General features: G+C 58.4%; 56 protein-coding genes and 1 pseudogene (1 of these 57 cut by a window edge). 26 read left to right on the forward strand and 31 right to left on the reverse strand.

The window, feature by feature from the left end; translation table 11 throughout:
• From AC4IHP_RS01290 to AC4IHP_RS01325, 8 genes are all read left to right on the forward strand, one after another.
• Positions 1–979, forward strand: the 3' portion of a protein-coding gene (locus tag AC4IHP_RS01290; protein WP_490830688.1) for a TIGR01777 family oxidoreductase. Its footprint begins 416 nt before the window's first position; 979 of the gene's 1,395 nt are visible here — the last part of the coding sequence; its start codon lies off the left edge, out of view; its stop codon occupies positions 977–979.
• A gap of 9 nt (positions 980–988) precedes the next feature.
• The gene (locus AC4IHP_RS01295) at positions 989–3,439 is read left to right on the forward strand and encodes an alpha/beta hydrolase (protein ID WP_490830689.1); all 2,451 of its coding nucleotides are present in this window, start codon (positions 989–991) and stop codon (positions 3,437–3,439) included.
• On the forward strand, positions 3,436–3,945 hold the full coding sequence (locus AC4IHP_RS01300; RefSeq protein WP_463385278.1) for a hypothetical protein: 510 nt from the start codon (positions 3,436–3,438) through the stop codon (positions 3,943–3,945). The genes AC4IHP_RS01295 and AC4IHP_RS01300 overlap by 4 nt, the downstream gene beginning before the upstream one ends.
• Positions 3,946–4,032: 87 nt before the next feature.
• On the forward strand, positions 4,033–4,488 hold the full coding sequence (locus AC4IHP_RS01305; protein WP_490830788.1) for a hypothetical protein: 456 nt from the start codon (positions 4,033–4,035) through the stop codon (positions 4,486–4,488).
• Positions 4,489–4,492: 4 nt separating this feature from the next.
• The gene (locus tag AC4IHP_RS01310; protein ID WP_490830690.1) at positions 4,493–5,038 is read left to right on the forward strand and encodes a hypothetical protein; all 546 of its coding nucleotides are present in this window, start codon (positions 4,493–4,495) and stop codon (positions 5,036–5,038) included.
• Positions 5,025–5,873, forward strand: a complete 849-nt coding sequence (locus AC4IHP_RS01315) for a tetratricopeptide repeat protein (protein ID WP_490830691.1) — start codon at positions 5,025–5,027, stop codon at positions 5,871–5,873. Before AC4IHP_RS01310 ends, AC4IHP_RS01315 begins: the two co-directional genes overlap by 14 nt.
• Before the next feature lie 2 nt (positions 5,874–5,875).
• Complete coding sequence (locus AC4IHP_RS01320) at positions 5,876–6,949, forward strand: tetratricopeptide repeat protein (protein ID WP_490830789.1); 1,074 nt, start codon at positions 5,876–5,878, stop codon at positions 6,947–6,949.
• Between the two features lie 64 nt (positions 6,950–7,013).
• A complete protein-coding gene (locus AC4IHP_RS01325; protein ID WP_101161659.1) occupies positions 7,014–7,451 on the forward strand; it encodes a hypothetical protein in 438 nt (145 codons plus the stop codon).
• 58 nt (positions 7,452–7,509) lie between these two features.
• Here the strand turns inward: AC4IHP_RS01325 and AC4IHP_RS01330 are convergent, their stop codons facing one another.
• Positions 7,510–7,872 carry a DUF6124 family protein gene (locus tag AC4IHP_RS01330; RefSeq protein ID WP_490830692.1) on the reverse strand — a complete coding sequence of 121 codons (363 nt, stop codon included), beginning with the start codon at positions 7,870–7,872 and terminating at the stop codon, positions 7,510–7,512.
• Between the two features lie 434 nt (positions 7,873–8,306).
• Here AC4IHP_RS01330 and AC4IHP_RS01335 point away from each other — a divergent pair, with 434 nt between their 5' ends.
• On the forward strand, positions 8,307–8,690 hold the full coding sequence (locus tag AC4IHP_RS01335; protein WP_064389575.1) for a helicase: 384 nt from the start codon (positions 8,307–8,309) through the stop codon (positions 8,688–8,690).
• 151 nt (positions 8,691–8,841) lie between these two features.
• Here the strand turns inward: AC4IHP_RS01335 and AC4IHP_RS01340 are convergent, their stop codons facing one another.
• The 6 genes from AC4IHP_RS01340 to exbB form a co-directional block, all read right to left on the reverse strand.
• The gene (locus AC4IHP_RS01340; RefSeq protein WP_313870939.1) at positions 8,842–10,242 is read right to left on the reverse strand and encodes an aminoacyl-tRNA deacylase and HDOD domain-containing protein; all 1,401 of its coding nucleotides are present in this window, start codon (positions 10,240–10,242) and stop codon (positions 8,842–8,844) included.
• Between the two features lie 79 nt (positions 10,243–10,321).
• Positions 10,322–12,397, reverse strand: a complete 2,076-nt coding sequence (gene recG, locus AC4IHP_RS01345; protein ID WP_490830693.1) for an ATP-dependent DNA helicase RecG — start codon at positions 12,395–12,397, stop codon at positions 10,322–10,324.
• 9 nt (positions 12,398–12,406) lie between these two features.
• Complete coding sequence (locus tag AC4IHP_RS01350) at positions 12,407–13,336, reverse strand: hydrogen peroxide-inducible genes activator (protein WP_016772533.1); 930 nt, start codon at positions 13,334–13,336, stop codon at positions 12,407–12,409.
• 263 nt (positions 13,337–13,599) lie between these two features.
• Entirely contained in the window at positions 13,600–14,346 is a 747-nt protein-coding gene (locus AC4IHP_RS01355; protein ID WP_129997943.1) for a TonB family protein, read from the reverse strand.
• Positions 14,343–14,771 (reverse strand): TonB system transport protein ExbD, encoded by a 429-nt coding sequence (gene exbD / locus AC4IHP_RS01360; protein ID WP_016772535.1) that lies wholly within the window; start codon positions 14,769–14,771, stop codon positions 14,343–14,345. Before exbD ends, AC4IHP_RS01355 begins: the two co-directional genes overlap by 4 nt.
• Positions 14,772–14,777: 6 nt before the next feature.
• Positions 14,778–15,731, reverse strand: coding sequence for a tonB-system energizer ExbB (gene exbB, locus AC4IHP_RS01365; RefSeq protein ID WP_041476629.1), 954 nt, complete (start codon positions 15,729–15,731; stop codon positions 14,778–14,780).
• 188 nt (positions 15,732–15,919) lie between these two features.
• On the opposite strand from exbB, the gene AC4IHP_RS01370 reads away from it, so the two are divergent.
• A complete protein-coding gene (locus AC4IHP_RS01370; protein ID WP_490830694.1) occupies positions 15,920–16,774 on the forward strand; it encodes an SDR family oxidoreductase in 855 nt (284 codons plus the stop codon).
• A gap of 87 nt (positions 16,775–16,861) precedes the next feature.
• On the opposite strand, the gene AC4IHP_RS01375 is transcribed toward AC4IHP_RS01370, so the two are convergent.
• From AC4IHP_RS01375 to AC4IHP_RS01400, 6 genes are all read right to left on the reverse strand, one after another.
• Positions 16,862–17,602 (reverse strand): hypothetical protein, encoded by a 741-nt coding sequence (locus tag AC4IHP_RS01375; RefSeq protein WP_024014801.1) that lies wholly within the window; start codon positions 17,600–17,602, stop codon positions 16,862–16,864.
• 65 nt (positions 17,603–17,667) lie between these two features.
• A complete protein-coding gene (locus AC4IHP_RS01380) occupies positions 17,668–18,048 on the reverse strand; it encodes a RidA family protein (protein ID WP_003229509.1) in 381 nt (126 codons plus the stop codon).
• A 24-nt stretch (positions 18,049–18,072) separates the two neighbouring features.
• A complete protein-coding gene (gene spoT, locus AC4IHP_RS01385; RefSeq protein WP_007920338.1) occupies positions 18,073–20,178 on the reverse strand; it encodes a bifunctional GTP diphosphokinase/guanosine-3',5'-bis pyrophosphate 3'-pyrophosphohydrolase in 2,106 nt (701 codons plus the stop codon).
• Between the two features lie 57 nt (positions 20,179–20,235).
• Positions 20,236–20,499: a DNA-directed RNA polymerase subunit omega gene (gene rpoZ, locus AC4IHP_RS01390; protein ID WP_039757363.1), complete on the reverse strand. Its 264-nt coding sequence runs from the start codon at positions 20,497–20,499 to the stop codon at positions 20,236–20,238.
• A gap of 168 nt (positions 20,500–20,667) precedes the next feature.
• Entirely contained in the window at positions 20,668–21,288 is a 621-nt protein-coding gene (gene gmk / locus AC4IHP_RS01395; protein ID WP_460122320.1) for a guanylate kinase, read from the reverse strand.
• A 12-nt stretch (positions 21,289–21,300) separates the two neighbouring features.
• Complete coding sequence (locus AC4IHP_RS01400) at positions 21,301–22,164, reverse strand: YicC/YloC family endoribonuclease (protein ID WP_460122318.1); 864 nt, start codon at positions 22,162–22,164, stop codon at positions 21,301–21,303.
• A gap of 268 nt (positions 22,165–22,432) precedes the next feature.
• Between AC4IHP_RS01400 and rph the strand changes: the two genes are divergently transcribed.
• The 3 genes from rph to gltS all read left to right on the forward strand — a co-directional run bounded on the left by rph (position 22,433) and on the right by gltS (position 25,127).
• On the forward strand, positions 22,433–23,155 hold the full coding sequence (gene rph / locus AC4IHP_RS01405) for a ribonuclease PH (protein WP_024014799.1): 723 nt from the start codon (positions 22,433–22,435) through the stop codon (positions 23,153–23,155).
• Between the two features lie 25 nt (positions 23,156–23,180).
• Positions 23,181–23,549 carry a DUF4870 domain-containing protein gene (locus AC4IHP_RS01410; protein ID WP_186531021.1) on the forward strand — a complete coding sequence of 123 codons (369 nt, stop codon included), beginning with the start codon at positions 23,181–23,183 and terminating at the stop codon, positions 23,547–23,549.
• A gap of 372 nt (positions 23,550–23,921) precedes the next feature.
• On the forward strand, positions 23,922–25,127 hold the full coding sequence (gene gltS, locus AC4IHP_RS01415; RefSeq protein ID WP_460122314.1) for a sodium/glutamate symporter: 1,206 nt from the start codon (positions 23,922–23,924) through the stop codon (positions 25,125–25,127).
• A gap of 68 nt (positions 25,128–25,195) precedes the next feature.
• Here the strand turns inward: gltS and crc are convergent, their stop codons facing one another.
• Complete coding sequence (crc, locus tag AC4IHP_RS01420; RefSeq protein ID WP_016772543.1) at positions 25,196–25,975, reverse strand: catabolite repression control protein Crc; 780 nt, start codon at positions 25,973–25,975, stop codon at positions 25,196–25,198.
• A gap of 82 nt (positions 25,976–26,057) precedes the next feature.
• On the opposite strand from crc, the gene pyrE reads away from it, so the two are divergent.
• Positions 26,058–26,702, forward strand: coding sequence for an orotate phosphoribosyltransferase (pyrE, locus tag AC4IHP_RS01425; RefSeq protein WP_460122312.1), 645 nt, complete (start codon positions 26,058–26,060; stop codon positions 26,700–26,702).
• 134 nt (positions 26,703–26,836) lie between these two features.
• Here the strand turns inward: pyrE and AC4IHP_RS01430 are convergent, their stop codons facing one another.
• The 7 genes and pseudogenes from AC4IHP_RS01430 to coaBC all read right to left on the reverse strand — a co-directional run bounded on the left by AC4IHP_RS01430 (position 26,837) and on the right by coaBC (position 32,532).
• Entirely contained in the window at positions 26,837–27,220 is a 384-nt protein-coding gene (locus AC4IHP_RS01430; protein WP_490830695.1) for a hypothetical protein, read from the reverse strand.
• Positions 27,207–27,779 carry a hypothetical protein gene (locus AC4IHP_RS01435; RefSeq protein WP_460122308.1) on the reverse strand — a complete coding sequence of 191 codons (573 nt, stop codon included), beginning with the start codon at positions 27,777–27,779 and terminating at the stop codon, positions 27,207–27,209. Before AC4IHP_RS01435 ends, AC4IHP_RS01430 begins: the two co-directional genes overlap by 14 nt.
• An 18-nt stretch (positions 27,780–27,797) precedes the next feature.
• Positions 27,798–28,028: a hypothetical protein gene (locus tag AC4IHP_RS01440; RefSeq protein WP_016772547.1), complete on the reverse strand. Its 231-nt coding sequence runs from the start codon at positions 28,026–28,028 to the stop codon at positions 27,798–27,800.
• A 209-nt stretch (positions 28,029–28,237) separates the two neighbouring features.
• The gene (argB, locus tag AC4IHP_RS01445; RefSeq protein WP_016772548.1) at positions 28,238–29,143 is read right to left on the reverse strand and encodes an acetylglutamate kinase; all 906 of its coding nucleotides are present in this window, start codon (positions 29,141–29,143) and stop codon (positions 28,238–28,240) included.
• A 17-nt stretch (positions 29,144–29,160) separates the two neighbouring features.
• Positions 29,161–30,537: pseudogene (locus AC4IHP_RS01450) on the reverse strand (phosphomannomutase/phosphoglucomutase); the annotation flags it as partial.
• A gap of 325 nt (positions 30,538–30,862) precedes the next feature.
• Positions 30,863–31,318, reverse strand: coding sequence for a dUTP diphosphatase (dut, locus tag AC4IHP_RS01455; RefSeq protein ID WP_490830696.1), 456 nt, complete (start codon positions 31,316–31,318; stop codon positions 30,863–30,865).
• Between the two features lie 5 nt (positions 31,319–31,323).
• Complete coding sequence (gene coaBC / locus AC4IHP_RS01460) at positions 31,324–32,532, reverse strand: bifunctional phosphopantothenoylcysteine decarboxylase/phosphopantothenate--cysteine ligase CoaBC (RefSeq protein ID WP_039757372.1); 1,209 nt, start codon at positions 32,530–32,532, stop codon at positions 31,324–31,326.
• Positions 32,533–32,665: 133 nt separating this feature from the next.
• Between coaBC and radC the strand changes: the two genes are divergently transcribed.
• Positions 32,666–33,340, forward strand: a complete 675-nt coding sequence (gene radC / locus AC4IHP_RS01465) for a RadC family protein (RefSeq protein ID WP_460122305.1) — start codon at positions 32,666–32,668, stop codon at positions 33,338–33,340.
• A gap of 147 nt (positions 33,341–33,487) precedes the next feature.
• Here the strand turns inward: radC and AC4IHP_RS01470 are convergent, their stop codons facing one another.
• The gene (locus tag AC4IHP_RS01470) at positions 33,488–35,074 is read right to left on the reverse strand and encodes an ABC transporter substrate-binding protein (protein WP_490830697.1); all 1,587 of its coding nucleotides are present in this window, start codon (positions 35,072–35,074) and stop codon (positions 33,488–33,490) included.
• A gap of 446 nt (positions 35,075–35,520) precedes the next feature.
• Here AC4IHP_RS01470 and rpmB point away from each other — a divergent pair, with 446 nt between their 5' ends.
• Positions 35,521–35,754, forward strand: coding sequence for a 50S ribosomal protein L28 (gene rpmB / locus AC4IHP_RS01475; RefSeq protein WP_007920377.1), 234 nt, complete (start codon positions 35,521–35,523; stop codon positions 35,752–35,754).
• Positions 35,755–35,765: 11 nt separating this feature from the next.
• Entirely contained in the window at positions 35,766–35,921 is a 156-nt protein-coding gene (rpmG, locus tag AC4IHP_RS01480; protein ID WP_016772554.1) for a 50S ribosomal protein L33, read from the forward strand.
• Between the two features lie 205 nt (positions 35,922–36,126).
• Here the strand turns inward: rpmG and AC4IHP_RS01485 are convergent, their stop codons facing one another.
• Positions 36,127–36,489: a cupin domain-containing protein gene (locus AC4IHP_RS01485; protein ID WP_016772555.1), complete on the reverse strand. Its 363-nt coding sequence runs from the start codon at positions 36,487–36,489 to the stop codon at positions 36,127–36,129.
• 236 nt (positions 36,490–36,725) lie between these two features.
• Between AC4IHP_RS01485 and AC4IHP_RS01490 the strand changes: the two genes are divergently transcribed.
• On the forward strand, positions 36,726–38,219 hold the full coding sequence (locus AC4IHP_RS01490; protein ID WP_490830698.1) for an aldehyde dehydrogenase: 1,494 nt from the start codon (positions 36,726–36,728) through the stop codon (positions 38,217–38,219).
• 186 nt (positions 38,220–38,405) lie between these two features.
• Positions 38,406–39,551, forward strand: a complete 1,146-nt coding sequence (locus tag AC4IHP_RS01495; protein ID WP_490830699.1) for an MFS transporter — start codon at positions 38,406–38,408, stop codon at positions 39,549–39,551.
• A 120-nt stretch (positions 39,552–39,671) separates the two neighbouring features.
• Here AC4IHP_RS01495 and AC4IHP_RS01500 read toward each other — a convergent pair whose 3' ends face one another.
• Complete coding sequence (locus AC4IHP_RS01500) at positions 39,672–41,240, reverse strand: phospholipase D-like domain-containing protein (protein ID WP_490830700.1); 1,569 nt, start codon at positions 41,238–41,240, stop codon at positions 39,672–39,674.
• 61 nt (positions 41,241–41,301) lie between these two features.
• Entirely contained in the window at positions 41,302–42,723 is a 1,422-nt protein-coding gene (locus AC4IHP_RS01505) for an aminotransferase-like domain-containing protein (protein WP_073470921.1), read from the reverse strand.
• A 175-nt stretch (positions 42,724–42,898) separates the two neighbouring features.
• Here AC4IHP_RS01505 and AC4IHP_RS01510 point away from each other — a divergent pair, with 175 nt between their 5' ends.
• Positions 42,899–43,141, forward strand: coding sequence for a DUF1127 domain-containing protein (locus AC4IHP_RS01510; protein ID WP_490830701.1), 243 nt, complete (start codon positions 42,899–42,901; stop codon positions 43,139–43,141).
• 133 nt (positions 43,142–43,274) lie between these two features.
• Here AC4IHP_RS01510 and AC4IHP_RS01515 read toward each other — a convergent pair whose 3' ends face one another.
• Positions 43,275–44,585 carry an NAD(P)/FAD-dependent oxidoreductase gene (locus tag AC4IHP_RS01515; RefSeq protein WP_490830702.1) on the reverse strand — a complete coding sequence of 437 codons (1,311 nt, stop codon included), beginning with the start codon at positions 44,583–44,585 and terminating at the stop codon, positions 43,275–43,277.
• 146 nt (positions 44,586–44,731) lie between these two features.
• Between AC4IHP_RS01515 and AC4IHP_RS01520 the strand changes: the two genes are divergently transcribed.
• On the forward strand, positions 44,732–45,085 hold the full coding sequence (locus AC4IHP_RS01520; RefSeq protein ID WP_490830703.1) for a YkgJ family cysteine cluster protein: 354 nt from the start codon (positions 44,732–44,734) through the stop codon (positions 45,083–45,085).
• Positions 45,086–45,199: 114 nt separating this feature from the next.
• On the opposite strand, the gene AC4IHP_RS01525 is transcribed toward AC4IHP_RS01520, so the two are convergent.
• Positions 45,200–45,688, reverse strand: coding sequence for an Lrp/AsnC ligand binding domain-containing protein (locus AC4IHP_RS01525; RefSeq protein ID WP_010465173.1), 489 nt, complete (start codon positions 45,686–45,688; stop codon positions 45,200–45,202).
• Between the two features lie 153 nt (positions 45,689–45,841).
• Here AC4IHP_RS01525 and dadA point away from each other — a divergent pair, with 153 nt between their 5' ends.
• The 5 genes from dadA (at position 45,842) to AC4IHP_RS01550 (ending at position 49,869) form a co-directional block, all read left to right on the forward strand.
• Positions 45,842–47,146: a D-amino acid dehydrogenase gene (gene dadA / locus AC4IHP_RS01530; protein ID WP_039757381.1), complete on the forward strand. Its 1,305-nt coding sequence runs from the start codon at positions 45,842–45,844 to the stop codon at positions 47,144–47,146.
• Positions 47,118–47,471 carry a RidA family protein gene (locus AC4IHP_RS01535; protein ID WP_016772564.1) on the forward strand — a complete coding sequence of 118 codons (354 nt, stop codon included), beginning with the start codon at positions 47,118–47,120 and terminating at the stop codon, positions 47,469–47,471. Before dadA ends, AC4IHP_RS01535 begins: the two co-directional genes overlap by 29 nt.
• Before the next feature lie 92 nt (positions 47,472–47,563).
• Positions 47,564–48,637 (forward strand): alanine racemase, encoded by a 1,074-nt coding sequence (gene alr, locus AC4IHP_RS01540; protein WP_490830704.1) that lies wholly within the window; start codon positions 47,564–47,566, stop codon positions 48,635–48,637.
• Between the two features lie 88 nt (positions 48,638–48,725).
• Entirely contained in the window at positions 48,726–49,274 is a 549-nt protein-coding gene (locus AC4IHP_RS01545) for a cupin domain-containing protein (RefSeq protein WP_016772566.1), read from the forward strand.
• Positions 49,275–49,455: 181 nt separating this feature from the next.
• Entirely contained in the window at positions 49,456–49,869 is a 414-nt protein-coding gene (locus AC4IHP_RS01550) for a c-type cytochrome (protein ID WP_039757383.1), read from the forward strand.
• Positions 49,870–49,924: 55 nt separating this feature from the next.
• Here the strand turns inward: AC4IHP_RS01550 and AC4IHP_RS01555 are convergent, their stop codons facing one another.
• From AC4IHP_RS01555 to lanM, 4 genes are all read right to left on the reverse strand, one after another.
• Positions 49,925–50,644 (reverse strand): AAA family ATPase, encoded by a 720-nt coding sequence (locus AC4IHP_RS01555; RefSeq protein ID WP_490830705.1) that lies wholly within the window; start codon positions 50,642–50,644, stop codon positions 49,925–49,927.
• Positions 50,637–51,299: an ABC transporter ATP-binding protein gene (locus AC4IHP_RS01560; protein WP_465919213.1), complete on the reverse strand. Its 663-nt coding sequence runs from the start codon at positions 51,297–51,299 to the stop codon at positions 50,637–50,639. Before AC4IHP_RS01560 ends, AC4IHP_RS01555 begins: the two co-directional genes overlap by 8 nt.
• 222 nt (positions 51,300–51,521) lie before the next feature.
• The gene (locus AC4IHP_RS01565; protein ID WP_490830706.1) at positions 51,522–52,400 is read right to left on the reverse strand and encodes an ABC transporter transmembrane domain-containing protein; all 879 of its coding nucleotides are present in this window, start codon (positions 52,398–52,400) and stop codon (positions 51,522–51,524) included.
• Positions 52,397–55,327 (reverse strand): type 2 lanthipeptide synthetase LanM, encoded by a 2,931-nt coding sequence (lanM, locus tag AC4IHP_RS01570; RefSeq protein ID WP_490830707.1) that lies wholly within the window; start codon positions 55,325–55,327, stop codon positions 52,397–52,399. The genes AC4IHP_RS01565 and lanM overlap by 4 nt, the downstream gene beginning before the upstream one ends.
• Between the last annotated feature and the right edge of the window lie 75 nt (positions 55,328–55,402).

A 55,402-nucleotide genomic window follows, 5' to 3' on the forward strand; every position in this document is an offset into this window, starting at 1 on the left:
ATTCTGGCTGTATCGGCATGACCGCCGGAAATCCCCTTCAGAAAAGACTCCGAGCCAATCCAACCCGTTTGCCGGCGGCGCTTTCAAGCGTGTGCTAATCACCGGCGGCACCGGGTTCATCGGTGAAACCTTGGTCAATCAATTACTCGACGCCGGCCACTCGGTCAGCGTACTGACGCGCGATCCGTGGAGCGCGGCCAATCTATTCAACGGCCGCGTCCGCTGTGTGCATTCGTTCAGCGAACTCAGCCACGACGAAGCATTCGACGTAGTGATCAATCTCGCCGGCGCCCCCGTCGCCGGCCCACGCTGGACTCCCAAGCGTCAGGCGCAACTGCTCGCCAGTCGAGTCGGCACCACCGAAGCGTTGATGACCTGGCTGAAAAACACCAAGCACAAACCAACGCTATGGATTCAAGCCTCGGCCATCGGCTTCTACGGCGTGCGCGACGCCAGTGAAAACCTCGACGAACACGCCAGCAAGGGTGACGGTTTCATGGCCGAACTCTGTGCGCGTTGGGAAGCCGCCGCGCAACCGGCCACGGAATTTGGCGTGCGTCAGGTGGTGCTGCGCCTCGGCGTGGTGTTTGGCCCCGGCGGTGCGTTGACGCCGTTGCTGCTGCCGTTCCGCCTGGGTTTCGGCGGGCGCATGGGTGACGGTCAGCAGATCATGAGCTGGGTACATCGCGACGATGTGCTTCAGGTGATCGCGCGGGCTTTCAACGGCGAAAATCTGCGTGGCACCTACAACATGGTCGCGCCCGAAACGGTCAGTCAGGCGGCGTTCGCCGAGCAGGCCGGCAATGTCCTCAAGCGTCCGGTGTGGTTGCACATTCCCGCTGCGCCAGTGCGTGCAATAGCGGGGGAGATGGCGCAGTTGTTCTTCGACGGTCAGCGCGTGGTGCCGCAGCGTTTGACCGAGGCAGGCTACACATTCCGCTATTCAACCCTCGACGCCGCTCTGCGCGATCTGACCTGAGGATCGCTCATGAGCAAGCCGTTGATGTACCTGCTGGCCGGCAACGGCAGCGCTGCCGATTGGTGGGATGACGCGCTGCCGCACTTTCAGCGCTACGACGTGGTGCCGCTGGAATTGCCGGGCTTCGGCGCCAATCCGCTGCCACCCAGCGAGGATCTGGCGGACTACGCGCAGACCTTGTTGGCGATGACGCAGAAGGGCAGCGCGATCATGGCAGTCGGGGTCAATGCGTTGCTGGTGTTGCATGCGTTGCAACGTCGTCCCGGGCACTTTTCCCGCAGTGTTTTGCTGGCGCCGGTGGGGGCGTTTCTCTGGCAGCGGCGGTTGCCGGCGCTGATGTCACCGCTGCCGATTCGCAAGACCATCCACTGGTTGCTGTCGAACAAACCCACGCTGTTCGCGCGCAAGTTTTCCAACCAGACTTGGACACCCGCGCAGTACCAGCGCATGGGCGCCGGTTATGCGCGCTGCCGTGCGTTCGTACCGCACTGGGATTTGGTTCGCGCCGACACTGCGCTGCCGCTGCTGGAGTGGATCACCGATCCGGTCGAGCTGGTCTGGGGCGATCAGGACGCGGTGCTCGGCATCGAGCAAGCGGCGGCGTGGTCGGCGATTCTTGCGCGCGCTGATCTGACCATCAGCCTCAAATCTGGTTGGGGTCATTACCCGTGGATCGACTCGCCTGCGCAGATCGCGCAGTGGCTGGAGTCGGGCGAGCGCGGGTTTGTCGCGCACACCAAGGGTGGGCGTTTGCGCCTGGCTGAACTGGCCCGGCAAGCGGTACCGGCAGCGCTGACCCTCAACGATTGCACCGATCCGCGTCTGCCGGCATTTCTCGTCGCCCAACCTGATGTGACCTGGGCGGTGCGATCCTCCAGTTACGGTGAAGATCAGGCCGACTCGGCGAATGCCGGTTTGAGCACCACCTATCTGCGCGAGCCGTCCGCCAATGTGCCGAAACGCATTGCCGAACTGACGGCCGAAGGTGTCGAGGAAGTGGTGGTGCAGCGCTTCATCACGCCGGTCGTTTCCGGCATCGCTTTCGTGCGCCATCTCTCGGTAGAACTTGAGTGGGTGGAAGGCCATCTCGAATCGCTGGCCGACGGTCACGTCAGCCCCTCGCGGGCAACGCTTTCGCGGCTCGGCGATGCCTGGCGCAGCGGCACGTTCACGCCGTCCCACGGTTTGACCGAAGACCTGCTCTGGCGCTTTTTGCAAGACGTACTGCGCGTGTTCCACTACGTGCCCGGCGATGTCGAATGGGCCTGGGACGGCTCACAACTGTGGCTGCTGCAATACCGGCCGATCAGCGATTACGGCTGGCGCAGACACCTGACCGCCGCGAACATCGCCGAGATCCTGCCGCCGCAACCGAGCGTGCTGGTGGAATACGCCCAGCGCCGAGCAGCCGCGAGTATTCCGGCGATCATGGCGCGTTGGGATGCGCGGGTGTTGCAGGACAACGAGCCGTTCACCGCAGTGTTCGGCGGCGCGTCCTACATCAACAATGATTTGTTCCTCGCCCGGTTGGCCGGCTGGGGCATCAGCGCCGATAACTACGCTGGTGAAGTTGGCGGCGCGACGCCACATCTGCCGTGGCAACCGCTGAAGATGCTGCGTTCGTTGCCGCTGTTTTTGCGTATGCAACGCAAGGCTCGCGGCCATTTGCTGAATCTTGAAAACGGCTTGCAGCGCTTCGATCGGGAACTGGCCGAACTCGTCGCCCAAGCTGCCGATGGCCAACAACTAGCGGACTGGTTCACCCGGTTTTACGTGTTCGTGGTGCAAGGCAATCTGTGCATCGCCACAGCGCTGGCGAGCAGCGGCGGTGATTGGCTGGGCCGCCCGCCAACCGCTTACGACAACCTTGAAAACAGTCCTCACCGCTTGCCTTGGGAAACCGATCCGGCCACCCCTCGGCCCGCGTCGAGCGATCTGCCGCTACAGCCATTCCCGCAATGGCCAGGGCTGATCCGCCTCGCGCATTCGACTGGCCTGCCGGGCCTGCGCGGTTACTACCTGCAAGTGCGCGAGTGGTATCGCGACAACCTCATGCGCATCTTCTTTCGTCTGCACCACGCCATGCCACTGGCGGATCGCGAGCACTGGTTTGCGCCGCATCCGGATGTGCGCACCCGCGATGGCAGCTTTTGGCAGGACGGTCGCGAAGGTGCGGAGCAGGCCACCGGGTTCATGATTTATCCGGGGCAGGTGCAGGGCATTTTGGGCGAGGATATTTTGCTCGAAGACACCCTCGATCCGGGGCGGCACGCGCATTACCAAACGGCGCGGGCAGTGATTGCACGGATGGGGGGGCGGCTGTCGCATGGCTCGACGTTGCTGCGCGAATTGCGCAAGCCATCGGCGGTGATGCCGCAGGTGGATCCGGCGTGGGTGGGGTGTGAGGTGTTGTATCGGGATGGTGAGTTGGAATTGATCAATTCGAAGGATGCGAAGTGAAACGATTGCTGGTGTTATGTGTGAGCTGGTTGCCGATAGCGGTTATGGCGGCAGATGTTTGCAATCAGGAAGCTGACTCAAAATATTTCTTATCGCAATGGTCGCAGAGCAGTGAACATCCGGAAGACATACTTTCCAGTCTCGATGGAAAAGAATTTTCTATCGATCCGGGCCACGTGGTTTTTCGCGGCGATCTAAATGGCGATGGCATCGAAGACTTCATCTTCAATTCCCGCGTCGGCATTGGCTCATCAATGGATAGCACATTCGCCTTCCTGATCCAGTGCCGTGGTTATTTGAGGTATTCGGGCGGCGATTACTTCGCCGGGGTCAAAGTTCTGGACGGACCAGCCAAGGGGGGAGGTGAGTTCAAGGACATCGAGATCTACTCCTACATCAGGGACAAGCGCGGGCGGATTCGCTACAAGGGTGAAAAGGCCATGACCCGGCCACATCTGTGGCAATTCGACCCGCAGACACAGCGTTACGAAGGGCAGGCTGAGTAAGCCGACGGTCCCCCACGGCATTTACGGAGTTACTACGTGAAAGGATTTTCGATTGTTCTCGGCAGCTTGATATTGGCTGCCGCGTCCATGGCATTCGCTGTCGAACCAACCTTTAAGGATTACACCGTCACACCTGTTTTCACCGGCCCCAACCATAAACTGGTGCCGCAAGAAAACAGCAGCCCAATGATGGATCAGGCACGGGTGCAAGCCCTGAAAGGCAAGGTCAACTTCGCCGGCCATTACATCCTGCACAGGCTCGGCTGTGGCGGCAGCGCCATTTGCGGCGAAGTGCTGGATGCTCAGACTGGGGAAGTCGTTGGCGGTCTGCCGAATGCTTACGACGGCAGCACGTTCGGCATGGCATATCAGCCCGACAGCCGCATGATCATCGTCTCCGGCATCACGCTCGACGGCGAAGAAGATGCGCAGGGGAATGCTTTGGAAAGTGGTAACCGGGACCGTTACTACGAATTTGTGAACAACGAATTCCGGCTGCTGAGCATGACCGACGTGGAATCGTCGCCGATGGATGAGGAGTGAGTGGATGAACCGTCTTCTCGCGGGCAGTCTTTCGCTGCTGCTCTCTCTGCCAGCTCTCGCCGCGCCTTCGGACGCCTTTACCCAGCGCGATGTCATGCAGTGCGGCGGTGTTGAAGTGGTGTTGGTGTCGTCCTGCCGATCGGTGACGGTGGATGGTGCGCAAACCCACGTCATCCCGGTCTGCTCCGACCAGACCATCAACATCGGTAGCAAGGCGTTTCGACGCGATATCAGCAAAGTTTCACAACTCACTTCCGACGGTGCGAAGACGAAGATGTTGAGCAATGTCGTTGTGGCGATGGATTGCGTGGAAGGCACCAAGGGCAGTCTTGTTTCGATAGGCGGCTATGGCGGTTGTGGTGCCTGCGCGGAATGGCATGGGTATTACTCGACAGCAGGGCGATTGGAGCAATACAGCTTCGATAATAACCAGCGCTCGTTTGGCTCGAAGGGATCTCGGGACGAGCTGATCAAGGCCTATGGCGTTACGAAGAGACAGTTAGTGTCAGAAAGCCCGGCGGTGAAGAGGATCGTCTATGGCCAGCCTTAAGTGGGTGTTGATGATCAGCAGCTTGTTCAGCGCTACCAATGTCTTTGCCGTTGACCCGCCAATAGTGGGAGCCGCCGGAAACACAGTGACGTTCCAGGCAAAAAAATGGACTTCACCCGTCGTGGAATCTACCACTGCCTGGTTCACCGCGAATGGAAAAACGCTCCCGTTGTTCCATGCCGGCATTGGTGCCCAGGCTTACCCTGAATGGCTCAGCCCTGACAAAAAATTTCTACTGGCGACTGCGGTGGAGTACGGCGTAGTTATAGGTGAGAACGGTGAGGAAATAGCGACATCACAAGGGCATTGCGATGTGATCTCGATGGAAACCGGTTGCGTGCTTGCTGAGAGTTACGAGCGGTTTTGTGAGGGTAAATGGGTAGGCAAGCAATGGGTTTCCGAAGAGGGCGAGGTGCTCAATCCTGTCTTGGTGACTAAGTCACCCAAGGACCTGCTGGAAAATGCTTCGAGCATTGAGCCGGCGCAGTCCCGAGCAGAGTCCATCGAATGGAGCCTGAGCTTTTTAAGCCCGGAATCCTACATGGCGTGCCATCCCCCGGCGCAAAATGTTCAGGCTTACAACGACCTTGGTTTCTACTTGGCCGAGGGCGGCAACGATGAGTTGGCGCTGAAGTTTTATCGCGGCGTTGAAGCTGTCGGCAAACGCACAGTGCTGATGCTGAACATGGCTGATTCACTCTGGCGACTTGATCGGCAAGAAGAAGCGCAGCGTTATTACCGCGAATACCGCGACGCGATGAGTGCCGCCGATAAAGCGCAGAAGATTCCGCAACGCGTCGTTGAGCGATCTGAAATTCAGGGACTGAAACAGTGAATATGTTCTTCCGCTTTATCGTGTTGAGCCTTGGGCTGCTAACCACTTCATGCGCGCTTGCTGCGCCCCAAGTCCTGAAGGAAATTCCGGCTAGCTTGCTGGGTGATGCATCACGGCAAAAGGTATTTGTTCTGACAGGGGATGCGGACGAGGCCTCCAACCGGTTGTTGATCGCGCCGGTGCAGGCACGTAATGAGGAAATTTTGCTCGATACGTCGAAGGCGCTGCCTCTGATCAAGAGTCAGTACTCGTCCGCTCTTCAGGGTGTCTTCAGCGTCCATGTAGTCAAAGGTCGCCCCGGCGTCATGACTGTCATTGATCCGCAGTCTGAGGAAGCTGTCGTCAAGCAGCCGTTCGTTGAGGATGGGGATTACATCGCGCTGGTAACCAGCGAAGAAGATAACGCGGTTTACAACTTCAACCTGTTGTTCGCCTTCAACAGAGGTTCAAAGCAGTTTGAGCTGAAAGCTCTGCTGGAAGTGGCGAACAACGACTCCTGTGATCGGTCGCTTGTCAGCGTAGTGGAGTTGCCGGTGCAGACATTGGGCCCCATCACTCTCGCTTCTTTCGATGGGCGTGAAGCACTGCAGAAGCTGCAGGTTGCTCGTACTGGCAGTATTGAGGGCGTTAGAAAGAAATTGATGACCGTCAATTCGGCTGATTTGCTGGATATGGCGCTGGCAGCCTACCGAAAGGGTGATGACTCTTCCTTCAAGGATACGATGAGCTACGCGTTGATGGGCGGTGGCTCGCATGACACTTGTCCCCCGGATAGCTATATCGTCGCAAAGTACTACTACCCGCAGCGTCCCGGCTGGTCCAACGACCTCGGGTTTTTACTGGGCGAGGCGGGTTACTACGCTGAGTCGATTGAGTTGCTCAATGCAGTGATTGCCAACCACCCAAACAGGACGGTTGCTTACCTGAATCTCGCTGACAGTTATTGGGCCGTGAACGATAAAGAGCGGGCGGTGGCGGCGTACAAGCAATACGCATCGCGAATGTCTGAAGCGGGGAAGGTTTCGAAGATCCCAGCGAGGGTGGGTGAGCGCAGTGCTGGAGTCTCCAAGAAATGATTCGGGCCCTATTCCCGTAAAGTTCGCAGAAATGCACTTTCAATTGCCCATAAGTCGCTAAGGAATGATCGGTTTGAAATCGTCGTTTGCGTTTATTTCTGCGCTTCTTCTAATACCGCTGACTGCCCTAGGTGAGGTTACCACCGAGGTTTCCTGCTTCCGTTCGTTGGAAGGCAAGAACATCAATTTCGAGTTTCGATCCTATTACGACACCGTCTCACGGTGGAGCGGAGCAGGGGTCAAGTACACGAAGTCCCGAAAGGTCATTCCCCTTGTCTATCGGAGTGTCGAAGAGGAAGTCATGGCAGAGGGGCGGCCTTCTCAGTTCACGACAACTTGGGTAGAAGTGTCCGAAGACTCGCTGACAGGCGAATATGAAATGGTCAGCCAGGGTGCTCGAATTTACGGGATGACTTACACGAACTACAAATCCGGAAAGAAGTATTCATTTGAACAAGACATCACCATGGATGCATCTCCAGAGACAGGCTGTCGGTGGTAAGACAGGGATCATCGAGAAAGGGGGCTCAACGCCCCCTCTTTTTCATCCGCGAATCTCGCTAAAACTTGGCCGCCATGTTCCGCACTTCAATGTGATCAAGCGTCCCTTCCACCATCAATCTCACCCCGTCCGCCATTCTGCTCAATGCCAGTGCAACCGAGCGGCGGGAGCCGTCTATGTCGTCCGCAAGATCAGCAGCGATGATGCTGATGGACAGCAGATCTTCCGAGGCGTTGGCCAGGAGGGCTTCCGCGTCGATGTCCGGGTTCAGGCTGAACAAGCCTTCGCGGCGTGGGACCGGTGGATGGCCGGGGTTGCCCAAATGGTGATCGAGGGCGCGTTCGGCGGCTTCGTGTAGTTTTCTTGAATCGAAGGATTCGTAGGGGGAGGTGTCCTCGGTGCTGGTAGTTGAATTGGTCATCGGTGTAAATCCCTTGGAGTAAGAAGAAATTGCTCCCGAATTCGGACTTGCACATCCGGTCACCGAATACCCGATGACGCAGAAAGCCTATCGGTGATCTTCGAGCTCGCCTAGTTCATGGACAGCCCCGCACTTCGCAGGAAATTTCCCATAGATTCGCGGGGCGGAAGATCAAAAGATCGCAGCCTTCGCCAGCTCCTACAGGGATGTGTTTCAACAGGTGTAGGAAAGGTGAGTGGTGAGACGCGGAGCGTCTCGGGATGCATTCCCACGCGGAGCGGGGGAACGATCGGGGGTGGAACCTTGAATCGTGACTTGGCAGTCATCGTGCGCGAAATGGTCTGCATCATCCTCCAACAGCGTCAGATACTGGCGTTATCGTCCGAATCCCTTACACTGCCCCGGCCGTTCATTTTCCTTTTGAGGCTGTGCGCATGAAATTTCGTTTTCTTCTGTGGATGATGGGTTTGTTGATGGGTAAGGCCAGCCGGACAAATCCTGCGTTCCAGCAGCAGCTGGGTGACAAGGATCTGGTGTTTCAATTGCAGACGCTGGATGGGAAAGTGGCGCGGCATTTTGTGGTGAAGAATCAGCGCATCACCAGCAAGTCTGGCGTGGTGGCGGAGCCGGCGTTTGCGATTGCGTTTAAAGATGCCGGTTATGGCTTTGCCACGATGCAGGCGAAGAACAAGCAGTTGGCGTTTATGCAGGGGATTCAGGACAAGTCGATCCAGCTGAAGGGTAATCCGGCGCTGGTGATGTGGTTTCAGGGGTTGATGAAGTACTTGGTGCCGAGGAAGGCTAAGCCTAAGGCTTGAGCCTTTGGTGACGCGGAGCGTCACGGGATGCATTCCCACGTGGGGCGTGGGAACGATCCGGGGCGGTCAGGGAGACCGAGTTGGATTCTTCGCGAGCAGGCTCGCTCCCACAGGGGACTATTTAAATCCTGGGGAGCGGGCCTGTTCTGTTTTAGCCCTGGCTGAACTGCGAGGCCAGTTCGCGCAGCAGGACTTCAGCCTCAAGCACTTTGCTGACCACGTCGTTGGCTTTGTCGCGGCTCAGGCCGACGCGTTCGAGCAGCGCGTCGGGGATGTCTTCATCCGGTCCAGAGCCAATCCCGCGTCCACGCAGCAGGCGCACGGCCAGGCAGACGAGGTTCGGGTATTCGGCGTAGGCGCCGTCGTAGCTTGGGTCGTGCTGGAAGCGCAGGGCGGTGGCCAGCTCATCGGGCATGTCCCAGTAGCGCATCAGCCACGAGCCGATCTGTTCGCGGCTGATACCGAGCAAATGTTGCTCGATGTAGCTGTGGCACAGGTGCGGGTTGACCTCCAGGTGGCGGCAGATCAGCGAGAAGTGCGGCGGGAACACGTGGGCCAGCAGCAGATAGCCGAAGTTGTGCAGCAGACCCGCGAGGTAGGTCAGGCCGGCTTCCGGGCGCTGGGCGCGCGGCATGGCGCGGGTCAGGCCTTCGATGACGGCGGCAGTGTAGATCGACTGCTGCCAGTACGGTGTGGTGTGTTGCGGGTGGTCTTTCGGCAGGCTCAGGGTCTTGCCGAGGGCCAGGCCCAGTGCGAGGTTGATCACCAGATCGAAACCCAGCACACGGACGATTGCGTCTTCCACCGAACGAATTTTGCCCGGCGAGGCGTAGTACGGCGACGCTGCCCAGCTCACCACTTGGGCCGCCAGTGCCGGGTCGGTTTCGACCACGCCGGTAATGTCGTCGATGGTGGCGTTCGGATCAACGCGCAGCTTGATGATTTTTTGCGCGGTTTCGGCCAGCGGCGGAATTTCGATGGTCGCTTCCAGACGTTGCTGAATGCGCCGCGCGGTGAACGCCTGCACGGCCTGGGTGATTTCCTCGCGGTCATCGTCCGGGCGGTCGAGGTTCGGGCGGATACTGCTCAGGGCTTCGCCGAAGTTGGCAGCGCTGGCTTTGGTCAGCATCGATTTGAAGTCTTCGCTGCTGATTTCCAGCAGCAGGCCCGGCTCGCCGGAGTTGATCAGCAACTTCGGCTCGCGCAGCAGGCTTTCTTCATAGAGGCACGGCGAACTGGTCAGCGCCGGCAGGCCCGGCAGCAGGCTCAGATTGTGTTTGCCGAGCATCTTCTCCAGGCGCTCGGTGGACACGGCTGTGAGGCGGCGGCCAGTGAGTTCGGCGAGGCGATTGAGATCCAGCAACTGGCTCTGTGGAAACAGCACCATCAACGCGCCCACGGCGTCGTCCAGCAACACGGCCTGCACTTTGCGCGAGGCATTGAGGCCGTGGTGGTCGAGCACTTCTTCGTAGGCAACGCCCAGCTTGTTGAGCAGCAGCCGAATAACAGACGGAGCTTGCGGAGATTCGGGGACGAGAGCAGCTTCGGTCATGGTCTGTATCCGTTTTTGAAACAATGGCAGGAGTATAACCAGCTCTGTAGGAACGATCCTGCACAAACTGCGACGGTGCTCACACTTGGCCGTATTGCTGCCCATGGCGCAGCCAACGGTCAAGCAATGGGCTGACGTGAGTCGGCCAGCGCTCCAGCAAAGCCTGGGCTGCGTCGCGCACGGCGGGCAGCAGGTCGGCGTCGCGCATCAGGTCGGCGACCTTGAATTGCAGCAGGCCGGTCTGGCGGGTGCCGAGCATTTCCCCGGGGCCGCGCAGTTCGAGGTCTTTTTCGGCGATGACGAAACCGTCGTTGGTCTCGCGCATGATGCCCAGGCGCTGGCGGCCGATCTGCGACAGCGGCGGATGGTAGAGCAGCACGCAGTGGCTGGCGGCGCTGCCCCGACCGACGCGACCGCGCAACTGGTGCAGCTGCGCGAGACCGAGGCGCTCGGGGTTTTCGATGATCATCAGGCTGGCGTTGGGTACATCGACGCCGACTTCGATCACGGTGGTGGCGACCAGCAGTTGCAGGTTGCCAGCCTTGAACTCGGCCATCACCGCAGCTTTTTCGACCGGCTTCATGCGCCCGTGAATCAGCCCGACTTTCAATTCGCCGAGGGCGGCGGTGAGGTCTTCGAACGTGGTTTCGGCGGCTTGGCAGGTCAGCTCTTCGGACTCTTCGATCAACGTGCACACCCAGTAGGCCTGACGACCCTCGGCGCAAGCGCTGCGCACGCGCTCGATGACTTCGACGCGGCGGGTGTCGGTGACCAGCACGGTGTTGACCGGGGTACGCCCGGGCGGCAATTCGTCGAGGATCGAGGTGTCGAGGTCGGCGTAGGCACTCATCGCCAGCGTCCGTGGAATCGGCGTGGCGGTCATGATCAGTTGGTGCGGGCACATGCGCCCGCCGACGCCTTTTTGCCGCAGCGCCAGACGCTGTTGCACGCCGAAGCGGTGCTGTTCGTCGATGATCACCAGCGCGAGATTCTTGAATTGCACTTCGTCCTGAAACAGCGCGTGGGTGCCGACCACCATCGGCGTGCCGCTGGCGATCTGCTCCAGCGCGGCAACGCGGTTTTTGCCTTTGAGCTTGCCGGCCAGCCATGCGACCTCAATGCCCAGCGGCTCGAGCCAGCGCTTGAAGGTGATGAAGTGCTGTTCGGCGAGGATCTCGGTCGGCGCCATCAATGCAACCTGGTAACCGGCCTCCAGCGCTTGCAGGGCGGCGAGGGCCGCAACCACGGTTTTGCCCGCGCCGACGTCACCCTGAATCAGCCGTAGCATCGGTTCGTGCTGACTGAGGTCGTAGGCGATTTCGTTGCCGACGCGCTGTTGCGCGCCGGTCGGGTTGAAGCCGAGGTTTTTCAGGTATTTCGGTGGCAGCTTTGTGGCTTTCGGCATCGCCGGCGCGCGCAGTGAACGCATGCTTTCACGCAAACGCTGCTGCGACAGTTGATGGGTGAGCAACTCTTCGAACGCCAGACGATGCTGCGCCCAGTGATGACCGAGGGCGAGTTCGTCGACATCGGCATCAGCGGGCGGGTTGTGCAGGTAGCGGATCGCATCGGCCAGCGGCGCCAGTTGATAGTCGCGGGCCAGTTCGGTCGGCAGCCAGTCGGGCAACGTGCTCGGTTTGAGCAGCGTCAGGGTCTGCATGCACAGCTGGCGCAGGCGCTGTTGGGTCAGGCCTTCGGTGAGCGGATAGACCGGGGTCAGGGTTTCGTCCACTGGGGGCGGTTCGTCGCCGGTGATCGCGCGGTATTCCGGGTGGTAGATTTCCAGGCCTGAGGCGCCGGGCCGGGCTTCGCCGTAGCAGCGAACCCGCGTGCCACGCTTGAGGCCTTCTTTCTGCGCATTGCTGAAATGGTAGAAGCGCAGGCTCAGCCCGCCGGTACCGTCCTGCAAGCGCACGACCAGACTGCGCCGGCGGCCCATAACCACGTCGGCGCCGCTGACGGTGCCTTCGACCACGGCGTCCTGCCCCGGGCGCAACGCACCGATCGGCACCACACGGGTGCGATCCTGATAACGCAGTGGCAGGTGGAACAGCACGTCCTGCAGATTCTCCAGGCCGACCTTGGCCAGTTTCTCGGCCATGGACTCGCCGACACCCTTGAGTGCCGTCACCGACACTTGCGACAGCTCCGTCATGACGCTCGCTTAACCGGCCGTAACCGGCGCCGTTGGCTTGGCCACCGAGCACAGGCGAATGGAGTCGGCGAGAATCTCGATGGCTTTCGGCCGTGGGAAGCTCGCACGCCAGGCAATCGCCACGGTGCGGAACGGCACTGGCGCGGTCAGTGGGCGCACTTCAATTACGCCCGGGGCGTAGTGATGGCTGTCCACTGCCGACAACGGCAGGATCGAAATACCCAGGCCGGACGCGACCATGTGGCGAATGGTTTCCAGCGAGCTGGACTCGACCGTGGTGTGCTTGGCGCCGTCGTTGCCCTTGGTCAGGGTCGGGCAGGCCTCGAGCACCTGATCGCGGAAACAGTGGCCCTCACCGAGCAACAGCAGGCTCTTGTCGTTGAGCAGGCCGGCGTCGATGGACTCTTTCTTGGTCCACGGGTGCTGGGCCGGCATCAGGACGTAGAACGGTTCATCGTACAGCGGCAGGGTCAGCACATCGGCTTCGTTGAACGGCAGGGCGATGATGATCGCGTCGAGTTCGCCGTTGCGCAGTTTGTCGCGCAGCACGTGGGTGAAGTTTTCTTCGATGTACAACGGCATCTGCGGGGCGACCCGGTGCAGTTGTGGAATCAGATGCGGGAACAGGTACGGGCCGACGGTGTAGATGGCGCCGACTTTCAGCGGCGCGGTCAGCTGGTTCTTGCCGGCCTGGGCCAGTTCGCGAATGCCTTGGGCCTGTTCCAGGACTTTTTGCGCCTGGGCGACGATGCCTTCGCCGACCGGGGTCAGGCGCACGGCGCTTTTGCTGCGCTCGAAAATCAGCACACCGAGTTCGTCTTCAAGTTTCTTCACGCCCACCGACAGCGTCGGCTGACTGACGTGGCAACGCTCGGCGGCATGGCCGAAATGCTGCTCTTGGGCGAGGGTGACGATGTAGCGTAATTCTGTGAGGGTCATAGCAAGCGTCCATGAAGATGCGCGCCAAGCATACCGGCTGCAATCGATAGACGCACGTTATCAGACTGCGGGCTGAGTGCGACACCGGTCGAGGTCGGTTTGCCGCTGGCAGATACGCAAAAGGCACCTTTCGGTGCCTCTCCCTGTTTACGCTGAACCCTGTGGGAGCGAGCCTGCTCGCGAAAGCGGTGGGTCAGGCAACAAATGTGCTGACTGACACGACCTCTTCGCGAGCAGGCTCGCTCCCACAGGTTGCGGTGTATCTAACGGCGGCGTTCGAGCGAATAAACAAACGGCGCAACAATTTCGATCGAGCCGTTGTTGAGCATGTCGGCCGGCGGCTTTGGCAGCGGTTGCGCGCGGCGGATCATGTCCAGGGTAGCCCGGTCCAGATCGGCGTTGCCGGAGCGGCCCACCAGTTCGAACGACAGCACATTACCTTCGCCATCAACCACGAAGCGCAGACGATTCAAGCCTTCCTTGCCCCGTGCCTGAGCGCTCTGCGGGTACTTCTTGTACTTCTGCAAATGCGCGAGCAGGGTGCCTTGCCAACTGGCCTTTGCCGCCAACTGAGCCGGCGATGGACCCGGTGCAGGCTGGGCGGATTTCTCCGTTGGCGCCTGAGTCGGTTGAGTATCGGCCGGTTTCTCCTCTGAAGGTTTTTCCTTCGGCGGATCAGGCAGCTTCTTCTCGACCGGCTTCGGCGGTTTTGGCTTGGGCTTCGGCTTGGGTTTCGGTACCGCGATTTCCGCTTTTGGTGCTTCAGCCAGTTTCGGAATCGGCAGCTCTTCCACCGGAGCCGGTGGCTGCGGCGGTGTGACGACTTTCGGCGGAGCCGGCGGTGGCGGGGCAGGCAATGGAGCCAGCTCGACCATCATTGCCTGCGGCGGCAATTCGATGGGCGGGCGGGCTGTCCAGTTCAGCGCCAGCGCGATGGCCAGCGCATGCACGCCCAGCACCACGGCCAGGCTACCGCTGTAACGCGTCAGCTTATGGCGCGTCGTGATCATTTCTTGGCTGCCGTCTCAAGACCGACCAGACCGACCTTCAGGTAACCGGCGGCGCGCAGGCTGTCCATCACGCTCATCAAGTCGCCGTAATCCACGCCTTTGTCAGCCTGGAAGAAGATGGTGGTGTCTTTCTTGCCCTGGGTCTTGGCGTCGAGGGTGGCGCCGAGGGTTTCGGCTTTCACTTCGTCGTCACCGAGGAACAGGCGCTGGTCAGCTTTGACACTGAGGAACACCGGTTTCTCTGGCCGCGGCGCCGGTTTGGCGGTCGAGGCGGGCAGGTCGACTTTGATGTCCACAGTGGCCAACGGCGCGGCCACCATGAAGATGATCAACAGCACCAGCATCACGTCGATGAACGGCGTGACGTTGATTTCGTGGTTCTCGGCCAGATCGTCGTCTGCGCCTTCTTTCAAATGCAGGCCCATGGCCGATTACCCCACTTTAACCATGTGCGGCTGCGAGCTGCGCTCAGGCTGGTGGTCGAGATCGCGGCTGACCAGCAGCAGGACTTCTGCCGAGGCATCGGAGACCTGAGCCTTGTAACCGGCGATGGAACGGGCGAAGACGTTGTAGATCACCACCGCAGGAATCGCCGCAACCAGACCCAGTGCAGTGGCCAGCAGTGCTTCAGCGATACCCGGCGCGACAACGGCGAGGTTGGTGGTCTGAGTTTTGGCGATGCCGATGAACGAGTTCATGATGCCCCACACGGTACCGAACAGACCTACGAACGGTGCAGTCGAACCGATGGTGGCGAGCACGCCGGTGCCGCTGCTCATGTTGCGGCCGCAGGCAGCAACGAGGCGCTCGAGGCGGAAGCTGACGCGTTCCTTGATGCCTTCTTTCTCGCGGCTGTTGACTGACAGGCGCATCTCTTCGAGCGCGTCATGCACCAGCAGGTTGGCAAGAGTGCCTTCCTTGCCGGCAGTGGCGCTGGCTTCCTTGAGCGTGGTGGCTTTCTTCAGTGCGGCGATTTCGCCCCGCAGACGACGCTTGGCGCCCATCAGCTCGAAGCCTTTGGCGATCCAGATGGTCCAGGTGATGATCGAAGCGATGGCCAGACCGATCATCACGATTTTCACGATGATGTCGGCGTTCTGGTACATGCCCCATGGCGACAGGTCGTGGGCCATGCCCAAGGTGTTGTCGGCTTCGAGGGCTTCAGGTGCGTCGGCCGCATCGACAGCCTGCACTGGATCGGTGGCGGCCGGTGCAGCCGGTGCGGCAGCGGGTGCGCTCTGCTCGGTGGCGGCTGGGGTGGCTGGCGCTTGAGCGTCGGCGAAGGCCGCGGTCGGTGCCAGCATCAGGCTGAGCAACAGAGCCGCGACGGCGCTCCAGGCGCGAGGTCGAGTGGTTGGCGAAGCGGGAGTTTGATTACGTGTCATGCTGGCCGGACCTGAGATAGAAAAACGTTGTTGCTCTTCCAGGCCTCGTGAGGCCGAGAACAAAAGTGGCGTGCATTATTGCAAGTAATTCTTGTTAACAAAAGTAATAGAGTATCTTTTTTTCCTGCATTGCTAGCCGTTCGTCCTGTGCCAGAGCTAGTCTGTGCCTTTCCGATGGGAGTTTTCTGATGTCCGCGCCTTCTGTTTTGATTGCCGGTTGTGGTGATGTCGGCAGCCGTCTGGCCACGCAACTGCTGGCGGCTGGCTGGCAGGTTCATGGCTTGCGCCGGGACGTTTCCAAATTGCCGGAGGGCGTCATCGGCGTCGCCGGCGACTTGTTCAACGAAGAGTGCCCGGCGACCTGGCCGGTGGGTGCCGTGGATTATCTGGTGTATTGCGCGGCTGCCACCGACCACGATGAAGAGGGCTACCGCCAGGCCTACGTGCAGGGTTTGCAGAATGTGCTGAGCTGGCTGGGTGACTATGGGCAAGTGCCCGAGCGGCTGATCTTCGTGTCCAGCAGCAGCGTGTACGGCCAGCAGGACGGGGCGTGGGTGGATGAAACCTCTGAGACTGTCGCGGCCGGATATTCGGGTCGCTTGATGCTCGAAGCCGAGCAGGTCGCGCTCAAGAGCGGCATCCCGGCAAGCGTGCTGCGCCTGACCGGGATCTACGGCCCGGGTCGCGAGTGGCTGCTGACCCAGGTGCGTCGCGGCTATCGCGTGGCAGTCGAGCCGCCGCTGTATGGCAATCGGATTCATGCCGATGATGCGGCCGGGTTGCTGGCATTTCTGCTGGAAAAAGACCGCGAGGGCGTCAAGCTGGACCAGCTCTATATCGGCGTGGATGACGCGCCAGCGCCGTTGGCCGAAGTGGTGGGCTGGTTGCGCGAATATCTGGGTGTGACTGAATGGGCGGAAGACGCCAGTGTGCGCCGCACCGGCAGCAAGCGTTGCAGCAATGCGCGGGCGAAAGCGTTGGGGTGGGTGCCGAAGTATTCGAGTTACCGCGAAGGCTATGCATCGATCCTTGAAGGTCGCTAAAAGCAAAAGATCGCAGCCTTCGGCAGCTCCTACAGGAAAATGCATTCCAAAGTAGGAGCTGCCGAAGGCTGCGATCTTTTCAGCGGGTTACTGTTTTTCCAGCAACCACTTGCGCTCACCCGCGGCAAACTGCGGTTGCTCATCCGCCAGCGCAGCGTTCACTGCCTGCAGAATCTCCAGCTCCTTGCCCTTGCGCACAAAGATCCAGTTGTTGCCCTGGCCATTGAGTTGCAGCCACATGCTGTCGTTGCCATTGCTCATCGATGCGCAATCGCCCGCCAGGCACAAGGCATAACGATCAACGCCCGGCAGGCCGGTCACTTGGCCGTCGGCCTGGAACTGCACCGTGCCGCCTTCACCCTGACCGCTGGCGATGGTCCAGTTGCCGCCCAGATACGCCGAATACAACGCACGTTCGAAGCTGGCACCGATTGGCGCGCCTTCCGGCACCGGGATCTGTGCGCGATCGAAAACTTGTTCGGGTTCGTTGTCGCTGGCAGCTTGCTGCAGGCGTCCACCGTCGCGTTTCAGTTCGCTGGCGGAGCTGCCATAGAAGTCGACTTTCCAGGCGCCGGACTCTTCGCCCAGCAGCCGTCCTTCGACATTCTCAAAACCGTTGGTGTAGCGGGCCTGACCGGCCTTGGTGTTGACGTCCCATTCCAGATTCGGGCCGTAAGCCTGCAGCGCTTCACGCAGGGGGCCGCCCTTGGCGGCGGCATCGATCGCCACCTGATTGATCCAGGTGCCGCTGATGTCACGGTCGGCAGGGTCGCTGGCGCAGCCGCCGAGAAACAGGGCGAGCAGCGAGAGAGCTAGCGCTTTGCGCATGGTGGAATCCTTTCAAAACCTTTTCTTGCAGCAGTCGGCGCGGCGTGGAGGCCGCGCCGTGCGCATCACTCGATGACCAGAATGGCATCCATTTCAACCTGCGAGCCCTTTGGCAGGGCCGCCACGCCGATGGCGGCGCGGGCAGGGTAAGGCTGGTCGAAGTACTTGCCCATGATCTCGTTGACCTTGGCGAAGTGGCTCAGGTCGGTGAGGAAGATGTTCAGTTTGACGATGTCCTTGAACGAACCGCCGGCGGCTTCGGCCACGGCTTTGAGGTTCTCGAAGACCTGGACGGTCTGGGCTTCGAAGCCTTCGACCAGTTCCATGGTTTTCGGGTCCAGAGGAATCTGGCCCGACATGTAAACGGTGTTGCCTGCCTTGATCGCCTGGGAGTAAGTGCCGATGGCGGCCGGGGCCTTGTCGCTGGTGATGACGGTTTTGGTCATGTAGGACTCCTTGTAATAGGCAGGTTATGCACGCATGCGGGTGATGCGGATCACCCCGGTCAAGGCGCGCAGTTTCTTGATCACGCGGGCCAGGTGCACACGGTCGTGAACGCTGACCACCAACTGCACGACGCTGATGCGACCATCGCGTTCGTCCATGCTGATTTTCTCGATGTTGCCGTCGGCGGCGTTGACGCTGCTTGCCAGCAGAGCGATCAGGCCGCGCTGGTGTTCCAGTTCGACGCGCAACTCGACGTTGAATTCGCCGGTGACATCCTTGGCCCACGAGAGCTGGATGCACTTTTCCGGGTTGTGCCGGATTTCGCTGATGTTGCGGCAGTTGTCCAGGTGCACGACCATGCCTTTGCCCGCCGACAGGTGGCCGACGATAGGGTCGCCCGGGATCGGCGTGCAGCACTTGGCGTAGCTGAGCACCAGGCCTTCGGTACCGCGAATCGCCAGCGGGCCTTCCGGACTCGGCAGCTGCTCGCCTTCGCCAAGCAGGCGACGTGCGACCACGTAGGCCATGCGATTGCCCAGACCGATGTCTTCGAGCAGGTCTTCGATCAGTTCGAGGCGGTACTCGGTGAGCATCGCCTTGACCCGCTCGGCCGGGATCTTTTCCAGCGAGCTGTCGAAACCGTTGAGGACCTTGTTCAGCAGGCGTTCGCCAAGGCTGATCGACTCGGAGCGTCGCTGTAGCTTCAGCGCGTGACGAATATGTGTGCGTGCCTTGCCGGTAACGACGAAGTTGAGCCATGCCGGGTTCGGCCGGGCGCCGGGAGCGCTGACGATCTCGACCGTGGAGCCGCTTTGCAGCGGTTCGGACAGCGGCGCGAGACGACGATTGATCCGGCAGGCAATGCAGCTGTTGCCGACGTCGGTGTGTACCGCGTAGGCAAAGTCGACCGCCGTGGAGCCTTTCGGCAGCTCCATGATCCGGCCTTTTGGCGTGAACACGTAGACCTCGTCCGGAAACAGGTCGATCTTCACGCTCTCGATGAATTCCAGCGAGTTGCCGGCGCGTTGCTGCATTTCCAGCACGCCTTTGACCCACTGGCGTGCGCGTGCGTGCGTGCCTTTCGGCTGCTCGTCGCCGCTGGATTTGTACAGCCAATGAGCGGCAATGCCGTTGTTGGCCATCTCTTCCATTTCGCGGGTGCGGATCTGGATCTCGATCGGTACGCCGTGCATGCCGAACAGCGTGGTGTGCAGCGACTGATAGCCGTTGGCCTTGGGAATCGCGATGTAATCCTTGAAGCGCCCCGGCAACGGTTTGTACAAATTATGCACAGCACCCAGTACGCGGTAGCAGGTATCGACCTTGTCGACGATGATCCGGAACGCGTAGACGTCCATGATCTCGTTGAAGGCCCGACGCTTGCCGCGCATTTTCTTGTAGATGCCGTAGAGGTGTTTCTGCCGACCGCTGACTTCGCCCTGGATGCCGTCGATGGCGAGGCAATGGCCAAGGGATTCTTCGATCTTGTTGACGATTTCCTTGCGGTTGCCCCGGGCGCGCTTTACCGCCTGGTAGATCCGCGCGGAACGCATCGGGTGCATGGCCTTGAAACCGAGGTCTTCGAATTCGATGCGGATCGCGTGCATGCCCAGGCGGTTGGCAATGGGCGCGTAGATTTCGAGGGTTTCCTTGGCGATGCGTCGGCGTTTTTCACCCGACAGCACTTCCAGCGTGCGCATGTTGTGCAGGCGGTCGGCGAGTTTGACCAGGATCACGCGAATGTCGCGCGCCATGGCCATGGCCATCTTCTGGAAGTTTTCGGCTTGGGCTTCGGCCTTGGTCTCGAAATTCATCTGGGTCAGTTTGCTGACCCCGTCGACCAGTTCGGCCACGGTTTCACCGAACTGCGCCTGCAGCGCTTCTTTGGCGATACCGGTGTCTTCGATCACGTCATGCAGCATCGCGGCCATCAGGCTCTGATGGTCCATGTGCATGTCGGCAAGAATATTCGCCACCGCAAGAGGATGCGTGACGTACGCCTCGCCGCTGCGACGGCGTTGACCGTCATGGGCTTGTTCGGCGTAGAAATACGCTCGGCGGACCAGGTTGACCTGGTCATTGCCGAGGTAGGTCGATAAGCGGTCGGCGAGGGCGTCTATGCTCGGCATGATGAATCCTGCCGAAAGCTGTGACCCCGCGCCGTGCTACGTCGACCAGGCATAGGCTTAGACGGCCTCGTTCGACTCGTCCTCGAACGCTGCGAACAGCGGTTCATCCTGGACGATTTCCTGCTCGGCGATGTACTCGTAGCTCATCACGCCTTCAGCAATTTCACGCAGCGCGACAACAGTCGGCTTGTCGTTTTCCCACTGAACCAGTGGCTCTTTGCCGCCGGTGGCCAGTTGACGGGCACGCTTGGTAGAGAGCATGACCAGCTCAAAGCGGTTTTCCACGTGTTCTAGGCAGTCTTCAACGGTTACGCGGGCCATGGTATTCCTCGGAGCGAATGCAATATGCGCGCTGCCCGGTTGGGCGAGCGGACTGAACAGTTTAAAAAATCACCAGCGATTAGGGAAGCGCTGATTTTTTGACCAGACCCTTCAACGCGCTGCAAGCACCAATGTAAAGCGCTTGCGGGCGTTTTGGGAAGTACTGATTCAACCGAGCAATTCAGCGAGCAATTTGCCGAAACGCACTTGCTGACGTTTCTGTTGCAACTGATTGGCCCGGAAAATTGCCTTGAGATCGTCCAGCGCGTGGGCGAAATCGTCGTTGATGATCAGGTAGTCGTAATCGACGTAGTGGCTCATCTCGCTGACCGCTTCGCGCATGCGGCCGTCGATGATTTCGTCGCTGTCCTGGCCGCGGTTGGTCAGGCGCTGGTGCAAGGCTTGCAGCGACGGCGGCAGGATGAAGATCGAGCGCGCCTGCGGCATCAGCTTGCGCACTTGCTCGGCGCCTTGCCAGTCGATCTCCAGAATCAGGTCGTGACCTTCGTCCAGTGTCTGCTGCAGGCGGCTTTGCGAGGTGCCGTAGAAGTTGCCGAAGACTTCGGCGCGTTCAAGGAAGTCGCCGTGCTCGCCCATCTTCACGAACTCTTCGCGGGTCACGAAGTGGTAGTTAACGCCGTCCACTTCGCCCGGGCGCATGGCGCGGGTAGTGTGGGAGACCGAAACGCGAATCTCCGGATTGGCGTCGGTCAACGCCTTGACCAGACTGCTCTTGCCCGCGCCCGACGGCGCAGAAATGATGTACAGGGTGCCGGTATGTTGGGTCATGTCAGGGTAGCCTTACTCAATATTCTGCACTTGTTCGCGCATCTGCTCGATCAACACCTTGAGGTTGACGGCGGCCTGGGTGCTGCGCGGGTCGAAGGCTTTGGAGCCCAGTGTGTTGGCTTCGCGGTTGAGCTCCTGCATCAGGAAGTCCAGACGCCGCCCGGCGGCACCACCGGATTTGAGTACCCGGCGAACTTCGATGATGTGAGTGCTCAGGCGATCCAGTTCTTCGGCGACATCGCTTTTTTGCGCGAGGATGACCATTTCCTGTTCAAGGCGCTGCGGGTCGAGTTCGGCCTTCATGTCGGCAAAGCGGTCGAGGACTTTCTGACGCTGGGTAGCGAGCATCTGCGGTACCAGTTCACGCAGGGTCACGACGTCTTCTTCGATGGAAGTCAGGCGGTCATTGATCAAGCGAGCCAGCTCTGCGCCTTCGCGCTCGCGGCCAGCTTTCAAGTCCTTCAAACCCTGATTGAACAGGGACAGGGCTTCGGCGTTCAGCGCTTGCGGGTCGGTCGCATCGGCCACCAGCACGCCGGGCCAGGCCAGCACTTCCAGTGGATTCAGTGCAGCGGGATTCTTGATCAGCCCGGCTACGGTTTCCGCAGCGGCAACCAGTTGCGCGGCGCGTTCGCGATCGACTTGCAGCGGCTTGCCGGTGCTTTCCTCGGTGAAGCGCAGCGTGCACTCCAGTTTGCCCCGCGACAGGCCCTGGCGCAGCGCTTCACGCACGGCGCCTTCGAGGTCGCGAAATGATTCGGGCAAACGCAGGTGCGGTTCCAGATAGCGGCTGTTGACCGAGCGCAGTTCCCAGCTCAGGGTGCCCTGGGCGCCGGCTTTTTCGACGCGGGCGAAGGCGGTCATGCTGTGCACCATGGCGGTGACCTCGCAATGCAGATCGGCGCGAAACGCTGTTTCGCAGGCGCGATTTCAATGAATTTAAGCCGACTGGCAGCAAAGGCGCAGGATTGTAGCGCAGTGCGGCGAATGCGCCCAAACACACGGTGTGACAAAGCGCTGCAGCCCGTCGGTTATGCGCGCTTGAGGGGCTTCGGTCGTCGGCCGGCGGTTTTAACCAGTGCCCACTCGCGGTGCAGCGCTCTATAATGCTCGGCAGTTTTCCGTCCTCAGTACAGGTATCCCTATGAAACGTCCAAGTGGTCGCGCTGCCGATCAGCTCCGCTCGATCCGCATCACCCGCAACTACACCAAACACGCCGAGGGATCCGTACTGGTCGAATTCGGTGATACCAAAGTCATCTGCACCGTCAGCGTCGAAAACGGCGTGCCGCGTTTCCTCAAAGGTCAGGGCCAGGGCTGGCTGACTGCCGAATACGGCATGCTGCCACGCGCCACCGGCGAGCGTAACCAGCGTGAAGCCAGCCGTGGCAAGCAGGGCGGTCGTACGCTGGAAATCCAGCGTCTGATCGGCCGTTCCCTGCGCGCAGCGCTGGACATGTCCAAGCTCGGCGACGTGACCCTGTACGTCGATTGCGACGTGATCCAGGCCGATGGCGGCACTCGCACCGCCTCCATCACTGGCGCCATGGTTGCGCTGGTCGATGCCTTGAAAGTGATCAAGAAGCGCGGCGGCCTGAAAGGCGGTGACCCGCTCAAGCAGATGATCGGCGCGGTCTCTGTGGGCATGTACCAGGGCGAGCCGGTGCTGGATCTGGACTATCTTGAAGATTCCGCGGCTGAAACCGACCTCAACGTAGTGATGACCAGCACCGGCGGTTTCATCGAAGTGCAGGGCACCGCTGAAGGCGCGCCGTTCCAGCCTGACGAGCTCAATGCCATGCTGGAACTGGCCAAGCAGGGCATGAACGAGATCTTCGAATTGCAGAAGGCCGCACTGGCCGACTGAGGTTCTTGACTACAAGGAGAACATGATGAGTGACGAGCAAGCGTTGCTGCCCAAACCGAGCCAGGAGGTTCGCCAATGGGCGATGTTCTGTCACTTGTCCGCCTTGCTGGGGATCTGGATTCCGTTCGGCAATCTGATCGGGCCGCTGATCCTTTGGCAGATGAAACGCGAGAAGGACCCCTTCATCGATGCGCAGGGCAAAGAGGCGCTGAATTTTCAGATCACTGTCGCCATTGCCTCGATGATCTGCTTCCTGCTCATGCTACTGATCATCGGTTTCTTCCTGTTTGGCTTGCTGGCGATCGCGGCATTGGTTCTGACGATCATTGCAGGTGTCAAAGCCAACGAAGGTTTCCCATACAGATATCCGTTCACCTGGCGATTGATCAAGTAACGGTCAGCTTAATTGCAGTATAAAAAAACACCCCGCTACCGGGGTGTTTTTATTTGTGCAACTAAAAAGTTTGGTTTTATTGTAGGACTAATCTTTTGTCGATGTGCGGTTTGGCATTTGTTTACGGATATTTTTTTTATTTAAATCTTTGGTCACAACTGATCGGTGAAGTGCGTGTTGCCGCCCTTGTTATTGGCGTGAGCAGGTTGTTAAAGTTGCCCGATGTAATGTTTTGATTGAAACATTTCGATATGTTCAAGCCATCGATGGCACTTGAATTCCCCAGTAATCAGTGTTGATAAAATCAGCCGGTTCACCCGTCGGGCCAAGGTTAGCGCTCGCCTCGTGAATACTTAGCCAAGAATAATCCACATGATTGAGCTCGATTTCTACGGCACGCTCGTGGCCGCTTCTTTAGTACTACTGCTCGGACGCGGACTGGTTACGCGTATTGGCTTTCTGCGAAGTTACAATATTCCCGAACCGGTAGCGGGTGGCTTGGTGGTCGCCGTGCTCCTGTTGGTATTGCGCACTTTTGATATTGAAGTCCGCTTCGATACATCACTGCAGACACCGCTGATGTTGGCTTTCTTTGCCACGATCGGCTTGAGCGCGGACCTTGCCAGTCTGAAGAAGGGCGGTCGCATTGTCGGTATCTTCCTGTTGGCGGTCATTGGCTTGTTGGTGGTGCAGAACGCCATGGGCATCGGACTGGCCACTTTGCTCGGGCTCGACCCTTTGATGGGCTTGCTGACAGGCTCGATCACGCTCGCCGGCGGCCACGGCACTGGCGCTGCATGGGGCGCGGTGTTCAGCGAGAAATATGGCCTGGCCTCGGCTTCGGAACTGGCGTTGGCCTCGGCGACATTCGGTCTGGTGCTGGGTGGTCTGATCGGTGGGCCCGTCGCGCGGTTGCTGATCAAGCGTGTGCAAGTGCCCGGCAGCCCCCAGCAAGCGCCGCGACTGCCACGAGGTTTCGAGCAGCCGAACAAGGAGCGCTCGATCACGCCCTTTTCTTTCGTCGAAACACTGGCGCTGATTGCCGTCAGCCTGCTCGCAGGTAATCTTTTGAATGGCCTGCTGCATGGCACTGCTTTCGAGCTGCCGACCTTTGTTTGCGTGTTGTTTGTGGGCGTGATGTTACGTAATGGACTTTCAGCGCTTGGGTTGTATCAAGTATTCGAGCGTGAAGTTTCTGTGCTCGGCAATGTCAGCCTCTCGCTGTTTCTGGCGATCGCGTTGATGTCGCTCAAGCTATGGGATCTGGCGGCGCTGGCATTGCCGATCTTCATCATTCTGGCCGTGCAGGCGCTGGTCATGGCGCTGTTTGCGATTTTTGTAACGTTCCGGGTAATGGGCAGTAACTACGATGCCGCGGTGCTCGCTTCGGGACATTGCGGCTTTGGGCTGGGTGCTACGCCTACGGCCATCGCCAACATGCAAGCGGTGACGCAGCGCTATGGCCCTTCGCAAATCGCGTTTCTGGTGGTGCCGATGGTAGGAGCGTTCTTCATCGATATCGTTAACGTCATCGTGATCAAGTTGTATCTGACCTTGCCATTCTTCGCGGCGGTCTAGGGCGCACGGCGCATAAAAAATGCCCGCATCTCTCGATGCGGGCATTTTCTTTGGCTGCGATAAAACGCTTAGATGGTCAGCGTCCAGTCGTAGTCGACGATCAGCGGCGCGTGCTGCGAGAACCGTGGCTGACGCGGCAGGCGTGCGCTGCGCACCGAGCGACGCAGGCCTGGGGTCAGGATCTGATAGTCGAAACGCCAGCCCAGATTGAGCATCTCGGCCTGTTCGTTATCCGGCCACCAGCTGTACTGGTCGCCTTCGCGGCTGACTTCACGCAGCGCATCGACATAGCCCATATTGCCGACAATCTCGTCCATCCAGGCGCGTTCCGGCGCCAGGAAGCCTGGAGATTGCTGGCTGTCGCGCCAGTTCTTGATGTCGAGTTTCTGCTGCGCAACGTACAGCGAGCCACAATAAATGTACTCGCGACGTTTGCGTCGCTGTTTGTCCAGGTACTTGCCGAAATCGTCCATGAGCTTGAACTTCTGGTTCAAGTCCTCATCGCCGTTCATCCCCGAAGGAAACAGCAAGGTGGCAATACTGACTTTGTCGAAATCTGCTTGCAGGTAGCGCCCGTAGCGGTCGGCCGTCTCGAAACCGAGACCGCTGATGACAGCCTTCGGTTGCAACCGCGAATACAAAGCCACGCCGCCTTGGGCAGGGACTTCAGCATCGCAGGCATAAAGGAAGTAGCCATCCAGTTGGAAGGCTGGGTCATCCAGTTCAAAGGCGGAGGCACGGGTGTCCTGCAGGCAGATGACGTCGGCATTCTGGGCTTGCAGCCAACTGAGCAAACCGCGCTCGACTGCCGCCTGAATACCATTGACGTTCACACTGATGATCCGCATAAATGGCCCCAAAAATCGCGTGCGTGTATGATACACGGCGTCAAGCTAATTAGCTAAATCCGTGGTATTTGGGGTTTTTTTCATGCAAGCGTATCAGCGCGATTTCATTCGTTTTGCCATCGATCGCGGCGTTTTGCGCTTCGGTGAGTTCACCCTGAAGTCCGGGCGCACCAGTCCCTACTTCTTCAACGCCGGCCTGTTCAATTCGGGTTCGGCCCTGGCGCAACTGGGACGTTTCTACGCTGCGGCCATCGCCGAAAGCGGCATCCCTTTCGACGTTCTGTTTGGCCCTGCCTACAAAGGTATTCCGCTGGCGGCCACGACCGCCGTTGCGCTGGCCGAGCATCACGACCGTGACCTGCCATGGTGCTTCAACCGCAAGGAAGCCAAGGCCCACGGCGAAGGCGGAAGCCTGGTCGGTGCCCCGCTGACTGGCCAGGTCTTGATCATTGACGACGTCATCACCGCCGGCACCGCCATTCGCGAAGTGATGCAGATCATCGCTTCCCAGGACGGCGCCAAGGCCGCCGGCGTATTGATCGCACTGAACCGTCAGGAGCGTGGCAACGGCGAGTTGTCGGCAATCCAGGAAGTCGAGCGCGACTTCGGCATCCCGGTGATCAGCATTGTTTCGCTGAATCAGGTGCTGGAATTCCTCGCCGACGATCCGCAGCTCAAGCAACACCTCCCAGCCGTGGAAGCGTACCGCGCGCAATTTGGCGTTTGACCAATGTGGGAAGCCTGCTCGCGAATGACCGCCACACTGAACGATGTGAGGCGAATACCGCTTTCGCGAGCAGGCTCGCTCCCACAAAAAGAAGACCCAGTTCAGGCTGCTGAATTGGGTCATTTTGTTAGCGATTAACGCAGATTTCGCCATTTGAGGAGCAGCCTCAGCGCCAGTCCGACGTTGACCAGCGCAAACACCAGCAGCGCAACCACCACCATCACATACAGCGTGCGATCCACATCGAAATCCCAAAGGTCCAGCGTGCTGCTGCGCATGATCCCGACTGCTGCCGGCAAGTTAACGTAAAACAGCGCCACAAAAGCACACGTCAGTGGTAGTGCTCGCCAGTAGAAAGCAGCCATCACCTTGTCTCGACTGCGCTTGCGGCCCTGCAAACCCTTTTGATATTCATCCTCAGCCAACGCTTCGTTGAGTGCGGGCCACGCCAGGTTGAACATGAACGTGGTCAAGGTCAGCAGCAAGCCACTGACCGCGACGATGTCACTGAACGACATTCAGGCCCAGCGTTGCGCAGAGCAATGCGTGGGAATCCTCGCTGATCTCGAACTGTCCGGCGCTGCCCTTACGTTTGGTGATGGGTTTGAAGGTCGGCTCGTTTTGGGTGATGAGCATGTTCAGTTCGTCGCGAATCACGTCCGAGCTGATCACCACCAGATACACATTTTGCGCGTGTTCGGCGGACTCGATCACCGCGCGCATACTGTGCTGCAGGATGTCGTCGAGTTGGTTGCGAAAACGCGAAACGGTGTTCTTCAGCAGGGTTTTGCTTTGGCTCTGGGTCAGTTGAAAGATCGTCGATATCTGCGATTCGGTCGGCAGGGTTTGCCCGAAGTAACTCTGAATCAGATACAGCAGGCGATCCTGCTTGGCCTCGTCTGCCCGGCTAGGCATGCCGCCCTCGACCAGCATTTTCAGGTATTCGGTCAGGCTGGCCTTGGCGATGCGCTCCAGCGCATGGGCGATTTCGGCGTCGCCGATGCGCAGGGTCTTTTTCACCGGTTCCTTCTGTTCCTGCTCGAAAGCGTCGGCGTCGATCGTGAACGAGATCTGCATGGCTCAGGCGCTCCGGGATTATTTTTTGCTGGCAGCCGGCTTTTCGGATTTTTCCGGGTACGGATCTTGTGGGGCGTCACCTTGGCCGGTGAGGGTTTTCCAACCGTTCAGGACATGCGCCGTTTTCCTGAACTGCGGGCAGGGCGGCATAGAGGTTTTGGCTTGATTGGAATAACGATGGCCGCAGTCCACGCATTCGTAGGTGCCTGCTGAAACATCGCTGCCGTAGGGAACGTAATCTTTCTGCATGAGTGAATCTCCGTTGGATGAGGGGAAGATCCTAGGGAGATTTATTCTGAAGGGATGTCGGACGTTTCGCTGTGTGGAGTCAGGCGTTTCCTGCGCGCATAAAAAAGATCGCAGCCTTCGTCAGTTCCTACAAAAGCGGATTCTCGCATGTGCGAAATCCCTGTAGGAGCTGCCGAAGGCTGCGATCTTTTGCTTTCAGCGATCAGCCATCAAGGACGCTTGCGATTACTGATCAGCGTGCCCACACCGGTATCGGTGAAGATTTCCAGCAGAATCGCATTCGGCACACGACCGTCGATGATCAACGAACTGCCCACCCCGCCCTGAACCGCTTCCAGTGCGCAGCGGATCTTCGGCAGCATGCCGCCGTAGATCGTGCCGTCGGCAATCAGATCGTCGACCTGCTGGGTGCTCAGGCCGGTCAACACGGTGCCCGACTTGTCCATCAGGCCAGCGATGTTGGTCAGCAGCATCAGCTTTTCAGCTTTCAGTGCTTCGGCAACCTTGCCCGCCACCAGGTCGGCGTTGATGTTGTACGACTCGCCATTCTCACCCACGCCAATCGGCGCGATGACCGGGATGAAATTGCCTTTGACCAGCAGATTCAGCAACTCGGTATTGATGCCGACGACTTCGCCGACGTGGCCGATGTCGATGATTTCCGGCTGGGTCATTTCCGGGGTCTGGCGGGAGACAGTGAGCTTCTTCGCCCGGATCAGCCCGGCATCTTTACCGGTCAGGCCGATGGCACTGCCACCATGGCGGTTGATCAGGTTGACGATGCTCTTGTTGACCTGACCGCCAAGGACCATTTCCACCACGTCCATGGTCGCCGCGTCGGTGACTCGCATGCCGTCGACGAAATGGCTTTCGATCGACAGGCGCTTGAGCAGATCACCGATCTGCGGGCCGCCACCGTGCACGACCACCGGGTTGATGCCCACGGCTTTCATCAGCACGATGTCGCGGGCGAAGCCGGTTTTCAGCTCCTCGCTTTCCATCGCGTTGCCGCCGTATTTGATCACCAGGGTCTTGCCGACATAGCGTCGGATGTAAGGCAGCGCTTCGGACAGGACCTTGGCAGTGTTGGCGGCGGCTTCGCGTTCGAGGGTCATTCAGGGCTCCGGGTGGATCAGAACGGTAGTTGGAGATCAGGTGCAACGCGTTTCAGTTGGACGTGGAACACATCCTTGATGCGCTGCAATTCAGCCGCGTCATCGGCCTCGAAGCGCAGCACCAGCACCGGTGTGGTGTTGGATGCGCGCACCAGGCCCCAGCCTTTGGCGTAATCAACCCGCACGCCGTCGATGGTGGTCAGGTCGGCGCCTTCGCCCCACTGAGCATCGTGCAGTGCATCAATGATGCTGAATTTGCTCTCTTCGGTCACATGGATATTGATTTCCGGCGTGGAAATATCGTTGGGGAAGGTCGCAAACAGCTCTTCGGCTGTGGATTTTTCCTTGCTGAGGATCTCCAGCAGACGTGCGGCGCTGTAGATGCCGTCGTCGAAACCGAACCAGCGTTCCTTGAAGAAGATGTGCCCGCTCATTTCGCCGGCCAACAGCGCGCCGGATTGTTTCATTTTCTTTTTGATCAACGAGTGACCGGTCTTCCACATTAGCGGCCGACCGCCGTATTCCTTGATCAGCGGCACCAGGCGACGGGTGCATTTGACGTCGAAGATGATTTCCGCGTCCGGGTTACGCGCCACTACGTCGCGGGCGAACAGCATCAGCAGACGATCCGGGTAGACGATGCTGCCGGTGTTGGTCACCACGCCGACGCGGTCGCCGTCACCGTCGAAGGCCAGGCCGATATCGGCGTTGGTTTCCTTGACCTTGGCGATCAGGTCGACAAGGTTCTCCGGTTTGCCCGGATCCGGGTGATGGTTCGGGAAGTTGCCGTCGACTTCACAAAACAGCGGGATGACTTCGCAGTTCAGCGCTTCGATCAGTTGCGGGGCGATCACGCCGGCCGCGCCGTTGCCGCAGTCGACCACGACTTTCAGGCGCCGGGCCAGTTTGATGTCCTTGACGATTTCCGTGTTGTAGCGGTCAAGGATTTCGACTTGGGTGACGCTGCCCTGGCCGGTGCTCAGGTCGTTGTTCTTGATGCGTTCGTGCAGCACCTGAATCTGCTCGTTGGCGAGGGTGTCGCCAGCGATGACGATCTTGAAGCCGTTGTAGTTCGACGGGTTATGGCTGCCGGTGAGCATCACCCCGGACTTGCCGGCCAGCACGTTGGCGGCGTAGTACAGCGCCGGCGTCGGCACCAGGCCGACATCGCTGACGTGGCAACCGCTCTCGGCGATGCCGCGAATGAGTTCCGCGACCAGCTCCGGGCCGGACAGGCGACCGTCGCGACCGACCGACACATTCGGTTCACCCTCGGCCAGACTCTGCGAGCCGATGGCGCGACCGATCCAGTAGGCTGTTTCGCCGTTGAGGTATTCCGGCACGGTGCCACGAATGTCGTAGGCGCGGAAAATGCTGTCAGGCAGTTTCGGGGCGATCTTGGCGGGGGTATTCATCTGCGGAAATGCTCCATCTCGAAAAGGGCGGGACAGACCGGCGAAATCTTCGACGGCAGGCTCAAACTGAAGGGTATGACGGCGTTTTCCACAGAGAGTTCGTGCTATGAAAGGGCCATGACGCCTCGCCTGGCCGGGCTTGCGGCCGGCAAAACCTTGATTTTCCGCGCTTAACCGTTCTGGTGAATCTGCACAAATTTCCCCTGTAGGAGCTGCCGAAGGCTGCGATCTTTTGATTTTGCTTTTTAAAGATCAAGATCAAAGGATCGCAGCCTTCGGCAGCTCCTACAGGAGGTGACTCCGGTTATTTGGTGCCGGTGTGGCCAAAGCCTCCGGTACCGCGCTCGGTCTCGACGAACTCTTCCACCATCTCGAAATGCGCCTGTACCACCGGTACCAGCACCAGTTGCGCCAGACGTTCGCCGACGGTCATGGTGAAGTCACTCCGGCCGCGGTTCCAGCAGGAGACCATCAGCGGTCCCTGATAATCGGAGTCGATCAGGCCGACCAGATTGCCCAGCACGATGCCATGTTTATGGCCCATGCCCGAGCGCGGCAGGATCAGCGCGGCGAGATTCGGGTCGCCGATGTATACCGACAGGCCGGTGGGAATCAGTACGGTTTCACCCGGTTTGATCACGATATCCTGTTCCAGCATGGCGCGCAGGTCGAGGCCGGCGGAGCCCGGTGTGGCGTATTGCGGCAGCGGGAATTCGGTACCGATGCGTGGGTCGAGGATCTTGGCTTGCAAAGCGTGCATGTAAATTAAACCTGGTTCAGACGTTCGGCGATAAAAGTGACCAGTTGGCGAGCAATCTTGCTCTTGCTGGTCTGGGCGAAAACCGTGGCGTGCAGCTCACGGTCGATGACGCTGCAGGCGTTTTCTTCGCTGTTGAAACCGATGCTCGGGTTGGCGACGTCGTTGGCGACGATCAGATCGAGATTCTTGTCCTTCAGCTTGCGTGCAGCGTAGTCGAGCAGGTGTTCGGTCTCGGCGGCGAAGCCGACACTGAACGGACGATCGGGGCGGGTCGCGATGGTGGCGAGAATGTCCGGATTGCGCACCATTTGCAGGACGAAGCCGTCGCCGCTCGTAGGATCTTTCTTGAGTTTATGCGGGGCGACGACTTCAGGGCGGTAGTCCGCTACCGCTGCCGACGAAATGAACACATCGCAAGGCATGGCAGATTCGCAGGCGGCGAGCATGTCGCGGGCGCTGACCACGTCAATCCGCGTCACGCGATCAGGCGTCGGCAGGTGCACCGGGCCGCTGATCAAAGTCACGCGGGCGCCGGCTTCGACTGCTGCTTCGGCGAGGGCGAAACCCATTTTGCCGGAGCTATGGTTGGTGATGTAGCGCACCGGGTCGATGTTTTCCTGGGTCGGGCCGGCGGTGATGACCACATGCTTGCCGGTCAAGGCCAGACGCTGGAAGCAATCGGCGGCGAGCAGCGCCAGATCGGTAGCTTCCATCATGCGGCCCATGCCGACGTCGCCGCAGGCCTGGCTGCCCGAGGCTGGGCCGAAAGTCTTCAAGCCACGGCTTTCCAGCAGTTGCAGGTTGGCCTGGGTCGCCGGATCGCGCCACATCGCCTGATTCATCGCTGGCGCGACAGCAACCACGGCGTCGGTGGCCAGCACCAGTGTGGTCAGCAGGTCATTGGCAATGCCCTGGGCCAGACGAGCAATCAGGTCGGCGGTGGCCGGGGCGATCAGTACCAGATCGGCCCATTTCGCCAGTTCGATATGGCCCATGGCGGCTTCGGCGGCAGGGTCGAGCAAGTCGAGGTGAACCGGGTGCCCCGACAGGGCCTGCATGGTCAGCGGGGTAATGAACTCGGCGCCGCCATGGGTCATGACCACGCGCACTTCGGCACCCTGGTCGATCAGGCGGCGAACCAGATCGGCGCTCTTGTAGGCCGCAATGCCGCCGCCGACGCCCAGAACGATGCGTTTCCGATACAGCCGCTGCATAGGTCTGCCTTTCATTTCGTTGATGACGGCGGCGCGATGCCCCTCCCCAGGGTTGAATCGACCGCCAAAAAGATGGGCTACGATATCACAGCGACCGCTACGGAACAGCGGCGCCCACAGACAAGGAGGTGCTATGAGTATTCGCGATTGGCCGGCGGCGGAACGGCCGCGGGAAAGGCTGTTGGAGCATGGGGCAGGGAGTCTTTCAGACGCTGAGCTGTTGGCGATTTTTCTGCGCACCGGATTGCCTGGAAAAAGCGCAGTCGACCTCGCCAGACATCTGCTGACGCAATTTGGTGGCCTGCGTTTGCTGCTCGAGGCCGATCAGGGCGCATTCAGCAAACAACTGGGCCTCGGCCCGGCCAAGTTCGCCCAACTGCAAGCCGCGCAGGAAATGAGCAAACGCCATCTGGCCGAGCGCTCACGACAGAAACCGGCACTGGAAAACCCTCAGGTCGTACGCGATTACCTCAAGGCAATGCTGCGGCATGAGCCGCACGAGGTGTTCGGCTGCCTGTTTCTCGATTCAAAGCACCAGGTGCTGAATTTCGAGGCGCTGTTTCGCGGCTCTATCGACAACACCAGCGTGCACCCTCGGGAAGTGGTGAAGCGCGCGCTGGCCAATAACGCGGCGGCAGTGATCCTGTGTCATAACCATCCGTCCGGGAATACCGATCCGAGTCAGGCAGATCGGCTGCTGACCAAGCGCCTGCAGAAAGCGCTGGAGCTGATTGACGTGCGAGTGCTCGACCACTTTATCGTCGGTGACGGCGAACCGCTGTCGATGGCGGAGTGTGGCTGGATGTAGTTCTCGGCGCCAATTCTGGAACTTGTGGGAGCGAGCCTGCTCGCGAAGGCGTTGTATCAGTCAGCATCATTGTTTGCTGAAAGACCGCTTCGCGAGCAGGCTCGCTCCCACAGACTGTTTCCATCCACAGGTTTTATGTCAGGCAGGTTATTTGAGGCTGACCTTGGAATAATCCTGTCGGCCGAACGGGCTGACGGAATAACCCTGAATATCCTTGCGCGTCAAAGCGTAGGCCGTCGGGTGCGCCAGTGGCAGCCACAACGCCTGCTGCTGGATCTGCGCCTGTGCCTGTTCATAAAGCTTGGTCCGTACGCCTTGCTCGCTGGTGGTCTTGCCGGCGCTGATCAGCTTGTCCAGATCGGCGTTGCAGTACCGCGCGAAGTTGGTGCCGGACTTCACTGCTGCGCAGGAAAACTGCGGCGTGAGGAAGTTGTCCGGGTCGCCGTTGTCGCCGGCCCAGCCCATGAACAGCAGGTCATGCTCGCCGGCCTTGGCGCGACGAATCAGTTCGCCCCACTCGATCACGCGGATCTCCGCCTGGATGCCGATCTCGGCCAGATCCGATTGCAGCATCTGCGCGCCGAGGCTCGGGTTCGGGTTGAGCAGGCTGCCCGATGGTCGCGTCCAGATCGTGGTCTGGAAACCATCCTTCAAGCCGGCCTTGGCCAGCAGCGCCTTGGCTTTGGCCACATCGTGCGGATAGCCCGGCAGGTTCTTCGCGTAGCTCCAGGTGTTCGGCGGGTACGGGCCGTTGGCCGCCTCGGCGGTGTCTTCGAACACGGCTTTGATGTAGTTGGCCTTGTCGAACGCAAGGTTGATCGCCTGACGCACTTCCGGCTTGTCCAGTGGCGGGTGCTGGCTGTTGATGCCCACGAAAGCGGTCATGAACGCGTCAGTCTTTTCCACTTTCAGCGTCGGTTCCTTCAGCGCAGCCTGCACGTCCAATGGTTTCGGCGACAGGGCGATCTGGCATTCATTGCGTCGCAGCTTTTGCAGGCGCACGTTGGCGTCCGGGGTGATGGCGAAGATCAGCGGGTCGACGGCAGGCTTGCCATGGAAATAATCCGGGTTGGCCTTGTAGCGGATCGCTGCATCTTTCTGGAAGCGATTGAACACGAACGGGCCGGTGCCGATCGGCTGACTGTTGAGTTTGTCGGTGGCGCCAGCCTTCATCAGCTTGTCAGCGTATTCGGCTGAATAGATCGAGGCGAAGCCCATGCTCAGGGTGGCGAGGAAGGTCGAATCCGGATGATCAAGAGTGAAACGCACGGTGAGCGGGTCGAGGGCGTCGATTTTCTTGATCAGGGTCGGCAGTTGCATCGACTGCGCATGGGGGAAGCCGCTTTGGGCGACTTTGTGCCACGGGTTGGCCGGGTCGAGCATGCGGTCGAAGCTGAATTTGACGTCTTCAGCGCTCAGCTCGCGGCTCGGCTTGAAGTAATCGGTTGTATGAAATTTCACCTGCGGGTGCAGTTTGAATACATACGTCAGGCCGTCGGTGCTAACTTCCCAGCTGTCGGCGAGGCTAGGGATGACCTTGCCACTGGCGGTATCGAAATCCACCAGACGATTCATCAGCACATCGGCCGAGGCATTAGTGGTGGTCAGCGAGTTGTACTGCACCACGTCGAACCCTTCGGGGCTGGCCTCGGTACACACGCTCAACGCGGCGGCCTGGGCGAGGGGGCTCAGCAACAGCGGAGCGAGTAACAGGGGTAGGGCAGCGAGGCGCATGGTCGGTTTCCTTTACAGATCGAAGGCCCATCTGCAAGTGCAGTCTGGAAAAGTCCTACCCTAGAGCTCTGAATTGCAAATGACTATCCCCTTTTTGCATTTTCAGGCGCAGTCTTGCGCGGTTTCGAGCTTGAGCAGCGGGATGAAAAGTCTGAATCGCCTGTAGGGCGGGATTTCTGCGACGAGTGGTCAAAACCAGTCGCGGCCTTTGTTCAAGGCGTCCGCAGGCCGAAAAAGCGGCTTTTTATTGATTCATTGCACAGCGATTGTTGTTGCACCCCGGTCTTTCTGGTATAAAGCAGCGCTCTTTTCTAGGGGCCCGGTTCCTTCACTGTAGGTGTAGCCGGTAAGACCTCTAAAGAAACGCGGCGCCTGGCGCCAAATGACTGAGAGATTAAGCGGCCAACCCATGCCGGGTTGGGCATGTGGTTTTAGAGGGCTGAGGCATGTCGAGAGTATGTCAAGTTACCGGTAAGGGTCCGGTGACTGGGAATAACATTTCCCACGCAAACAACAAAACCCGTCGTCGTTTCCTGCCGAACCTGCAGCATCACCGCTTCTGGGTTGAAGAAGAGAAACGTTTTGTGCGTCTGCGCGTATCTGCCAAAGGCATGCGTATCATCGACAAGCGTGGCATCACTGTCGTGCTCGCCGAACTTCGCCGCGATGGCAAGATTTAAGGGAGCTAATCATGCGTGAATTGATTCGTTTGATCTCGAGCGCCGGTACTGGTCACTTCTACACTACCGACAAGAACAAGCGTACTACCCCGGACAAAATCGAGATCAAGAAATATGATCCGGTTGTTCGCAAGCACGTGATGTACAAGGAAGGCAAAATCAAGTAATTGATTTTTCCTGACTGCGAAAAAGGCCCGTATCGAGAGATGCGGGCCTTTTTTGTTTGCCTTGGATTCTGCGGTGACCGGTTGGGCCTCATCGCTGGCAGGCCAGATCCCACATTGATTGCCGGTCTTCACAGAACCTGTGTCATGCACAAAACCTGTGGGAGCTGGCTTGCCAGCGATGAGGGCCGATCAGCCAGCAAACATCTCAAGCCTTCTGTTCAAAGATCACGTAAACCTTGCGACAAGCCTCCAGCACTTCCCAGGTTCCGCGAAACCCTGCCGGGATCACGAAGCGATCGCCAACGCGCAAGGTCTTGGCATTGCCGTCGCTGTCACGCAAAACCGAAACCCCCTGCAGAATCTCGCAGTACTCATGCTCGGTGTAATTCACCGTCCACTGACCCACCGCGCCTTCCCAAACACCTACGCCCATTTGCCCACAAGGGCTGTCGTATTGATGAAACACCGCCTGCTCAGGATCGCCCTTGAGCACCTTCGCCGGGTCCGGGCGATAGCGCTCGGCTTCGCTGCTGGCAAGGCTGATGTCGACGACGTTCTGGATGTTCATTGTTGTTTTCTCCGCTAATGACGGCGCGTTGGCTGGAATGGGCCAAAGTCTATGTTTATTAAAATGAACACCGCAAGGCCGTATGGCCAGCTTATGTCAAATATATTGAAACAACCCCGGTCGCTGGTTTAGGGTGGCGGGTGCCTCGGGCCGAAAGTGCAGGCTGGCCGGGCAGAATTCTTGAACAGTGCCGCAGCGCTTGCGGTGCTCGTATTCAATAAGAGGAGGACACCCGAATGACCACCCTGACTCGTGCCGACTGGGAACAACGCGCCCGCGATCTGAAAATCGAAGGCCGCGCCTTCCTGAATGGCGAATACACCGACGCCGTCTCCGGCGAAACCTTCGAATGCATCAGCCCGGTCGATGGCCGCCTGCTCGGCAAGATCGCCAGTTGTGACGCCGCCGATGCTGACCGTGCTGTAGAAAACGCCCGCGCTACTTTCAATTCCGGCGTCTGGTCGCGCCTGGCGCCGACCAAACGCAAAGCCACCATGATCCGTTTCGCCAGTCTGCTGAAACAGCACGCCGAAGAACTGGCGCTGCTGGAAACACTCGATATGGGCAAGCCGATCAGCGATTCGCTGTATATCGATGTGCCGGGAGCGGCGCAGGCGTTGAGCTGGAGCGGCGAAGCGATCGACAAGATCTACGATGAAGTCGCCGCGACTCCACATGATCAATTGGGGTTGGTGACCCGTGAGCCAGTAGGCGTGGTCGGCGCTATCGTGCCGTGGAACTTCCCGCTGATGATGGCCTGCTGGAAGCTCGGCCCGGCGCTGTCGACCGGTAACTCGGTGATCCTCAAGCCGTCGGAAAAATCGCCGCTGACTGCCATCCGCATCGCTGCGCTGGCCATTGAAGCCGGTATCCCCAAAGGCGTGCTCAACGTGCTGCCGGGCTACGGCCACACCGTCGGCAAGGCGCTGGGTCTGCACAATGATGTCGACACACTGGTGTTCACCGGTTCGACCAAGATCGCCAAGCAGTTGATGGTCTACGCCGGCGAATCGAACATGAAGCGTGTCTGGCTGGAAGCCGGTGGCAAGAGCCCGAACATCGTCTTCGCTGATGCGCCGGACCTGCAGGCCGCCGCCGAATCCGCCGCCAGCGCCATCGCCTTCAACCAGGGCGAAGTGTGCACCGCCGGTTCGCGTCTGCTGGTCGAGCGTTCGATCAAGGACAAATTCCTGCCGATGGTGATTGAGGCGCTGAAATCCTGGAAGCCGGGCAATCCGCTGGACCCGGCGACCAACGTTGGCGCGCTGGTCGATACCCAGCAGATGAACACCGTGCTGTCGTACATCGAATCCGGCCATAGCGATGGCGCCAAACTGGTCGCCGGCGGCAAGCGCATCCTCCAGGAGACCGGTGGTACTTACGTCGAGCCAACCATTTTCGATGGTGTGAGCAATGCGATGAAGATTGCCCAGGAAGAGATTTTCGGCCCGGTGTTGTCGGTGATCGCTTTCGACAGCGCCGAAGAAGCCATCCAGATCGCCAACGACACGCCATACGGTCTGGCCGCAGCGGTGTGGACCCAGGACATCTCCAAGGCACACCTGACCGCCAAAGCCTTGCGCGCCGGTAGCGTGTGGGTCAACCAGTACGACGGCGGCGATATGACCGCGCCGTTCGGTGGCTTCAAACAGTCGGGCAACGGTCGCGACAAGTCACTGCACGCCTTCGACAAGTACACCGAGCTGAAGGCGACGTGGATCAAGCTGTAAGGCGCTGACGGGAGCCCGCTCACTCCGGGCTTCCTGACCAAACAGAGATCCCCTGTGGGAGCGAGCCTGCTCGCGAAGGCGGTGCATCAGTCAGCAGAACAGCTGAATGTGAAACCGTATTCGCGAGCAGGCTCGCTCCCACAGTGATTTTGTGGTGCACATAAAATATCCACAGGAGCGTGGAACATGCGGTGGGCGACGTATTTCGCCGTGTTGGCGTCTGTCTTGAGTGTCGGCCTGGCCCTGGGGGTCAGCATGCCGCTGGTGTCGTTGCGTCTGGAGGGCTGGGGTTACGGCTCGTTCGCCATCGGTGTGATGGCGGCCATGCCGGCAATCGGCGTGCTGCTGGGGGCGAAGATTTCCAGCCACCTCGCCGCGTATTTCGGCACGGCGAACCTGATGCGACTGTGCCTGTGGGCCGGGGCACTGTCGATCGGCCTGCTGGCGCTGCTGCCAAGTTATCCGATCTGGCTACTGCTGCGGCTGCTGATCGGCGTGATCCTGACCATCGTGTTCATCCTCGGCGAGAGCTGGATCAATCAGCTGGTGGTCGAACAGTGGCGTGGGCGACTGGTGGCGCTGTATGGCAGCAGCTATGCGTTGAGCCAACTGTCTGGTCCATTGCTGCTGGGGGCGCTCGGTACCGAACATGATTACGGTTTCTGGGTCGGGGTCGGTCTGCTGACGCTATCGCCCTTTTTGCTTTCAGGGCGCAGCGGTGCGCCGAGCAGTGAAGCCAACAGCGTGACGTTCGGCGATCTATGGGTCTTTGCCCGAGAGCTGCCGGCGATTGCCTGGGCGGTATCATTGTTCGCCGCGTTCGAAGCGATGATCCTGACGCTGCTGCCGGTGTACTGTCTGCAACAAGGGTTCACCGCCGAAATTGCGCTGGCCATGGTCAGCACGGTGGTGGTCGGCGATGCGCTGCTGCAATTGCCGATCGGCGCATTGGCCGATTATCTGTCGCGGCGCACGCTGTTCGCCGGGTGCGCGGCGGTGTTGATGCTGTCGAGTCTGGCCATTCCAATGTTGCTCGACACGCTGTTGATCTGGCCATTGTGGGTGCTGTTCGGCGCCAGTGCCGGCGGCTTGTTTACCCTGTCGCTGATCCTGATTGGCGAGCGTTATCGTGACGATGCGCTGGTCCGCGCCAACGCACATATCGCCCAGTTGTGGGGTGTCGGTTGTCTGGTCGGGCCTTTGGCGGCAGGGGCGGGCAGTCAGTGGATCAACGGACATGCGCTGCCGCTGCTGATGGCGGCGGGGGCGTTTGGCCTGGTGCTTTTGTTGTTGCGCCAGGGGGCCTTTGGCACAACGGCAGAAGCAGCCTGAGCGCATCCCTGTGGGAGCGAGCCTGCTCGCGAAAGCGGTGCACCAGTCAGCTCATTTGCTGGAAGTGAAACCGTTATCGCGAGCAGGCTCGCTCCCACAAGGCATGACCAACAGACGGACTTACAACATCCGCTCGAGGCCGACGCTGGTGCTGAGCCACGAGTTGAAGCGCCGCCACCAGCTCCCCGGTTCTTTGGTCAGGGTATGCATCTGGCCGTTGTCCTCGGTGACCCAGACGACCTTGCCGTCCTCGAGTTTCGCCTGATAACTCAGGGTCGGCGCCATGCCTTGCAGCGCCAGTGCGCGCACGTGCTCGGCCAGTTCCGGGCTGTCGACCAGCACGCCGACTTCGGTGTTCCACAGCACCGAGCGCGGGTCGAAGTTGAACGAGCCGATAAACGATTTGCGCCGATCAAAGATCATCGCCTTGCTGTGCAGGCTCGAATCCGAACCGCGAAACGACTTGCTATAGAACACCCGCGGCCCGCTGCCATAGTTATCCCCAGGCTGGCGGCGCAGTTCATAGAGTTTCACCCCGTGTTCAAGCAACGCCTTGCGATAGGGCGCGTAACCACCATGCACCGCCGGCACGTCAGTGGCCTCCAGTGAATTGGTCAGCAGGCTTACAGAGACCCCGGCGTCGGCGCGCCCGGTCAGGTAAACCAGCCCCGGCTGGCCGGGCACGAAGTACGCGGAAATCATGATCAGCTCTTTGCTGACGCCGGTCAGTTCCGGCGCCAGTTGCGTGGTCAGCAGCAGATGCGGATCGGGTTCGCCCTTGGACAGCACCTTGCTCGGCGCATCCCACAACGCCTGGTTCCAGGCCCAGATCAGCTCCTTTCGCCAGATGTCCATGCGCGGGTCGGTGGTGAATTTCATCAACTGTTGATACAGCGCGTGGTTCTGCTTGCGGGTTTCTTCCAGCGATTCTTCCAGGCGCGTGCGCGTGTTTTGCAGGTCGGCGGCGGTCGGTTGGCTGGAAAGGAATTCGTCGATCGGCTTGCTCAGCGCGCTGTTCCAGTACTGGTCGAAACTGTGCCCGAGCTGCTCGGCGACCGGGCCGATGCTGAGCATGTCGATGTCGGTGAAATTCAGGTTGGGTTCGGCGTCGAAATATTCATCGCCCAGATTGCGCCCGCCGACGATCGCCGCGCTGTTGTCCGCCAGCCACAGTTTGTTGTGCATTCGTCGGTGCTGCACGGACAGATTGAACAGTCGCCCAGCCGCACGTGTTACGCCGGTGCTGCGCCCCAGGTGCAACGGATTGAACAAACGAATCTGGATCTGCGGATGTGCCGCCAGCGTCGCGATGATCTGGTCGAGGCCGTCGCTGGTGGTGTCGTCGAGCAGGATGCGCACGCGCACGCCACGGTCGGCCGCCTTGAGCACTTCTTCCACCAGCATCCGCGTGCTGATGCCGTCATGGACAATGTAGTACTGCAAGTCGAGGCTGACCTGGGCGTGACGAATCAGCTCGGCGCGGGCGGTAAACGCCTCGCCACTGTCCGAGAGCAGACGAAACCCCGACTGCCCTTTATAGGGCGCGGCCTGAGCCTGAATCGAACGGCCGAAACTGGAGTCCGACGCTGGCAATGCCTGGCTTGGTTCGCGCGGCACATCGAGGCTGGCGCAGCCGCTGAGGAACGAGGCGAGTATCAGTAAAGCGAATAGGGGCTGTCTGAAGCTCACGTAGGATCGTTCCGGTTGGCGGCTGAGGTCGGCAATTTGGACGCCGGGCGCGCAGAAAAGGTCAGTCGGTCTCAGCGAGTAGTTTGATTGCCGCAGCGCCGACCTTGCGCACCGCTTCTTCGATCTGCGCTGTTGGTTTGGCAGCGTAGTTCATCCGCAGACAATTGCGGTACTTGCCCGAAGCGGAAAAGATGCTGCCGACAGCAATCTGTACGCCCTGATCGTGCAGCGCGCGATTGAGCTTCAGCGTGTCGAAACCTTCCGGCAGCTCCACCCAGAGCATGAAGCTGCCCTGCGGGCGACTGGCACGGGTGCCGGCCGGGAAATAGCGCGTCACCCAGTCGATCATCGCGTCACGATTGCGTTGGTACTGCATGCGCATACGCCGCAAGTGCGGCTCGAAATGGCCGGCCTTGATGAATTCGGCGATGGCGATCTGCGGTTGCGGCGCGGTGGATCCGGTGCTGATGTATTTCATGTGCAGCACCCGCTCGAGATATCGGCCCGGCGCCACCCAGCCGATGCGCAGCCCTGGCGCCAGGGTCTTGGAGAACGAGCTGCAGAGCAACACGCGGCCGTCTTCATCGAATGATTTGATCGTGCGCGGGCGCGGGTAGGTATAGGCCAGTTCGCCGTACACATCGTCTTCGATGATCGCCACATCGAAACGCTGGGCGAGCGTCAATAACGCGCGTTTGCGCGACTCGGGCATCACGTAGCCGAGCGGGTTGTTGCAGTTGGGGGTGAGCTGAATGGCTTTGATCGGCCACTGTTCCAGCGCCAGTTCAAGGGCGTCGAGGCTGATCCCGGTGAGCGGGTCGGTGGGGATTTCCAGGGCTTTCATGCCCAGGCCTTTGAGGGTCTGCATGGCGCCGTGGAAGCTCGGCGAGTCCACCGCGACGATGTCGCCCGGCTCGCAGATCGCATGAATACTGGTGGACAGCGCTTCGTGGCAGCCAGTGGTGATGACCAGCTCGCTGGCGCTCAATTGGCAGCCGGAATCGAGCATCAGTCGTGCGATCTGTTCGCGCAGTTCGAGGTTGCCGTGGATGTTGTCGTAATACAGACCCGGCATGTCCTGTCGGCGACTGATACGCGCCAGCCCGCGCAGCAGCGGTTTCATGGTCGGCGAGCCGACATCGGGCATGCCACGGCCCAATTGCACGACATCCTTGCGTGGCACCGCGCGAATGAGCTCCAGCACCTGATCCCATTGCGAAATCTCGACTGGCCGCTGCGCCGGGCGGCCTACTGCGGGCAGCTCCGGCAATTCGCGGCCGACTGGCACAAAGTAGCCAGACTTGGGTTTCGGCGTGGCCAGACCGCTGTCTTCGAGCACGCGATAGGCCTGCTGCACCGTGCTCAGACTGACTCCGTGTTCAACGCTCAAGGCACGTACGGACGGCAAGCGATCACCGGGCCGATAGAAACCTTGTTCGATGCGGGTGCCGAGCAATTCGGCGAGGTTTACATACAGAGTCATGGTGGCCTCGGTGCACATTGGTAAAAACCAGTACAGATGCGGCAAAAATCAATCATTCAGTCGGCGAATCGGCAAATCTGTATGGAGTTAATACAGGTTCTTTGAGTCTGTAATGGTTTTGCTCGCCCGCGCATCATGGAATCTCTGGCTACCCAAGTAAACAGGAGCAACGAAAATGAACGGCTTGAGCGATGTGCGGCTGACGTTACACAGTCAGGAACTGGCGGCGGGGCAGAAGGACAACGCGCGCAATCTGCTGCGCAATGCGCCGTCCGGCCTCAGTCGCTGGGATCTGTTCTGGCATCGTCTGCACACGCGCAAGGCGTTGCTCGGACTGACACCGGAGCAGCTCAGGGATGTCGGGCTGACGCGAGAGCAGGCAAGGGAGGAGGGGTTGAAGCCGTTTTGGCGGATATGAGATCTGTATTGTTCTTGCGGGCCTCATCGCGAGCAGGCTCGCTCCCACAGTGACTGCGTTCTGCCTGAATAAACGCGGTTACTGTGGGAGCGAGCCTGCTCGCGAAAGCGGATCAAGGGCCGCCGAAATACCCTCAGACCAACTCTTTGAGCCGATGCCACAACATCCCCAACGCCAATAACGGCGAGCGCAAGTGCTTGCCGCCGGGGAAGGTGATGTGCGGCACCTTGGCGAACAGATCAAAGCCGCCGCCATGCTGCCCGCTGATCGCCTCGGCCAACAGCTTGCCGGCCAGGTGGGTGGCATTCACCCCATGCCCGGAATACGCCTGGGCGTAATACACGTTCGGCTGGTCGGCTAGTCGGCCGACCTGCGGCAAGCGGTTGGCACCGATGCCGATCATCCCACCCCACTGATAATCGATCTTCACCCCGGCCAGTTGCGGGAACACTTCAAGCATCTTCGGCTGCATATAAGCGCGGATGTCTTTCGGATCGCGTCCCGAGTAATGACACGCTCCGCCAAACAACAGACGTCGATCCGCCGAGAGTCGGTAGTAATCCAGCGCTACCCGCTGATCACAGACCGCCATGTTCTGCGGCAGCAGGTTGTGCGCCTGCTCTTCGCTTAGCGATTCGGTGGCGATGATGTAGCTGCCGGCGGGCAGGACCTTGCCGCTCAGTTGCGGGTTCAAGTCATTGAGATAGGCATTGCAGCCCAGCACCAGCGTCTTCGCCCGCACCGAGCCTTGCGCGGTGTGCACTTTCACTTCGGTGCCGTAATCGATGCGCGTCACCGCCGAATGCTCGAACAATTGCACGCCCAGTTGCTGCGCCGCTGCCGCTTCGCCCAGCGCCAGATTCAGCGGGTGCAGATGCCCGGAGCCCATGTCGATCAAACCACCGACGTAGCGCTTGGAACCGACCACCGTGTGCATTTCACTGGCTTGCAACAGACGGGTTTCGTAGCGGTAACCGAGGCTGCGCAATTCTTCGGCATCTTCGGCAAAACCGTCGAGATCGGAAGGCTTGTTGGCGAGGTCGCAGTAACCCCAGGTCAGGTCGCAGGCAATGCCGAAACGCTGGACGCGCCGACGGACGATCTCCACCGCTTCCAGGCCCATGAGTTTCATCTCGCGCACGCCCTCGGCACCGATGACGTTGGCGAACTGATCAAGGCCGTGACCGACACCGCGAATCAGTTGCCCGCCGTTGCGACCGCTGGCGCCCCAGCCGATCCTGTGCGCTTCCAGCAACACCACGCTGAAACCGCGTTCGGCGAGTTCCAGCGCCGTATTCAGCCCGGAAAATCCACCACCGACCACGCAGACATCCGCCACCACCTCGCCTTGTAGCACGGGATGGTCCGGCTGCGGCAAGCTGCTGGCGGCGTAATAAGAGGCAACGTGGGGTTGGCTCGCGGTGGTCGGGGCGCGGGCGGTCATGGGCATCATCCAACGGCTGAGTGTCGAGAAAATTTGACGGAGCATAAGCCGCGCGCCCAAACGTGGGCAACATCGGTCGGCCTGCGGTGTCTGGATCCGGGCTTTTGCGGCACAATCATCAGCCCGCCACTTTGGTCACCGTTTCGATGAGCTGCAACAGTCAGAAAATCCGCACCCTGCGTCAGCAGATTCCCACGTTTGACTGCGTGCCGGGCTGCCACGACTGCTGCGGACCGGTGACCACTTCGCCCGAGGAAATGGCCCGGCTACCGCGCAAGACCCGCGCCGAACAGGATGCCGCGCTGGAACAACTCAACTGTGTGCACCTGGGGCCGAATGGCTGCACGGTGTATGAAGAGCGGCCGCTGATCTGTCGACTGTTTGGTACCACCAAGACCTTGCCATGCCCGAACGAGCGGCGGCCGGTGGAGTTGATTCATCCACGGGTGGAGAAGCAGATATTCGATTACATGGCGGCGAATCGGCAGGTGTTGGTTTAGCTGTTGCGTTCACTTCAGACCGAGTCGACTTCTTTCGCGAGCAGGCTCGCTCCCACAATTGAAATGTCATCTCCTGTGGGAGCGAGCCTGCTCGCGAAGGGCTCAGCACACATCTCAATCCGGAATCGGCAGGCAGAGGCTCTCTTTCACTTCTTCCATGACGATGTAGCTCTTCGATTCACGTACATGTGGCAGCTTCAACAGAATGTCGCCCAGCAGTTTGCGATACGAGGCCATCTCGGAAATCCGCGCCTTCACCAGATAGTCGAAATCTCCTGACACCAGATGACACTCCAGCACATGCGGCAGCTTCAGTACCGCGCGTCTGAATTCTTCGAATGTGTCGCCGGATTTGTAGTCGAGGCTGATCTCGACGAACACCAGCAGGCTACCCTTCAAATGCTGCGGATTGAGCCGGGCGTTGTAGCCCATGATGATCCCCTCGCGCTCCAGGCGCCGCACGCGCTCGGTGCAGGGCGTGGTCGAGAGTCCGACCTTTTCCCCTAGTTCGGTGAAGGAAATCCGCCCGTCCGCCTGCAGGATGCGCAGGATATTGCGGTCGATCTTATCCAGCTCACGTTTGGTCTGAGTGTTGGTACGCATAGGGGATGCGCCTCCGTGAAAAGGGTTTTTGCCGAGAATTGTCGCCAAATATAGGCGCTTATATAGTGAAAAGCACTGGCATTTCTTTTTTACACTGCGCCCATCATTGCTCTAACAAACAGTTCGGCGAAAAGCCGCGATGAGGGATTGAAAATGCGCGTCATGGTCTTGGGTAGCGGCGTCATCGGTACCGCCAGTGCTTACTATCTGGCCCGTGCCGGGTTTGAAGTGGTGGTGGTCGATCGGCAGCCTGCTGCGGCCATGGAGACCAGTTTCGCCAACGCCGGCCAGGTCTCGCCGGGTTACGCCTCGCCGTGGGCCGCGCCGGGCGTGCCGCTCAAGGCCATCAAGTGGTTGCTGCAACGCCACGCGCCATTGGCGATCAAGGCCACCGCTGATATCGACCAATACCTGTGGATGGCGCAAATGCTGCGCAACTGCACCGCCAGCCGTTACGCAGTGAACAAGGAGCGCATGGTGCGTCTGTCCGAGTACAGCCGTGACTGCCTCGATGAATTGCGCGCCGAAACCGGTATCGCCTACGAAGGCCGCAGCCTCGGCACCACGCAGTTGTTCCGCACTCAGGCGCAACTGGATAACGCCGCCAAAGACATCGCCGTGCTGAAAGAATCCGGCGTGCCGTTTGAAGTCCTCGACCGCGCCGGCATCGCCCGCGTCGAGCCGGCGCTGGCAGGCGTGACCGACATTCTCGCTGGCGCGCTGCGTCTGCCCAACGACCAGACCGGCGACTGCCAGATCTTCACCACCCGTCTCGCTGAAATGGCGCGCAAGCTCGGTGTGGAATTCCGTTTCGGCCAGGACATCCAGAAACTCGACTACGCCGGTGATCGCATCAACGGTGTGTGGATTGACGGCAAGCTGGAAACCGCTGATCGCTACGTACTGGCGCTCGGCAGCTACTCGCCGCAACTGCTCAAGCCGCTGGGCATCAAGGCTCCGGTGTATCCGCTCAAGGGCTACTCGCTGACCGTGCCGATCACCGATCCTGCCATGGCGCCGACGTCGACCATTCTCGACGAGACCTACAAGGTCGCGATCACCCGCTTCGACAACCGCATCCGCGTTGGCGGCATGGCCGAGATCGCCGGTTTTGACCTGTCGCTGAATCCGCGTCGGCGCGAAACCCTGGAGATGATCGTCAACGACCTTTATCCTCAGGGCGGCAATCTGGCCGAAGCGAGCTTCTGGACCGGCCTGCGTCCGACCACGCCGGACGGTACGCCGATCGTTGGCGCCACGCCGTTCAAGAATCTGTTCCTCAACACCGGTCACGGTACGCTCGGCTGGACCATGGCCTGCGGTTCCGGCCGTTTGCTCGCCGACCTGATGGCGAAGAAAAAGCCGCAGATCAGCGCCGAAGGCCTCGATATTTCCCGTTACGGCAACCAGACCCAGGAGTCCGCAAAACATGTCAATCCAGCGCCAGCTCACCAATGAGCGCATGAGTCAGATCGTCAGCCACAACGGCACCGTGTATCTGGCCGGGCAGGTCGGCGACGACTTCGACGCCGGAATTGAACAGCAGACCCGCGATGTGCTCGCCAATATCGAACGTCTGCTCGATCTGGCCGGGACGGACAAACAGCATCTGTTGTCGGCGACGATCTATCTCAACGACATCGAAGCGCACTTCGCTGGGATGAACGCGGTGTGGGACCAGTGGCTGCCCAAAGGCGCCGCGCCGGCCCGCGCCACCGTCGAAGCGAAGATGGCCAAGCCGAGCATTCTGGTGGAGATCTCCATCGTCGCCGCGCTGCCATAACGTTTCCAAGATCCCTCTCCCGGTGCTGTTGGCGGTTCACGTCGTCAGTCAGCGCCGGTTTTTCTTCCCATGACCGCCCAGAAGTTGCCGCCATGCGTCCTGCCCGTGCCCTGATCGACCTTCAAGCCCTGCGTCACAACTACCGAATTGCCCGCGAAGTCACCGGCGCCAAGGCGCTCGCCGTGATCAAGGCGGACGCCTACGGCCATGGCGCGGTACGTTGCGCCCAAGCGCTGGAAGCCGAAGCGGATGGTTTTGCCGTGGCCTGCATCGAGGAAGCACTCGAGCTGCGCGCTGCCGGGGTCCGTGCGCCGGTATTGCTGCTGGAGGGCTTCTTCGAAGCCGACGAGCTGGCATTGATCGTCGAACATGATTTCTGGTGCGTGGTGCATTCGCTGTGGCAGCTCGAAGCGATCGAGCAGGCAGTCCTGAGCAAACCGATCACGGTGTGGCTCAAGCTCGATTCCGGCATGCACCGCGTCGGCCTGCATCCGAAAGATTATCCAGCGGCCTATCAACGTCTGCTGGCCAGCGGCAAAGTCGCGAAAATCGTGTTGATGAGCCACTTCGCCCGCGCTGATGAACTGCACGCGCAAAGCAGTGCCGAGCAGGTCGCGGTGTTCGAGGCGGCGCGTCAGGGGCTGGCGGCTGAAGTCAGCTTGCGCAATTCGCCAGCCGTGCTTGGTTGGCCAGAAATCCACAGCGACTGGGTACGCCCGGGCATCATGCTCTACGGCGCGACCCCGTTCGAAGAAGCCAACGCCGTCGCTGAACGCCTGCAACCGGTGATGACCCTCGAGTCGAAAGTCATCAGCGTGCGTGAATTGCCGGCCGGCGAACCGATCGGCTATGGCGCCAGATTCATCACCGACAAGCCGATGCGCATTGGCGTGGTCGCCATGGGCTACGCCGATGGCTACCCGCGCCAGGCGCCGACCGGCACGCCGGTGCTGGTGGCCGGCCAACGCAGCCGCCTGCTGGGGCGCGTGTCGATGGACATGCTCTGCATCGACCTGACCGACGTAGCGGAAGCGGGACTCGGTTCTGTCGTCGAGTTGTGGGGCAAGAACATCCTCGCCAGTGACGTGGCGAAGTGGGCCGATACCATCCCGTATCAGATCTTCTGCAACCTGAAACGTATGCCAAGGCTCTATTCCGAGGGTTGACGCCGCTGCAGGGGCCAAGTGTTGTAAATACTGAACGCTGTCGCCATGATAACGCTCAATATTCTTACAACATCAGGAGGCTCCCGCCTTGGACGTCGGTGAACGACTGCAATCGATCCGCAAGCTCAAAGGGCTTTCCCAGCGTGAACTCGCCAAACGCGCGGGCGTCACCAACAGCACCATTTCGATGATCGAAAAGAACAGCGTCAGCCCTTCGATCAGTTCGCTGAGAAAGGTGCTCGGCGGCATCCCCATGTCGATGGTCGAGTTCTTTTCCGAAGAGATCCTGCAGGACCAACCGACCCAAATTGTCTACAAGGCCAACGAGCTGATCGACATCTCCGACGGCGCCGTGACCATGAAACTGGTCGGCCGCGCTCACCCCAGCCGCGCCATCGCCTTCCTCAACGAAATCTACCCGCCGGGCGCCGACACCGGCGAAGAAATGCTCACCCATGAAGGCGAGGAAACCGGGATTCTGGTGGAAGGCCGCCTCGAACTGGTGGTAGGGCTGGAAACTTTTATCCTCGAAGCTGGCGACAGCTACTATTTTGAAAGTACCAAGCCGCATCGTTTCCGTAACCCGTTCGACGTGCCGGCGCGACTAATCAGCGCAGCCACGCCAGCGAATTTTTAAACAGAAGGCGCCAGGCCATGGCGGCGAAGGTGCCCGAACCGCTTTACCGATGCGCTACAAGACCCCTCTAACCATGGGGTTGTTTCAGTACAGCGGCCTACCCGCTATACTTGCGCCCGCCTGCGAACCGTGGCCGCAGGCGTGAATAGCCACCATTGAGGGTGAACGCGTGAACCTAATTATGAAAATGCTGGCCGCACCAGCAACCGTACTGGCCCTCTGGGCTGTCAGCGCTCAAGCTGCGACGAATGACGACATCGCCAAACGCCTCGAGCCCGTCGGCCAGGTGTGTGTTCAAGGGCAGGAATGCAAGGGTATGGAAGTGGCTGCTACCGCTGGCGGTGGCGGTGGCGCAAAGGCCCCTAAAGACGTGATCGCCAAACACTGCAACGCTTGCCACGGCACGGGCCTGCTCGGCGCGCCGAAGATCGGCGACAAGGCAGCCTGGAAGGAGCGCGCCGATCATCAGGGTGGTCTGGACGGCATCCTCGCCAAGGCCATCACCGGCATCAACGCCATGCCGCCAAAAGGCACCTGCGCCGATTGCTCCGATGAAGAGCTCAAGGGCGCGATCAAAGAGATGTCCGGTCTGTAATCAGCTTCGCCTTCGAAAAAACCGTCTCAGGACGGTTTTTTTTGTGCCCGCAATCTCACTGCATGTTTTTCGTGATGTAGGCGCCGGCAGAATTGAGCACCGCTTTGTACACGGCGTAAGCATCGGTATCTTCGGGCGCTATTTGCTCGCAGCGCCCTCCCGATATCTGCCTCAGATCACATCCCGGGATCGACATGATGAGGGGAGAGTGAGTAGCGATGATGAACTGCGCGCCGCCGCGCGAAAGCTCTAGGATCCGGTGGATAAATACCAATTGCCTCAACGGGGATAACGATGCTTCCGGCTCGTCGAGCACATACAGACCTTGGGCTTTGAATCGATGTTGAAACAACGCCTCCATGGCTTCACCGTGCGACAGGCAATGCATATCCACGCCGCCGTAATAGGTCTTTATTTCGGGATCAAAGCTCGCCTCTGCATCAAGCTTGCGAATTGCAGTATTCAAGTTGTAGAAGGTTTCTGCCCTGTAAAAAAAAACGTCCTTCTCCCTTCGGTAGCCTTTTGAGAGCGTCAGGCTTTCGTGCAGTTTTGAATGAGTGTTCTCAGTCGAGAAATTGAAATTCTTCCCACCGCCTTCTGGATTGCAACCTGCTTTGATGGCAATAGCTTCAAGTAATGTGGATTTCCCAGCGCCATTTTCGCCGATAAAAACCGTTATCGAGTTGCTGAGCTCAAGCGGGAAGAGGTTTTGTAGCCGGTCACCCACCGTCATGTCTGGCTTCAGGCTTATTTGCTGGATAAACAGATCATTCATATCGATGCCCTCTGAAGATTCTATCGACGGATACCTTCACGCCAATCATCGTGATGCCGAGTCTTATCGAACCCGTGCTGGCCATGGTAAAAATTCCGATATAACCGAGACAGGCAATAAGACGCTCGCCAAATAATTCCGGCGTGGCAGCGGCGCTGAAGAAAATGACTGAAACCGTACCTGCCGAGATAGCCATTTCCGGCCAGAAGGACTGTATGGCGCTTGCTTTCAGATACTTGTAGCGTGCTCTTACCGTGTCCTTCAAATATCCATAGCTTCTAATAAGTTGCATTTTACTTTGCTTGCCATCGCTGGAAGCGTTGAAAGCGCTGATAAGCGACTCCTTGTAAAAATCCTCCTTCGACATTTCCGCTGCATATAGCCGCTGAATTACAGGCTTGGCAAATCTCAACTGCACGCACGTCAACACAATAATTAAAGCGATGGGCAGGAAGAAATAGATGTTTTCCCGGAGCAGGATATAGGCTGCGGAAACCGTCAAAATGCAAGAGCCCATGAGATGGATTGTGTCATGAATGACGGAAGCAATTTTTTCCGCGTCTTCTTTTATCAATGTCACCCGAGAACATAATGGAGAGGGGCGTTTATCATGCACAATGAAGTTGATAAGTAGAAAACGGGATCTTGCTTCCATGAGCGTTGCCAAGGAATTGCCCAGAGCTTGGCTTGATAGCTTGGTTAGAAAAACAGCGATAAGAGTGAAATAAAATTCAGCGTTAATGGAGCCAGTAGTAAGAGCCGACAGGCTCTTTGCGACGACTGATGGTATTAACAATTGACATATACTTGCTACGGTAAGGCAAATAACCGAAAGCAGAAAAACGGTCAGGTTATTTCGCAAGCATATAAACATAGTTCAATGCCCCTCGTGCTGCAGTTCGTAGCTACGAATTCGACTACGTCTATAAGATGCCTCTCTGCTCGAGTAGTAGATAGATATCAGTGACATCGTGGGGCTCAGAACGCGTTCAAGATAGATGGCTGAGGCAAAAATTGAGCCTATATTCGTTTCGCCAACGCTTAGCAGATGGGCCGATACCAATAATAAAACCACTATCGCTACCGGATAACATGTGCCTGACATTGATTCGAATGTTGTGGCTTTGAGGCTTGAGCGAAAAGCGAGGCGCTCGATATTTTTTATATCGATCTTGATTCTGTTGGTGTATGGCTTTGCATTAAGCAAAAGCTCACAGATGGCGCCTATTGTTACGGTGTTTTCTTGAACGTACTCAGCAAACAGTGAGTTGCTATTTTTTCGATTTAGAATATATACCGCAATAGCATAAACGAGGCCGCTAAGTGGTGCGAGTGCCAGAAGTGGATGATAGTGGGCCGTCATCAGGAGCGCACCGATAATGATGCCGCAGTTCAATGATACATCCAGATAAATTGAGTGATATAAGTATATCGAGCCATCAACGTCGCCATCGATGAGTTCGATCCGCTCGCCTGGTTTTTGCGTATGCTCAAAGCTTCTGTCTAGTAGGTGATTCAGGATTGCCTTCTTCAGAATAAATCTTGTTTTGGACGCGGTTTTTTGTAGATAGATATTGGCAGCCAGCTTTAATGGGGGGGTAGCGATAAGAAAAAGCGAAGCGCCCGCGAGCGCGTATAAATATAAACTGTCGCTTGCCAAGTACAGATTGATTGAGTTGCCTATTAAATAGGGTGATGCGCTTGTAAGAATCGCAATGCCTACACCAAAGTAGCAAAGTACTAGATTATTCTTCATGATTCTAAAAATTCCATTTGGTGGGGGAGGAATGGAAATTCATAGTCATGCTCGATTAGTCCAATTGATCCGATTAGCGATCCCACTCGTCCAATCCACAAGCCCAAGGGATCTGCAGTCTTTGTTCTTAGGTTTCGACTGCTTTGCTCACTGAGGTTGATGATGTTTGACCATAGAAATATCTTAGGGTCACTTAGCGATTCTGGTGAAAGCTTTTTAATTATATTAAGAATCCCAAAAGCGCCATGACATAAAGAGTCGTTAATAGGGCGCTTTCTTTTTTCTAGATCGTAGTAAGAGAATGCAGTTTTAGGCGGATGTTTCTCCAAGAACTCTGTTGCCGGCTTCACTCCCTTTCTAGCGAAATAATCTATTGCCAAGAAGTTTCCTGGTAAGCCGTGACTCCATGAGAACTCGCCCGCACTTGATGTTGAACGTTTTCTATAGTCATGCCAGTTTTCAATCGTTTCGTCATATTGGTCGAGCTCCCAAGATAGAAATCCTAAGAATAGATTCTTGACTGAGTCGTCTCTTGCGATCAGATCGTTGAAATAAAATAACGAATATGCGCACCCCATAATGCCATGGGACAATCCGCTCAATAGAGCATCGCTTCTAGTAGTGACTGCATTATCAAATGTCGCTAGTTTGCGGCCGGCTATAGGCGTGAGTTCTGTTTTTAATTTATCGTATAAGGATTTCGCTAAATCAGAAAAGCATTTGTCTTTCGTGAGGCTGAAGAGATGAGTCAGTACGTTTAAAGTTCCGAACATACCTGATAGAAAGTCCGAGCCCCAAAAGTATTTTTGCCACCAAGGCTCAATGAGTACCTCTTCAACATATCTCTTGTAGAGTTGTAGTAGTTCGTGTTCCCTTTCATCATCAAAATAGTCTAGGCTTATCAATAGCGGTATAATTGCAGAGGATAAGCCGAAGTGAAAACCACCTAAATGCGTACCTTTATTCGAAAGTTTTTGGATTACTCTGCTGTAACAAATATTTAGCAGTTGGCTTACCAGCTTTTTATCTATAGCGCTGCTGCGGCTAGTAGCGACCACGCAGCCGTAGAGAATGCCGGACAGTCCGTAGTAGAAATCGTCCCCTAACTCTGAGAACTCCATGTAACCGCCAGGTGATGAATGAAATCCCAACCAAAGTCCATTGCTGGAAATTTCACTGCCTAACATCTCATTGATCAACTTCGCATTGACCTCTGATGATGACCTGAGTTTGTTAATGATCTCATCTACGTTTGAATACCGAGGGTCGTTCAGGTCGTCGTATTGTCTGAATGTGTGGTCCGTCAGCTTATCACCATGTTCATACATATTTTTCATTGCTAATAAAGTATTCGCAGTCAGTTTTTCTTCAAAAGCGATTCTATTTTTGCTCATGGTTTGAACGTATTGGAGGCTGTTATCGATTCCGTTTATATAGTCATTGCTATCCAGGTGCCCATTGCCATCGTATCTTGGTTCAAAGAATTCAAGCGCCCCAGTTTGTCCTTGAGCAAAAGGTACGTCTAAATCCAAGCAAGCGGCGATCTCTGCCTTGAGAAAGCCTATGGCAGGGGCGGTGTCGTTATTGAGAATGTTCTCTAGGAAGGCTCTACGTTTTTTAGTGCATCGCATTAAAGTCGCATGCAAGGAGCATTGGATAGCGTAGTGATATGTGGCGGTCGGCCTCGGAATATACCTATTTCTTCTTCCTCGGAGAGAACCAATAATTTTGATGATTGAAGCCTGGTTACTATTCACAATGGAGAATAATTTGTTCAGGCCTTCAATGATTTCTTTTTCGTAGTGCCACGGCTGCGCCGCTTTTCCATCGATATACAAAACGTTTTGGTTTGGAAATATTTTCACTCCGTCCATGCCAAACTGGCTCTGTCCAATCTCGTCTTCCAGATGTTGATACAGATTTAAGCTGACATATTGCTCCGATAGTCCACCTAACGCACTCAGGTCTACACCTATGCCGTCGGTGCCTTTCCACGTCCAGTTTGGAAGTATGCTTGTTTGGGTGACATTCCAGCGTACTTCTTTTGGAATGGTTTCAATATTAAGGGTGCTATAGAAAATGGTTTCGAGATCAATTGGGATAGGGCTGGCGCCATGTGCAATCAAATTGTCAGAGGTAATATCGGCGGCCATAAAAGTGGTGCAGTAACCTAAAAGAAATCCAGCTCTTTTAAAATAAGAAGAAACTTCGGCTTCGTTTTCTGCCTGAGTTTGAGGTGTATGCTCTGACCAGCCGTGTTCTTTTTTTACAAGATACCTTGGTAATTTCCAGTTTTCGTAATCATCTCCGGCAGCATTGCTCAAATGCAGTAGTAAATCAGATGCTTCGGCTTCAAGTTCCAAGTTTCTCGGTTTGTAAATTATCTTAATGGAACCAAAAGAAAGTATACAAACGGTCCTAGATCCATTGTGAGTTTCGCTGGATGAAACATCAGCGGAGGAAAGTGTGGATCCGGTCGGTATATCGAATTGTTTGTTTATATCTTGTCTGTCTTCGATGAGAGCGAGGACTAACTGTGTCGTGAATTCGATAAAATTATTTGAAAGTTTGGTCAGGACTCGATCCATTTCAGGGTAGGCGCTAATAATGTCGAGGAGGTAGTTCCTATTTTCACCAACCAATTTGAAATATGCAGAAGTCTCCATTTTGCTGCTTGTGGTCTTTTCAAACACTATTTTTTCCGTTATCAAGACATTGTTTGCCGCGTTAGTAAGTCGTGCTGCAAGGTTGGTTACAAAGCCATTGATGACCGTTAATTTCAATGCTTCGTTGTTTTTACATGATTTCGGAAATTGTTTTTCGATATGGAAGATGTAATAAGACAGGTATGGCCAGACTGGACAGTCAGTAGCGTAGCCGCGTTTCATGGGCGTTGTTCCGCTTAAAAAATCTTTAGGATTTTTCATTGTTTTATCCTTAAATAGTGAGGGCGGCCACTCGGTTCGAGTGCCGCCCAATTTTATTTACATATAGGTCGCGTA

This window comes from Pseudomonas sp. UF-293 (assembly GCF_058245595.1).

Excerpts from the sequence above, each read along its gene's own strand:
- AC4IHP_RS01340 (WP_313870939.1), bottom strand. The coding sequence starts at position 10,242 with ATGACCGAAGCTGCTCTCGTCCCCGAATCTCCGCAAGCTCCGTCTGTT.
- AC4IHP_RS01350 (WP_016772533.1), bottom strand. The coding sequence starts at position 13,336 with ATGACCCTCACAGAATTACGCTACATCGTCACCCTCGCCCAAGAGCAG.
- rpmG (WP_016772554.1), top strand. The coding sequence starts at position 35,766 with ATGCGTGAATTGATTCGTTTGATCTCGAGCGCCGGTACTGGTCACTTC.
- AC4IHP_RS01510 (WP_490830701.1), top strand. The coding sequence starts at position 42,899 with ATGAACGGCTTGAGCGATGTGCGGCTGACGTTACACAGTCAGGAACTG.
- AC4IHP_RS01550 (WP_039757383.1), top strand. The coding sequence starts at position 49,456 with ATGAAAATGCTGGCCGCACCAGCAACCGTACTGGCCCTCTGGGCTGTC.
- AC4IHP_RS01380 (WP_003229509.1), bottom strand. The coding sequence starts at position 18,048 with ATGACCAAAACCGTCATCACCAGCGACAAGGCCCCGGCCGCCATCGGC.
- AC4IHP_RS01310 (WP_490830690.1), top strand. The coding sequence starts at position 4,493 with ATGAACCGTCTTCTCGCGGGCAGTCTTTCGCTGCTGCTCTCTCTGCCA.
- gmk (WP_460122320.1), bottom strand. The coding sequence starts at position 21,288 with ATGACCCAACATACCGGCACCCTGTACATCATTTCTGCGCCGTCGGGC.
- AC4IHP_RS01410 (WP_186531021.1), top strand. The coding sequence starts at position 23,181 with ATGAGTGACGAGCAAGCGTTGCTGCCCAAACCGAGCCAGGAGGTTCGC.
- AC4IHP_RS01505 (WP_073470921.1), bottom strand. The coding sequence starts at position 42,723 with ATGACTCTGTATGTAAACCTCGCCGAATTGCTCGGCACCCGCATCGAA.
- AC4IHP_RS01325 (WP_101161659.1), top strand. The coding sequence starts at position 7,014 with ATGATCGGTTTGAAATCGTCGTTTGCGTTTATTTCTGCGCTTCTTCTA.
- exbB (WP_041476629.1), bottom strand. The coding sequence starts at position 15,731 with ATGACACGTAATCAAACTCCCGCTTCGCCAACCACTCGACCTCGCGCC.
- rph (WP_024014799.1), top strand. The coding sequence starts at position 22,433 with ATGAAACGTCCAAGTGGTCGCGCTGCCGATCAGCTCCGCTCGATCCGC.
- AC4IHP_RS01375 (WP_024014801.1), bottom strand. The coding sequence starts at position 17,602 with ATGCGCAAAGCGCTAGCTCTCTCGCTGCTCGCCCTGTTTCTCGGCGGC.
- AC4IHP_RS01470 (WP_490830697.1), bottom strand. The coding sequence starts at position 35,074 with ATGCGCCTCGCTGCCCTACCCCTGTTACTCGCTCCGCTGTTGCTGAGC.
- AC4IHP_RS01535 (WP_016772564.1), top strand. The coding sequence starts at position 47,118 with ATGTCAATCCAGCGCCAGCTCACCAATGAGCGCATGAGTCAGATCGTC.
- gltS (WP_460122314.1), top strand. The coding sequence starts at position 23,922 with ATGATTGAGCTCGATTTCTACGGCACGCTCGTGGCCGCTTCTTTAGTA.
- dut (WP_490830696.1), bottom strand. The coding sequence starts at position 31,318 with ATGCACGCTTTGCAAGCCAAGATCCTCGACCCACGCATCGGTACCGAA.
- AC4IHP_RS01565 (WP_490830706.1), bottom strand. The coding sequence starts at position 52,400 with ATGAAGAATAATCTAGTACTTTGCTACTTTGGTGTAGGCATTGCGATT.
- AC4IHP_RS01560 (WP_465919213.1), bottom strand. The coding sequence starts at position 51,299 with ATGGAAGCAAGATCCCGTTTTCTACTTATCAACTTCATTGTGCATGAT.
- argB (WP_016772548.1), bottom strand. The coding sequence starts at position 29,143 with ATGACCCTCGAACGCGAAGCCGCCGCCAACACTGCCAAGGTCCTGTCC.
- recG (WP_490830693.1), bottom strand. The coding sequence starts at position 12,397 with ATGACGGAGCTGTCGCAAGTGTCGGTGACGGCACTCAAGGGTGTCGGC.
- AC4IHP_RS01400 (WP_460122318.1), bottom strand. The coding sequence starts at position 22,164 with ATGGTGCACAGCATGACCGCCTTCGCCCGCGTCGAAAAAGCCGGCGCC.
- pyrE (WP_460122312.1), top strand. The coding sequence starts at position 26,058 with ATGCAAGCGTATCAGCGCGATTTCATTCGTTTTGCCATCGATCGCGGC.
- AC4IHP_RS01320 (WP_490830789.1), top strand. The coding sequence starts at position 5,876 with ATGTTCTTCCGCTTTATCGTGTTGAGCCTTGGGCTGCTAACCACTTCA.
- AC4IHP_RS01555 (WP_490830705.1), bottom strand. The coding sequence starts at position 50,644 with ATGAATGATCTGTTTATCCAGCAAATAAGCCTGAAGCCAGACATGACG.
- spoT (WP_007920338.1), bottom strand. The coding sequence starts at position 20,178 with ATGCCGAGCATAGACGCCCTCGCCGACCGCTTATCGACCTACCTCGGC.
- AC4IHP_RS01440 (WP_016772547.1), bottom strand. The coding sequence starts at position 28,028 with ATGCAGAAAGATTACGTTCCCTACGGCAGCGATGTTTCAGCAGGCACC.
- crc (WP_016772543.1), bottom strand. The coding sequence starts at position 25,975 with ATGCGGATCATCAGTGTGAACGTCAATGGTATTCAGGCGGCAGTCGAG.
- AC4IHP_RS01490 (WP_490830698.1), top strand. The coding sequence starts at position 36,726 with ATGACCACCCTGACTCGTGCCGACTGGGAACAACGCGCCCGCGATCTG.
- AC4IHP_RS01495 (WP_490830699.1), top strand. The coding sequence starts at position 38,406 with ATGCGGTGGGCGACGTATTTCGCCGTGTTGGCGTCTGTCTTGAGTGTC.
- AC4IHP_RS01330 (WP_490830692.1), bottom strand. The coding sequence starts at position 7,872 with ATGACCAATTCAACTACCAGCACCGAGGACACCTCCCCCTACGAATCC.
- AC4IHP_RS01335 (WP_064389575.1), top strand. The coding sequence starts at position 8,307 with ATGAAATTTCGTTTTCTTCTGTGGATGATGGGTTTGTTGATGGGTAAG.
- dadA (WP_039757381.1), top strand. The coding sequence starts at position 45,842 with ATGCGCGTCATGGTCTTGGGTAGCGGCGTCATCGGTACCGCCAGTGCT.
- AC4IHP_RS01515 (WP_490830702.1), bottom strand. The coding sequence starts at position 44,585 with ATGACCGCCCGCGCCCCGACCACCGCGAGCCAACCCCACGTTGCCTCT.
- radC (WP_460122305.1), top strand. The coding sequence starts at position 32,666 with ATGAGTATTCGCGATTGGCCGGCGGCGGAACGGCCGCGGGAAAGGCTG.
- AC4IHP_RS01525 (WP_010465173.1), bottom strand. The coding sequence starts at position 45,688 with ATGCGTACCAACACTCAGACCAAACGTGAGCTGGATAAGATCGACCGC.
- rpmB (WP_007920377.1), top strand. The coding sequence starts at position 35,521 with ATGTCGAGAGTATGTCAAGTTACCGGTAAGGGTCCGGTGACTGGGAAT.
- AC4IHP_RS01435 (WP_460122308.1), bottom strand. The coding sequence starts at position 27,779 with ATGCAGATCTCGTTCACGATCGACGCCGACGCTTTCGAGCAGGAACAG.
- alr (WP_490830704.1), top strand. The coding sequence starts at position 47,564 with ATGCGTCCTGCCCGTGCCCTGATCGACCTTCAAGCCCTGCGTCACAAC.
- AC4IHP_RS01485 (WP_016772555.1), bottom strand. The coding sequence starts at position 36,489 with ATGAACATCCAGAACGTCGTCGACATCAGCCTTGCCAGCAGCGAAGCC.
- AC4IHP_RS01520 (WP_490830703.1), top strand. The coding sequence starts at position 44,732 with ATGAGCTGCAACAGTCAGAAAATCCGCACCCTGCGTCAGCAGATTCCC.
- AC4IHP_RS01355 (WP_129997943.1), bottom strand. The coding sequence starts at position 14,346 with ATGATCACGACGCGCCATAAGCTGACGCGTTACAGCGGTAGCCTGGCC.
- AC4IHP_RS01315 (WP_490830691.1), top strand. The coding sequence starts at position 5,025 with ATGGCCAGCCTTAAGTGGGTGTTGATGATCAGCAGCTTGTTCAGCGCT.
- AC4IHP_RS01430 (WP_490830695.1), bottom strand. The coding sequence starts at position 27,220 with ATGTCGTTCAGTGACATCGTCGCGGTCAGTGGCTTGCTGCTGACCTTG.
- rpoZ (WP_039757363.1), bottom strand. The coding sequence starts at position 20,499 with ATGGCCCGCGTAACCGTTGAAGACTGCCTAGAACACGTGGAAAACCGC.
- exbD (WP_016772535.1), bottom strand. The coding sequence starts at position 14,771 with ATGGGCCTGCATTTGAAAGAAGGCGCAGACGACGATCTGGCCGAGAAC.
- AC4IHP_RS01305 (WP_490830788.1), top strand. The coding sequence starts at position 4,033 with ATGGCATTCGCTGTCGAACCAACCTTTAAGGATTACACCGTCACACCT.
- AC4IHP_RS01370 (WP_490830694.1), top strand. The coding sequence starts at position 15,920 with ATGTCCGCGCCTTCTGTTTTGATTGCCGGTTGTGGTGATGTCGGCAGC.
- AC4IHP_RS01295 (WP_490830689.1), top strand. The coding sequence starts at position 989 with ATGAGCAAGCCGTTGATGTACCTGCTGGCCGGCAACGGCAGCGCTGCC.
- coaBC (WP_039757372.1), bottom strand. The coding sequence starts at position 32,532 with ATGCAGCGGCTGTATCGGAAACGCATCGTTCTGGGCGTCGGCGGCGGC.
- lanM (WP_490830707.1), bottom strand. The coding sequence starts at position 55,327 with ATGAAAAATCCTAAAGATTTTTTAAGCGGAACAACGCCCATGAAACGC.